This window comes from Aggregatibacter sp. oral taxon 458 str. W10330, from assembly GCF_000466335.1.
In the GTDB taxonomy this organism is placed as follows: domain Bacteria; phylum Pseudomonadota; class Gammaproteobacteria; order Enterobacterales; family Pasteurellaceae; genus Aggregatibacter.
Map to the genome: position 1 here is coordinate 1 of NZ_KE952614.1, position 57,671 is coordinate 57,671.

The window sequence follows — 57,671 nt, forward strand, 5'->3', positions numbered from 1 at the left end:
TGATAGGACAGGTATTGCCTGTCCTATTTTGTTTTGGCACGCTTTCCTGCTAATTATTAGTGGAAAGCGTGAAAGTGCGGTCAAAAACGAAAACGTTTAGGGATTTGCCGGCTTGTTGTCAGCGGCCTTAATTGCAGCCTTTTCACCATTGAATTTAACCACATCTACCGCAATGGCTTCCGCTTCTTTCAAGAAGAAATCCGGCGCTTCGTAATCTTTCGGTAAATCGTTAATGTCTTTCAATGGTTTCTTGCCTTCACGCTTAAAGCGAGCATTTAAGTCTTTCAAACGTTTGTCATCGTCTTTATCATTTTCTGCTTTACGTTTTTCATAATTCAGGGATAAGAATTTACGATCACGGCGTTCATCACGCACGTTTAAATCCTCGTTTAAGGCGATAAATTCCGGATCTTTCGCCATTCTATCACGATGTTTTTGTGCTAATTCAGCGATGGAATGTCGTGCGTTTGCCACTTCGGCATAATTCACAGACGGCATTTTATCCCAAGGTAACGCATTGTCTTCTTTCTCTTCACCATATTCTTTCATATCAATGACATCAGGGAAGGTAATATCCGGTGCGACACCTTTTAGCTGCGTGCTTCCACCGTTAATTCGGTAGAATTTTTGGATAGTGTATTGCAATAAACCCAATGGCGTTTGATCTAAATCATACACAAAATTCAATGATCGACTTTGTTGTACGGTGCCTTTACCATAAGTGTTTTGACCGATAATGATACCGCGGTTGTAGTCTTGCATTGCCGCGGCAAAAATCTCGGATGCGGAGGCACTAAAGCGGTTAATCATCACCAATAGCGGTCCGGAATATTGTTGCGCATTATCCGGATCTTCATGCACACGAATACGTTGATATGCATCACGCACTTGTACGACAGGACCATCGCTAATAAACAAACCGCTTAATCCAACGGCTTCTGTTAAGGCACCACCGCCGTTTTCACGCAAATCAACAATTAATGCAGAGGCATTTTTGCTTTGCATTTCAGTCAGCAGTTTCTTCACATCTTCCGTTAAGCCAAGATAAAAACTTGGGATTTTAATCACGGCGACATTGGTACCATCAACTTTTTCAATGGTTAATTTGGCGGCTTGATCTTCAATGCGGATTTTGTCTCGAACCAGTGTGACGATGCGTGATTTTCCGCCTTTCGCCGGTTCGACTTCTAAACGAACTTTAGAGCCTTTTTTGCCTTTAATTTTGTCAACAATGTCTTCTAAACGCCAGCCGACAACATCTTCGATTTCGCCTTTTTCTTGGCCAACACCAACGATTTTATCCCCGGCTTTGAGTTTTTTGCTGCGAGCCGCCGGCGCGCCCGGCACTAAAGATTTAATACTGGTTTCATCATCTTCAGATTGCAATGTTGCACCAATCCCCTCTAGAGACAGGTTCATGCTTTCATTAAAACTTTTTGCTGTGCGTGGTGCTAAATAGCTGGTGTGCGGATCAATTTCGCGCGCAAAGGCATTCAGATAGGTTTGCACCACATCATCTGCTTTGGTTTGTGTGAGACGACGAATAGCTAAATTGTAACGCTTAACCAGTTTTTCTTTAATTTCCGGCCATTTTTTGTCTTTTAATTTCAAATTGATAATGTCGTTTTTAACACGGGCTTCCCACAATTTTTCAGCGTCTGCTTCGGTTTTTGGCCAAGGCGCTTTTTCACGATCAATTTCAATTTGATCATCACCGGTTAAATCCGGTTCTTTATCTAATAATGACAACGCATAACGATAACGCTCATAACGGCGTTTCATCATTAAATCATACATATCAAAAGCAATGGTTAATGTACCGGCATTTAATTCGTCATCAATTTTCTTGCCGTATTTTTCACGCATTTCATCGATATCGGATTGCAAAAAAGTCGTACGATTAAAATCGAGCGCCTTAAGATAACGATCAAAAATCTTTTCCGAAAATTCGTCATCAAGTTGAAATTTACGATAATGAGATTGTGTTAGGCGAGTGGTGGCACGCTTGGTGGCGAACATATTCGCCTCTGAAGGCTGCAAGGTCACGAGATCGCTGGCTTTGAGTTTTGGTTGCACGGCATCTGCAACGCCGATATTAAGAAAAAGCACTCCTAACACAAGTGCGGTTAAATAATTTTTCGTTTTAGTTAATTCCATTCAGGCTTTCCTAATAAATACGCAATAAAAAAAGTTATCCGGCAAGATAACTCTATTGAAATCTAAACTAGGCAAATAAACGATCAGCGGTGATGTTGATGACGACACCATTATCTAATTCTACACGGGCGGTTTCATTAGAAAATGCTAACACCACAGCACTTTGCGCACGTTCACCGACTTTTACTTTCACGTGTTGACCTTTTTGGAGTGAGGTCATATCCACATTATTTAATGTTGTTTTAGGTTTACGGGCAGGTCTTTCGCTTGGTTTGGTGGTACGTTTATGGCGACGTGGTGCGTCTTTTTTCTCAACTTCGCCTTTCGCTGCTCTTTCTGCCGCACGTTTTTGTGCAACAGCTGCTTTGGCTTCGGCCAATTGTTTTGCGGCGTGTTCAGCGTGTTCTTGCTCCAATTCGCCGGCAGGATTTCCGTTTAAATCTACGCGTACAGTGCCGGCGCGACAGCCGTGTAAATAACGCCAATTTGACGTGTATTGGCGTAAGGCTTGGCGTAGTTGGGTTTTGCTGACGCGCTCATCGTCTTTTAATGCTTCGCTGAGATCTTGAAACAAGCCGATTTTTAATGGTTTTGCTTCGCCCTCGATTGAAAAACAATGCGGAAATTTTTCCGCTAAATAAGCAATAATTTCTTTGTTATTCGTTAACTTTTGTACTTCGGTCATAATGAAATCCTGCATCGATTTTTAAGTAGAAAAACTCACCATAGTTTAGCTCACTTTCAGAAAAAATGACAATTAATAATCGATTTCCGGCTTGATAAATAAAAAAACATGGTTAAAAATGACCGCACTTATTTAGAAAATGCAGCGAATACATACAAAAGCATGGAAATACAGTGTAGAATACGTTCTCTTTTAGCCCTTGGATCATCTTACTCATGACAGCAACTTCTTCTGTGAATTTTGCCAATGCGAATTTCTACCGCATCGTCCGTTGTGGTGGTTGTAATGCTGTGGTTAAAATTTCCACCTTGCAACAGGGGCAAAGTGCGGTGTGCCCACGCTGTCACCATGTTTTGTACACCAGTGGAGGTTGGAGTTTAAAGCGCTGCGCGATCATTGCCATTTCAATATTAATTCTCATGCCTTTTGCATTAACGTATCCATTACTTAGCATTGATTTGCTTGGAGAAAAAATCGATGCCTCGGTTTGGTTGGGCGTGTGGAAAATGGCGACCCAAGGATTTTCATATACGGCGTTTTTAATTTTTATTTGTGCCGTTTTTATGCCCATTGTTTTTGCATTGTTGGTCATTTTATTGCAGTTATCCAAAATGATGAAAATTCAGCCACGCAATTTGTTAATTTCTCTTGGCTATATCAAACCTTGGGTAATGTTTGACGTGTATTTGGTGGCTTTAGGTGTGAGTATTTTTAAAGTGCGAGAATATGCCACGTTACAATTGGATGTCTATTTAATTGCTTTTGTTTTCACCGCACTTTTAACCACATTACTGTTTATTAAAATTAACCCGACCGAAGTGTGGAACGATTTCTATCCTCAAAGCAAAGGCGTGAATGAACTCACGAAGGCAGAGGATTTGCGCTATTGTCATGCTTGTCAGTATAGCTTTATTGAACCGTTATCTGATCGCAAGGGACGAGATATCTGTCCTCGCTGTTTGTCACAAATCGACATTCCCCCTTCTATTCGATTGCAACGCACGTGGGCATTATTGCTTGCCGGTATTATCATGCTATTCCCCGCTAATTTATTGCCAATGTCGGTGGTTTATTTAAACGGTGCGCCTAGTGCAGATACGCTGATGTCAGGTGTGATGAGCTTTATGGAAATGGGAAGCTATTTCATCGCCTTTATCGTATTTACCGCCAGTATTTTTGTGCCGATTAGCAAAGTCTTGATTATGTTATATTTGCTGATTTGCGTGCATTTTAAGCTCAAACATTCCATTCGTTGGCAAATGCGTTTATTACATCTTGTGCATTTTGTCGGCCGTTGGTCTATGTTGGATTTATTCGTATTAGCATTAATGATGTCCTTGGTTACGCGAGGACAAATCATTGATTTTTCTGTAGGTACGGCCGCCTTTTATTTCGGTGCTGCCGTATTTTTAACAATGGTTGCAGCGGAACAATTTGACAGCCGCTTAATTTGGGAAATCTATGACAAACAACAAGCAAAACACCGCCATGCAGGAAACTGAAGTTGTGGCAAAAGTTCGTCAAAGTAAACGAATTTCACCTTTCTGGTTACTTCCTTTTATCGCTTTATGTATCGGCGCCGTTTTGTTCTTCCAGATTGTGCAAGAGCAAGGCATTAGTATTCGGATTATGTTTTCTAATGGGGATGGCATTGTCGCCGGGAAAACGCAAATTCGTTATCAAGGGTTGCAGATTGGTGTCGTGAAAAAAGTGAATTTCACCAATGACTTACAAAAAGTGGAAGTCGTTGCCAATATTTATCCTGAAGCCAAAAGTGTTCTTCGAGAAAATACGAAATTCTGGTTGGTCAAGCCGAGCGCGTCTTTAGCCGGTATTTCCGGTTTGGATGCGTTGGTTTCCGGTAACTATATTACTTTGCAACCGGGTGATGGGGAGGTTGAGCATAAATTTACGGCAGAAACAGAAGGGCCCATCGCGCAGCTGAACCCCGGCGATTTATTAATTCATTTGATTTCTGATGATTTAGGCTCTATTTCCATTGGTGCTTCGATTTATTATAAGAAAATGCCGGTGGGTAAAATTTATGACTATCATTTCACGGAAGATGGCAAAAAAATCGAAATTGATGTGGTGATTGATAAGCCTTATGCCAAATTCGTTAAAAAAGAGAGTCGTTTTTGGAATATCAGTGGCATTAGTGCCAATATCGGTGTTTCCGGCTTAAACGTAAACATGGATAGCCTAAATTCCGTGGTGCAAGGTGCCGTTGCCTTTGATTCGCCAAACGAAAGCGCAAGTGCTGATATGAATGAAAAATATACCCTTTATTCCAATTTACAAGCCGCCAAGCGTGGCATCAATATTGATGTCAATATTCCAAATACGGCAGGATTGGAAGAAGGCAAAACTCGTGTGTATTATCAAAATACGGAAATTGGCGTGCTATCGAAGCTAAGTGCGGTGGAAAATAACGATGAAATCTTAAGTGGTAAATTGCTTATTGATCCGAACCTTGCCAATTTATTTAAAGCCAATTCCAACATTGTGCTACGTACGAAAAAACCGGGACTGGCGGATTTAACGGACATACAAAAGCTACTGCGTGGTCAATATTTTGAAGTTTTACCGGGTGAAGGTGACAGCAAATTGGCCTTTGATGTGATTAAAGAAAGTGAACTGTTGCTAAAACAGCCTAATACGTTAGTTCTTACGCTTACTGCACCGGAAACTTATGGCATAAGTGAAGGGCAGCCGCTGATGTATAACAATATTCAAATCGGCGAAATTGTAGCGCAATATATTGAGACCGATGGCGTGAAATTTAAAGTGGCGATTGCCGGCGAATATCGTCATTTAATTCATGGTGATACTCTCTTTGTCGCGGCATCGAATTTTGATGTGACTATCGGCATTGACGGTTTACGCTTTGAAGCGGCAACGCCGGAAAAATGGCTGCAAGGCGGTATTCGTGTAATTGCCGGTAAAACGCAAAGCCATCCGAAAGACACTTATGCGCTTTACAGTGATTTAACCAATGCGGAAGCCGGGATTACCGATTCGCAACCGAAACCGACAATCACTTTAAACACTACGAATTTGCCGAGTATTAATAAAGGCTCTTTAGTGCTTTATCGTCAGTATGAAGTCGGAAAAATTTTAGACATCCGTCCACAAACCCAAAACTTTGCGGTGGATGTGTTTATTTATCCGAAATATCAGCATTTGTTAACAGAGAAAAGCGTGTTCTGGGTGGAAAGTGCGGCGCAAATTGATATTACGCCAAAAGGCATTAGTATTCAGGCCGCGCCGGTGGCACGCTCACTCAAAGGCGCAATCAGTTTTGATAATAGTGGTGGTAAAAATAATCACACCCTTTATCCAAATGAATTGCGCGCGAAATCAGCCGGTCAACAAATCATATTAACGGCAGAGGATGCCACCAACCTCAGCAAAGGCATGGCATTGCGCTATCTTGGGCTGAATATTGGGGAAATTGAGAGTGTTCAACTTGATCAAAAGAGTCACAAAATTATTGCTAAAGCATTGATTCATCCAAATTACATGACGTTGATTGCCAAGGAAGGATCACGTTTTAACGTGATTTCACCGAAGATTTCTGCCGGCGGCATTGAGAATATCGATAGCCTGTTGCAACCTTATATTGATGTGGAAGTGGGATCCGGTAAACCCAAAACCCAATTTGCTCTCAGCCAAGCGGTTAACAATAACATCAAATATACCAATGGTTTACCGCTTGTGCTAGAAACCAATGATGCACTGAATATCACAGCAGGATCGCCTATTATGTATCGTGGGGTAGAAGTGGGGACGATTAAAAACCTCGAATTGAATACGTTGGGTGATCGGGTCTTGATCCATGTGCTTATTGCACCGAAATATCAGCATTTAGTTCGTCAAAATTCTGAGTTTTGGATCGCCTCCGGCTATGACTTTAGTTTGAGTCTTACCGGTGGCGCACAATTCAATACCGGCAGCGTACAGCAACTGCTGAAAGGCGGAATCTCTTTCTCTACGCCATCAGGCACAGTTGTGCAGGCACAAGCGAAGGCGAATCAGCATTTCTTGTTGCAAGTAAAACGTCCGACGGATGCACAAAAGTGGAATCAAGGCGCCTTGCCGGCTCAATAACGTGTAGAAATATCAGCTTTTTGTTAGGTTGTGTAAATTAAGTAAAAGGTAAGAAAATCGGAAGATTTTTCCCAATTTTCTTTTTATAATGTCCGACCTCTTAGCTAGGGATTAGCTAAGAGGTTTTCTTTTTTTATTTTATTTTTCTTTATTTTTCTTTATTTTTATTTCTGGAGTACTTATGAAACATGCAATCACACTCACAACCTTGCTGATGGTCTCCTCAGACCTGTTTGCCGGTTTTCGGAATGTGAATGAGTTGGATAGTCGTTTGGTGACGGTGCAGGCCGTCAAGTCCATGGAGGCGCATTCTGTTGTAGCGCTAGAGGGACGATTGGTTCGCCAAATTGATGATGACGAATTTATTTTTCGCGATGCCACGGGGGAAATTAAGGTAGGTGTGGGTGATTATGCTTGGAACGGCATCAATATTACGCCAAACGATCGTGTCCGCATTGAAGGGGCTGTTGATAAAGGTTTTATCATGCCCACCACGATCGATGTGCATCAAATTCGAAAAATTCAATAATGCCACGGTGTTACCCCGGCATTGATTGGAGGTAAACTGCCATTAAACCGACCGCACTTTTAAAGCGTTTTTCCTGCGTGATGTAACAATGAAAGTGCGGTTGTTATTTCTCGAGTTTTTATACCACGGTTTTTTATACTACAGTTTTTATACTACTTTTATACTACGGGTTTTTCCCGATAGAACAGTAAACCCGGTAAGGCTAAGCCGAAAACCAACGCGCCGAGAATAAAGGTCGTGTTAATAAAAGAAGCGATCATTTGTTCAAATAAAGCGTTGGAAAAGCCGTAGTGGTGAATTTGTACGATGGCAATCATTGCTTTGTATGCTTGTACGCCGGGAATCATGGGAATAATGGCAGCGACAGTAAACACTTTCGGATGTGCCAGATAACGATGAGACAAATGCACGCCAATAAAACCGATTAATGCCGCGCCCACTAAGGTGGCAAAGACGATAGGCACATCGTTATGCATGAGAATCGTGCGTGTAACGTGCCCAAGCGCACCGAGGAGTGCACAATATTTTAAGGCTTTTGGTGGCACATTAAACACCAAGGCAAACCCTACCGCCGGAATCGCGGCAAAAAACATATCATCCAATAATAGCAATAACCCGTCCATGTTAGTTCCCCCAAGTGGTGATGTTGAGTAGGCTTAAGGCAAACACAATGCCCAAACAAGCACCGAACGTGAGAATGGTAGCGATTGCCCAACGGCCGATGCCCATATTCACATATCCTTTTAAGATATCCGCCAAAGAATTGATGAGTGGAAAGCCCGGCACCAGCAATAACACGCTGGAAGCCAAAGCGATTTGTGGATCATTACCAAGTTGATATTTCAAACTAAGACCGGCAAGAAGTGAGGCAACGAAAGCAGTGACAGCAAAGACGATGATCGGATTGTAATGCCGTTTGGATAATTCTTGTCGCACAAACATGGCAACCGAGGCAGCGATGAAGGTAATGAGCGAAATGAGTGCATCACCGCCCGATAAATGAGCAAAAGAGGCGCAAGATAAACCAATCATCAAGATCACGAAATAACGGTGATATTTTAACGGTTTGAGTTGTGCCAGTTTCTTTTTAACCATGTGCAGGTTGTATATGTGATGTTCGGCAGAGATCACAATACGCTGAACATCCGTCACCATTTGCATATTAATGCCTTTGTCGCTGTTTTTACGGGTGGTCGTGATGCAGTGGTTGTTCGCCAAGGTGGTAATAATGACGGCATTCGCCGTGAGGGCGCATTCGACACTTTCAACCCCTAATGCCAAGCCAAGGCGTTGTGCCATTTGCGCCACCACCGTGCTTTCTGCACCATGTTGCAACAATAACAGCGCCGTTTGCACGCATAACCGCGTGACTTCCCGTTGTTCATCGGGCGTAATATTTTCCTTTTTCATGATGAATCTACCTAAAATGATTGGATGCCATTATAGACCTTTCGTCTAGAACAAAAAATGTTTAATGAGATGGGTTGGAATCAACGCAAAAAGTGCGGTGTGAAATTTAGATAAATTTCAGGATTTATGCTAACGTAGGCGTATTTTCGATGAGGAGTCAGTATGCAACATCATAATAAAACGATTGTCGTGAAATTTGGCACCAGCACCTTAACCCAAGGCTCGTCCAAACTGAATTTAGCCTATATGATGGAAATTGTGCGCCAGCTTGCGCAATTACACCAAGCCGGTTTTCGCTTAGTGATCGTTACCTCGGGCGCCATCGCGGCGGGGCGTCATTATTTGAATCACCCACAACTTCCCCCCACCGTGGCTTCTAAACAATTATTGGCAGCAGTAGGGCAGAGTCAGCTCATTCAAACCTGGGAAAAATTATTTGCGATTTATGACATTCACATCGGGCAGATGTTGCTAACCCGCGCCGATATTGAAGATCGCGAACGTTTTTTGAATGCCCGCGACACGTTGCAGGCGTTGTTAGACAATCAGATTATTCCGGTCATCAACGAAAATGATGCGGTGGCAACGGCAGAAATTAAAGTTGGGGATAACGATAATTTATCAGCGTTGGTGGCAATTTTAGTGCAAGCAGAACAGCTTTATTTACTCACGGATCAGCAAGGCTTATTTGACAGCGATCCGCGTAAAAATCCGCAAGCGAAATTGATCCCCGTGGTGGATAAAATCACCGATCACATCCGTTCTATCGCTGGGGGAAGTGGAACAAATTTAGGCACCGGCGGAATGTCCACGAAAATCGCGGCGGCAGATGTTGCCACCCGTTCCGGTATTGAAACCATTATTGCACCTGGCAATCAAGCCAATGTGATCGTCGATTTAGCGTATGATCAGGCGATTGGGACGAAATTCACCGTGCAGGCAGATCGTTTGGAAAGCCGTAAACAGTGGTTATTTGCCGCGCCCTCAGCAGGCGTGTTGGTGGTGGATGAAGGCGCTGAAAGTGCGGTGTTAATTCAGCATAAATCCTTATTGCCGGCAGGGATTGTGGAGGTCAATGGGCGTTTTTCCCGTGGGGAAGTAGTGCGTATTCGCACACGCGCTGGCAAAGATATTGCGTTGGGGATGCCACGTTATAACAGTGATGCGTTGGCGCGTATTCAAGGGAAGCATTCACAAGACATCGAACGCATTTTAGGCTATGAATATGGCGCCGTTGCGGTACATCGCGATGATATGATTGTGCTATAAAAGGGCGCTGTTGCTCAACAACAAGCAGACATGGCTTGAGTGCGCGCGATTTTGAGGCGTTGTGTATTTTGAGGTAACGAGACAGTGCGGTGATTTTTCACCGCACTTTTTTTGATAGAGGGAGATTATTGTTGTTTCGTGAAATTTTTTCGCATTTTTGTGTTCAGTGATTCCACCAGCACAGAAAAGCCCATAGCAAAATAAATATACGCTTTAGGAATATGTATGCCGGCACTTTCAATGATTAAGGTTACCCCAATGAGAATCAAAAAGGTCAACGCTAAAATTTTGAAGGTTGGGTGGCTTTCCACAAAATCACCGATGGGTTTTGCGGCAAACATCATCATGCCCACGGCAATAATAATGGCGCTGACCATAATGCCAATTTGATTGACCATCCCCACCGCCGTAATCACGGAGTCGAGTGAGAAGACGATGTCCAGCAAGGCAATTTGAATCAATACGCCGATAAAACTCACTTGCTTATGGTTTTCGTGATGCGCCTCTTCCTTATGTGGCAGCATCGCTTCACGAATTTCATTCATACTTTTGACGATCAAGAATAAGCCACCAAAGAAGAGAATTAAATCACGGCCGGAAACGCCTTTGCCCAGAATCTCAAAGAGCGGCTCGGTAAGTCGCATCATCCAAGAAAGTGTTAATAAAAGTAGGATACGTGTTCCCATTGCCAGACCTAACCCGATAATACGCCCCGGTTGTCGTTGTTTGGGAGGCAACTTGGCAACGAGAATGCTGATTAAAATAATGTTGTCGATACCCAATACAATTTCCAATGCGGTAAGGGTAAATAAGGCGACTAACGCCTCAGGGCTTAATAGCCATTCAAACATAATGCTTCCTTAAAGTACAAATGGGTGCGCAATCATATAGCTTTGACGATGAAATGAAAAGAGGCTATATGCGCTGTTGCACAAATTGTTGCAGAATTTCGTGAGTAAATGCTTTACGCAAGTAAAAACCGAGAGGAAGCGTATCGATAATTTCGCCATGTTTGCCGATACCTTTGGTTAAGGACTTACTATTCGCACCTTTCGGGCGGAGTTGCAAGACTTCACCTAATCGTGCATTAATTTTATCCAGTTGACCTAGCACGATGTAATCCATGAGTTCTTCCCAGTCTCGTTTTAGTTGGCGTTCTTGCTGTTCGCTAGGTTGCCAGAGAATAGGCGTACCGATGTGTCGTTCTGCCAAGGGAATAGAACGGCTTCCTTCTATGGGAATCCAAAGCACGCGGGATAACTTATGGCGTACATGGGAATTTTGCCAATTCACACCACTATTTTGAATGAGCGGTGCAAGGCTCACGAATGTGGTTTCCAAAGGGTAGCCTTGCGCATTAATGGGGATCGTTTTTAATTCAATCCCTAAATGGCGAAAGTCCTGTTCGGCTTTGCTGCCTGCCGTTGCACCCAGCGCTGTTTCAAGTAACATCCCTACCCAGCCTTTATCACGTTTTAAATCCGGTGGCACGGGAATGCCGAGTTGTGCCGCTAACTCGCCAAAACTGAGTCCGGCAATGGCTTGCGCGCGTGAAAGAAGTTCTTCAGTCGTTTTTGGGATCATTGGTGATATTTCTTGAAAAAACGAGGTTTAACGGTTTCTTTGCCTTTATCAATATAAGGGATGTTTTCCAGCTGGAGCAGAAAACGTTTAGCGACTAAGCCGCCACCAAATCCGGTCAGCGTTCCGTTTTTGCCTAGAATACGATGGCAAGGAATGATAATACTGATCGGGTTGCTTCCGACTGCGCCACCCACCGCACGCACGGCATTGGGGTTGTCAATACGTTTGGCTAACTCGCCGTAACTGCTGGTTTCGCCATAGCCAATCTGGCGGAGCGCTTGCCAAATGCGTTGCTGAAATGGTGTGCCTTGCGGTGCTAGCGGAATGTCATCAAAACGTTCCGGTTCCCCGTTAAAATAGCGATCCAGCGCCTCGCACACTTGTGCAAACAAAGGCAACTCGTTGTTTTCCTGCCATTTGGGATTCGGTGCAAATTGTTCCAGTTCACAATCTAAATGCGTCAAAAACTTGCCATCAGACAGCATCAGCAATTTGCCGATAGGCGAGGGATAATAACGGTAAAAAAGTGCGGTCATATTTTTCTCTGTTTTACAAAAATAAAAGCGTACCGAAGTACGCTGATATTATGCGGAATTTTTATGCCGATTAGAAACGGTAATTGAGGTTTAAACCGTAAAGGTTGGCAGAGGCTTTTGAGTGATAATCCGCTTCCACCACAACTAAGCCATTGGCTAAGCTTTGTTTTTCTTTAAAGTTAAGTTTTTTCCCATGCAAATAAGCATAACCGAAATCTACGTCAAAATTCGGTGTGAATTTATAGGTTGCACCTACGCTATACCAAGTGCGGTCGGTATCCGGAATGGAGGCTGAATGATGTTCTCCGGCTGCACTCTTATCATAAGCCACCCCTGCGCGTAGGGTTAACTGCTCGGTTAAATCATAGGTTGTCCCCAACGCAAAACGTGAGTTATTACGATAGCCTTCTTCTTTGTGGAACGCCACTTGACCGTTGTTATAGGTCGCATGGAGATCTTTTAGGCGATGCCATTGCGTGTATTTGTAACTATAGTGCAACGCTAATTTATTGGTCAGTTGGTGGAAGCCGGACAGTTCCCAATAGCTTGGCAAGTGTAACGTTAGTCCGCCTTCGCCGACATAAGCAGAAGTGCCACGTGGTGCGTAGCTGATGGCATTGTTATCTTTAAAATCAATATCTACTTTGGCGTGATAAGCGAGACCAATGCGATTTTTTTCATCGAATTGATAGAGTAAACCGGCGTTCCAACCGAATGCCCAAGCGGATTTGTCTTGTAAATGCGTGAGCAAGGTGTCTTTATTAATTTGTGCGCCTAATCCGCCAAGACGAGCCATTAAACCTGTTGGTGGCAAACCTGCAGCCGCGGCTCTTGCAGCAAGTTGTCGTTGTAATGCCGGGCTGGTGCGTACGTTATCAATTGCGGTGTCTAAAATACCGGCGGTGCGTTCCACTTTGGCTTTAGCGTAAATTGCGTTTAAACCTAAACCGGCGCTCCAGTTTTCAGTCATGCGATAAGCACCACTGAGATTTAAGTTAATGGCTGTTAAATCAGTTTTTCCGCCGAAAAGCCCGGCGTCATAGCCATCTTCGTATTCACTTTTTAAGCCGAAGTTCACGTTCATGCCGGCGCCGATGGCGAATTTATCGTTAACCGGTGAAACAAAATACATATTCGGAATAAATGAACCTGGCACAACGCTTTTGTGGTTGGCTGAACCTTGTGCGACCTCAACACCGAGTACGTTGGCACGCACCGGACCTCTCATGTGAATACGAGAATCCACGTAAACACCGCCGGCAGAAAAGGCATTTTGTTTGAAGAGGTTCATTAACGCCGGGTTGGTGGCGACTACAGAGGCATTATCTGCCATCGCCGCTTCACCGGCATAAGCACGACCTAAACCGGAGGTGGAAACTTCTGCTAATTGGAATGCGGCAGCGGATGCGCCGGTTGCGGCACCAAGAAGAAGTGTAGAGAGGAGTGTTTTTGTCAATTTGCTTGTTGTCATTTTATTCCCTTTTTGTGCCTGCCCGAAGGTGGCGTTTGGTCAAAGTTTTTGGTTGTTATTTTAAAAGTTGGTCATTCTAAGAAAGGCAGGGAGAGGGAGCAATGTTCTTTTCGATTTTTATAAAGTGTTCAGACCAGTCAGACAGGAAAAGTGCGGTTAAATTTTGTGTTGTATTTTAATAATTGCTAAACTAGTTGAAAATATCAACTGATTTTATAAAGGAGAGAATATGAGTTCATTAAAATGCCAAGCTGAAGAAGCGAAAGTATGTTGCTGTGTTGATGTCGGCACCGTCATTGATGGTTCTGATTGCACGATTGATTTTGAACAGGTGTATGCCACGGAAGAGCAGGCAAAAGAAGCATTAGCCTATTTGACTGAAAAAGCACGCGCAGCAGAAAGTGAGCCTTGTACTATTCGCAGCGAAATAAGTGCGGTGGAAAATGGCGTTAAATTGAAAGCCACCTTTGAATTTTGCTGCCAAGCGGAATCCATGATTTTCCAACTTTCTACGCGTTAATTCGTTCTACGCGTTAATTCGTTATATAAAAAAGAAAAAAGCTTAAGTGTGAGAACTTAAGCTTTTTTTGTAGATGATTTGGCGTTCGCCGAGTGATTGTGGATTGATACAATAAAAAGGCGGTAAAAACGAGTTAAATTTTTACCGCACTTCAAATAAGCGAATGCCTTACAGAGGAGGTTATTATTCGTGCATGCCTAATTTTTTCTCCAAATAGTGGATGTTGGTGCCGCCTTTTTGGAAATTTTTATCTTCAAGAATCAGTTCATGCAGTGGAATATTGGTTTTAATGCCGTCAATGATGGTTTCTGATAACGCATTTTGCATACGACGGATCGCCACTTCACGGGTATCGCCGTAAGTAATCAATTTCGCAATCATAGAATCATAATGCGGAGGAACCGTATAACCTGCGTAAATGTGAGAATCCCAACGCACACCTAAACCGCCCGGAGAATGCAAATGATCAACTTTGCCCGGTGAAGGCAAGAAGGTTTTTGGATCTTCTGCATTAATACGACATTCAATGGCATGGCCTTTCACTTTGATGTCTTCCTGTTTGAAAGAAATCGGCAAGCCGGAAGCAATACGTAATTGCTCTTTCACCAAGTCCACACCGGTAATCATTTCTGTGACAGGATGTTCCACTTGAATACGGGTATTCATTTCAATGAAATAGAACTCACCGTTTTCATATAAGAATTCAAACGTACCCGCACCACGATAGCCAATTTCCACACAAGCCTTCGCACAACGGGAACCAATATCGCGACGGACTTCTTCGCTAATGCCCGGTGCCGGTGCCTCTTCCACTACTTTTTGGTGGCGACGTTGCATAGAACAATCACGTTCAGCAAGATAAACTGCATTGCCATGAGTGTCGGCCAATACTTGAATTTCCACATGGCGTGGGTTTTCCAAATATTTTTCCATGTAAACCATGTCGTTGTTGAAGGCTGCTTTGGCTTCCGCTTTCGTCATGGCAATGGACTCTTCCAGGGCGTCTTCGCTACGGACGACACGCATACCACGACCACCGCCGCCACCGGAAGCTTTGATAATAATCGGATAGCCGATACGTTTCGCAATTTCTTTATTTTTTGCGATGTCAGAAGTTAATGGGCCATCAGAACCCGGTACGCAAGGTACGCCCGCTTTTTTCATCGCGTTAATGGCGGACACTTTATCGCCCATTAAACGAATCACGTCAGCGGTTGGGCCGATGAAGATAAAACCTGAGCTTTCAACTTGCTCGGCAAAATCCGCATTTTCAGAAAGAAAACCATACCCCGGGTGAATTGCGTCAGCGCCGGTCACTTCTGCTGCCGCAATGATCGCCGGAATATTTAAATAGCTTTTTGCAGATTGGGCAGGGCCGATACACACAGTCTCATCCGCAAGCAGAACGTGTTTCAACTCACGGTCGGCAGTGGAATGCACTGCAACGGTTTTAATGCCCAATTCTTTACAGGCGCGCAAAATTCGCAGAGCAATTTCGCCGCGATTTGCGATAACAACTTTTTCTAACATAATAAATCCATTCTTGTTTAAATTATGGTCTGCTATGTTAATTATTCAATAATAATCAACGGCTCATCAAATTCGACAGGCTCACCATCATTTACCAGAATAGCTTTTACTACACCGGCTTTATCCGCTTCAATACGGTTCATCATTTTCATTGCTTCAACAATGCAAAGTGCATCACCCACTTTTACGGTTTGACCCACTTCAACAAAGGCTTTCGCTTCTGGGCTTGGGCTACGATAGAATGTACCGACCATCGGAGAGCGGATCTTATGACCGGCAATTTCCTCAGGTGCGGCAACAGGCGCTGCTGGTGCTACGGCAGGTGCAGCAGGTGCCGCAACCGGAGTTGGTGCCGCTGCCGGAATGGAATATTGAACATTTGCCGGTGCAGCAACTGTAGCACGACTAATGCGTACAGAGCCCTCTTCTTCTGAAACTTCAAGTTCCGTAATGCCGGATTCTTCTACTAATTCAATCAGTTTTTTAATTTTACGAATGTCCATAGTTTTCCCTAAAACATATTAAATTTAAACCGCACTTTTTAGAAAAAAAAGCGCGGTGTGGATTAAGATAAATTTTCGGTCGAGAGATTACCGCAAAATCATCATTTTGGCGATAAAATTCTGTGATTTTCGTTAAATTTCGTCAAATTTTACTTTTTTGAAAGATAATTTACTGCAAACTGCAACGCAAAATCATACCCTTGCGCACCGCAGCCACAAATCACACTTTCCGCCACATCACTAAAATAGGAATGATGACGAAACGGTTCGCGTTTGTGAATATTGGATAAATGCACTTCAACGAAAGGAATGCCAACGGCAAGTAACGCATCACGCAACGCCACGCTGGTGTGGGTATAGGCAGCAGGATTGATGATGATAAAATCCACTTTTTGAAAACTTTGGTGAATTTTCTCAATCAATTTTCCTTCGCTATTGGCTTGAAAACAATCCAATGCCACTTGCTGTTTTGTCGCCTGTTGTTGCAAATGCTGCTCAATTGCTGTTAATGATAAATGCCCGTAATGGGTTGGCTCACGTACGCCCAACATATTCAAATTCGGGCCATTTAACAGCAAAATGTTGTATTTTGATGACATATTACATTCCTTTTTATTGCGCGCATTATAATGATTTTTTGCTTTCGGCTGGTCTAATCTGTAAAAACATCACGGTAAAAAATAACCGAAAAAACGACCGCACTTTTAATCTAAAATCACTTCGGTAATAAATTCCGAATCCAAACCAACGACAGGTAACGTTGATCCCGGCCAAGTTCTGATGATTTGATAATCCATCAAATCCAAGGTGTCTAACCCCGGCGTAACATTTGGCGTATATTGTTTTGCCATACGCGCCAGTTGGGTTAAACCGAAGCTGCTTTCAATGCTGGAACTGATAACCGCTTTAATGCCTAACGCGTGTGCCTGTGCAATCAACTCAGCACAACGCTCGATAGATCCCACCAAGGTCGGTTTAATCACAATCGCGGCCAAGTGCGGTTCTTTTTCCACGCGAAAATCCGGTTCACGTACGCTTTCATCCCAGGCAATATTAATGCCGTTTTCTGCCGCAAATTGACGACTTTCCTCACGGGTTTTGCAAGGTTCTTCAATAAATTGAATACGCGCACGATGCTCAGGTTTTACATATTTAGCAAACATTTGCGCTTTAGCCGGTGTCCAGCTACGGTTAGCATCTAGCCGTAATTGCAAATCCGGAATAGCCTCTAACAGCATATCGGCAATGAGGCCATCACGATTGGCTTCATACATGCCCACTTTTACTTTCGCCACTTTTTCACCCTGCATTTGATCCAGCGGTTCATAAAGCTCATCCGGATCACCATAACATAAAGGCGCCGTTTGATAATTGCCTTCATCGTCCAAGCGACCTTTCATTTCAAATAACGCACAGCTTAAACCAAATGCCACGGAAGGATACAAATCCGCTGTTAAATCCAGTTTTACATTACAACTGCGGGATTGATCCCATTTTTCCAGCCATTCGATCGCTTGCGCTTGTGCTTCGTCTAGCGTTTCATGGCTAAACTCCGGCAACGGCGCAATTTCTCCCCAGCCTTCATTTTGCCCACAGCATACTTTCACCAAAAGGCCTTCACGTTTTTTCAAAAAGCGATTACGCAAAATCAGTTGAGAATCCACCGGAATGGAATAACGGAAAAGTTGATAGCGGCGATGTTGAATGGCGCAATTTTTCTTTTCATAGAAAATCTTACCCACTCGTTGAATATGTTCCAGTAAAACCGGATCGGTAATCTTGTCATAAATGACTACATCGAATTTATACGGAATGGTGGTTTGCGACAGGGTTTGCTGAATGTCGTGCAACATGTCATCGGTAATGCCATCGCCTTTTAAGGCTAAATCAATATCCGAGTCTTCACGAAAATTCCCTTTTCCGCGCGAGCCAAACAAAATCGCCGTTTTAACTTGGGGAAAATGGCGCAAATGCCAACCGATTTTTTTAATCATTGTTTCTGTTAAACCGAAATCCATTGTCTGTTACTCCGTCTATGATGAATAAAATGCGTGATGAAAGCGGGGGGATTTTTGCCACATTTAAGCCACATCCCACCAAATTAACGCCCATTTGGGTTGCCCGTGTTTAATCGGTTCATTGTGCTGTTGTTTTTGACGATAAAACTCCGCGAGGCGTTGTTTTTCTTGTTCATTTAACGCACCAAGGGAAAACTCTACGGAAGCCAGTAAGTCTTCGTAGGTTTCGCCCATAAAGCGACCGGATTCCGTTTCAATGAAATTCAGATTCGCTTGAATGCCTTTTTGATAAAGCCGATTGAGCAGGTAAATATAGGTGGGGAAACCCACATCATCACGCCCAATCGCAGAAAACACGCCTTCATCTAAAAAATGGCGTTGCGTCACCGAAGTGAGATACACCCGTTTTTTGGCTTTGGCGCAGATCTTCGCAATCATATCATCTAAGTCATCGACCAAGGTAGAGCGGGAGGCGAGTACCACATCTGCCGCCGGCACATCATCCCAGTTATCCGCCCAAGATTTATGGAGTAAGTGTAAATTATCCAGTTGTAGGGCGTGTTTGAACTCAGCCAGTGCCGCCAACATGCCCGTGCTGTAATCCAAGGCGTAAACTTGACGACAATGTTGCGCCAACGGTACGGCAAATGTACCCGGGCCGCAGCCGATATCCAAGAGGGTTTCATCCGGCTGCATTTGCATTGCCGCCATTAACTGCGCGTTATAGCGGCTAGGCTTACCCACCAAATTTTCAGCCATTTTGGGCGCTTTTTTATCCCATTTGTCCGGCGGCAAATGATAATGATTGCAGGCGATGAGATGTTGCTTATAAAGCGCGTTAAAATCTATGTCGTCGATTGTCATAAGTCATCCTCAGGCATTCTAAGTGCGGTCGTTTTGGGCCGTATTTTTATTTCACTTGATTTAATAAGAACTGCACCAAGAACGACACCGGTCTGCCGGTAGCCCCTTTGTTTGCGCCTTGTAGCCATGCGGTCCCGGCAATGTCGAGGTGCGCCCATGGGTATTTCTTGGTGAAATTGGCGAGGAAAGCCCCTGCTGTGATGGCGCCGCCCCAACGTCCGCCAATATTGGCTAAGTCGGCAAAGTTGGATTTCAGCTGTTCTTGATATTCTTCGCTTAACGGTAAACGCCATGCTTTGTCGGCACTTTGTTGTGCGGCTTGTTCAAGCGCGGCTGCGATGTCGTCATGGGTGGAAACCAAACCACTGTTGTGTTGCCCTAATGCGACTACGCAAGCGCCTGTTAAGGTGGCAATGTCGATGACCAGCTCAGGATCGAAACGTTCTACGTAAGTGAGCGTATCACACAACACCAAGCGACCTTCTGCATCGGTGTTTAACACTTCCACGGTTAAGCCGTTCATGGTGGTGAGAATATCGCCTGGGCGATAAGCGTTGCCGTCTGGGAGATTTTCACAGCCTGCCATCACGCCGATGACGTTTAACGGCAGTTGTAGTTGTGCTAAGGCATTCATTACGCCATAAACGGAGGCCGCGCCACACATGTCGTATTTCATTTCGTCCATGTCGGCAGCCGGTTTGAGAGAAATGCCGCCTGCATCGAAGGTTAAGCCTTTGCCCACTAACACAATCGGTTTCGCATTCGGGTTTGGCGCATTACGGTATTCCATAATGGCTAATTTCGCTTCGTTGTGCGCACCGCGTGATACCGCAAGATAAGCGCCCATGCCCAATTTTTCCATTTCTGCTTCGTTGACAATAGTGGTGTTAATCAACGGTGAGGTTTTGGCTAAGTTTAGCGCTTTGTCTGCCAAATAAGCCGGGTTGCACACATTCGGCGGGCAATTTGCCACATCTTTAGCAAGGCGCACGCCCAAGCTAATCGCGCAACCGTGTTGGATCGCTTGTTCGGCGAGTGCCAGCTCATCGGTATTAACGTTAAAAATCAATTCACAAAGTGCGGTAGATTTTTCTGCTGTTTTTTGACTTTTGAATTGAGTGAATTGATATAAATCCTGTTCGATGGTTTCAATAGCAAAGCGGATGTTCCAATAAATATCACGTTGATTCAGGGAAATTTCAGTTAAAAAATTGACCGCACTTTTGGCTTGGGTGGTTTTTAGGGCTTGGACGGTTTTTTGGATAAGCTGTTTATATTGGCGTTCATTTAGTTCACCTGCTTTGCCACAACCCACCAGTAACACACGTTCGGCGGCAATGTTGGGAAGATGGCGTAATAATGTCGTTTCGCCTAATTTACCGCTAACTTCGCCGCTTTCGACAAGTCGGCTGAGGTAATTTTGTGAAATGTCGTTAATTTTAACCGCACTTGGTGATAGGGTTTTCTCTTCAAAAACGCCGACAATCAGGCAATCGGCAGATGCGTTTATGGCGACTTGTTGCGCGCTGTAGTTCATGTTTTCCTCGCTTATTTTTCTGTTTTCGATGTCAAATTTAAGGTATTATACGCCACTTATTATTTCGGGCTTGCACTTAATTTGCCCGTGTCAAATGCAACGAATTTAATCTCTTTTGCTGAAATAGCAAGAGAAAAAATAGGCAATAACGTGATTTTAACCAGATATTTAACGAAAGAAGTTTTTAAAAGCCAAATAGCGATTTTGTTCATTTTGCTGCTGATTTTTTTCTGTCAACAGTTGGTGCGTGTGTTGGGTTCTGCAGCAAATGGACAAGTGCCAGCCGATTTGGTGTTTTCCTTGCTCGGGTTAGGGATGCCAACCATGGCGCAATTAATGTTGCCACTTTGTTTATTCATTGCGATTTTGTTGACCCTTGGGCGGCTCTATGCCGAAAGTGAAATTACCGTCATGCGCGCTTGCGGTATTGGTCAAGGCATTTTGATTAAAGTGGTCTTGATCCTGTCTTTATTTACTGCCGCGGTGGCAGCTTACAATGCCTTATGGTTGACACCGTGGGCGATTCACAAGCAAACGGAAATTGTGGAAGAAGCGAAAGCCAATCCGAATATGGGGGCATTGTCTGCCGGTCAATTTATGACGGCAAATAGCAGCGATTTCGTGTTGTTTATTGATAACATTCAAGATAACCAAATCAATAACGTTTATGTCTTCCAAACCCAGCCGAAAGGGCAGAGCAAGCCTTCCGTGATTGTGGCGGAAAAAGGCGAATTAAAAGCCTTGCCAAACGGCGATCAGATCTTAAATTTGCAAAATAGTGATCGTTTTGAAGGCACGGCAATTTTGCCTGATTTTCGCATTACGCATTTTGACGAATATCAAGCTTATTTAGGCCATAAAACCGTGGCAGAGGATGCCGATGAAGCCGGTGAAATGGACATTATGCAATTATGGAATGCCAATACGCCGGCGATGAAAACCGAGTTGCATTGGCGTTTAACCTTGATTCTCGCAGTGCCGATTATGGCATTGTTGGCGGTACCGTTAAGCCGTGTGAATCCACGTCAAGGCCGCTTTGCCAAAGTGTTGCCGGCGTTGTTGCTATATTTGATTTACTTCCTATTACAAAGCTCGCTGAAGTCTGCCGGCAGCGCAGGCAAATTAGATGCCTCGTTGTTCATGCCGTTAGTGAATATCGCCTTTTTCGCTTTTGCGATTTTCTTGAATAGTTGGCATAGTGCGTTTATGTATCGCATTCGTTATTCCTTTGGCAAGACGGCAAAACAAGGATAAACATGATGAATACATTAGAACGCTATATCGGTAAAAGCATTTTAGGCACGATTTTTGCCACGTTATTCATGTTGGTAGGCTTGTCTGCGATCATTAAATTTGTGGAGCAATTTCGTAGCGTCGGCAAAGGCACTTACGATATTTGGCAAGCGATTGCCTACACCGTATTGACCATGCCAAAAGATGTGGAAACGTTTTTCCCCATGGCTGCCTTATTGGGCGCATTAATCGCGTTAGGCAACCTTGCCAGCCGGAGTGAACTGGTCGTCATGCAATCTTCCGGTTTTTCCCGTATGCGAATTGGTCTTGCCGTGATGAAAACCACCATTCCGTTAGTTTTATTGACCATGATGATTGGCGAATGGGGCATTCCGCAAACCGAACAATTTGCCCGTGATATGCGTTCCAAAGCCATTTCCGGCGGGTCGATGTTATCGGTAAAAAACGGCATTTGGGCGAAAGATGGCAACAATTTCGTGTATGTTCGCAGCATCTCCGATGACATAGAATTACACGATATTTATATTTACACCTTTAATGAACAACGCCGCTTGGAAAAACTCAAGCACGCTAATCAGGCCACATTTAATGACGGCAAGTGGATGTTACAACAAGTCAATGAATCTATCATTCAACCAGAGGGAGTCAACACGGTCAACCGCTTAAATGAAGAATGGCAAACCAATTTAACCCCAGACAAACTGGGCGTGGCATCTTTAAGACCAACATCATTGTCCATTTCGGGATTATCTAATTACATCACCTTCTTAAAAGAAACGGGGCAGGATTCAAAAAACTTTGAGCTCACCTATTGGCGCAAGTTGTTTCAACCCATTTCTGTGGGCGTGATGATGATGTTAGCACTCTCCTTTATTTTTGGTCCGTTGCGTAGCGTCACTGCCGGCGCACGGATTCTCATTGGGATTTGTTTTGGCTTCTTGTTTTATGTGGTGAACGAACTGTTCGGCAAATTCAGCTTGGTTTACAATACGACCCCATTAATCGGTGCGCTGATGCCGAGTATGTTATTCTTAGCGATTACATGGTGGCTACTGGCACGTAAACGGAGCTAATGGCTGCCGATAAAACAAAGCAAAAAACAATGTAAAATTTGTGTAAATCTTCCCCTCTGACTTCCAAATAGTGTAGAATCTGCACAAGTCTGTATGGATTCTGATCTTTAATGAGAAAAGTTTCAATGAATAAGTGTGCTAATTCAGTATTTAAATTAACTTTGGAGTTCATGTTATGAGCGTAACAGAAAGCTTTCTTTCACGTTTATCACAAAAATTAAAAGCATTTTACCTCGATCAACAAGGGGTATATGGTGTGATGACAGCGTTATTGTTATTCCCTTTGATTGTACTAGTGGCATTCACTGTGGAAACTACAGGCATTTTGCTTGACAAAACTCGCTTATCACAAGCGACAGATCAAGCGGCCCTGTTGTTAACCGCAGAAAACAATAACTTTCGAGCAAAACCAGATCATACGGATGTAACTCGCCAAAGTTTAACTGAAGAAGAAAAAAAATTGTCGGAAGATAAACAACTTAGTACGAAAATCGCAAAACGTAATCAAGAATTAGTGCAGAATACAGTAAAACTCTATTTGCGCTCTTATGACGAGGACGCAAGTGCACCGATTACTATTACAAAAGATTTCACTGCTTTTTGTGAACCACTTAGTCAATCTGGGAAAAGTGAAGGGGGTGTTATTTGCACCGTGCAGGGTGATGTTCGTCGTAAAAATGGTTTTAATGTAATTAATGAATGGGTAAAAAGCCCCGAAAGCGAAGATGGTCGTCTACAAGTGAATTCCGGACGTTCTTATGCGATAAAGCAAGGGGGCAGTATACCGATGGAAGTAATGTTAGTTGCAGACTTTTCCGGTTCAATGTGGGAAGAATTAAAAACCCAAAATGCTAAAAAAATTGACGTATTAAGAAGTGCGGTAAAAAAACTCACTGCAACATTATTGTCCGGTGGGAAAAAAAATGATATGAGTCCTTATAATCGGGTTGGCTTTACCACATTTAACACAGGAATTCGTCAGTGGGGGGAAAACAATTATTGTACTCTTCCAATATATCCTATGAATGATAAAGCTTCAGAGCAAGTAGAGTTTAATATTGAGTTTGAAAAGTATTTTGGCAAAATTGAAGATCTTAAGAAAGACTTTCTTAAAAGTTTTAATCTACCGTCCTCTTACCTATATAATTGCAAAGATATATATTATGAATGGGGTGAGTCAAAGGGGCAATACAGGGGGGAATCTTGCCAGGCTAAAGATACTAGAGAAGAAGCTATTAAAAAAAGTATGATTCGAGGTGGTAACTACAGAGGCTTACTTAAAGATTACATAGATCTTGATAAGACAATTTCACAAATTAAAGGATTTGATGGCCAGCGAAGAAAATATCCGATTGTATTAGATAAGCCTACTTCGGCGTGTTTTCTTAAGCCTAACCAAGAAACTAGTCAAGCGTGGTTTTCAGAAAATAATACAGAGATAGTAAAATCCTTTTCAGATATATCTCCAAATAGCCAAACTAATGCTTCAGCAGGAATGTTGGTAGGAGCTAATATCATGTCAAAACCGGATCCTGATTATCAAAAGAAATTAGATAATGTTGGTAAAAATGTCAAAAGAACGATGATTATCTTATCTGATGGTTTAGATAATATGCCTTATTGGGGTGCCTTTATTGATTTCGAAAAAAAAGGTTTTTGTAAAGAAATTAAAGCAAAACTGGATACATTACAAAATCCAAAATATGAAAAATATCCAACAAAACTTGCGTTTATTGCTTTTGCATATAAGCCAGAAGAGGAGGATGTGGAGCACTATCATGCGTGGAAACGATGTGTTGATGATTATTACTATTATGTAAGGGATGAAAAGGAGTTATTAGAAGCTTTCGGTGATATCTTAGGCATCCAAGAAGAATTAGGAACAATATCTTCACAAAAACCTACACGTAAGTGATGTGTTAAGCTCTCTCTAAAACAATGCCGATCGGTAAAATATACTGATCGGCAATTTTTTGTATTGTGCATCTTGATGCACGACGGATTCCACACCGCACACGATGTCGTCCACGGATTTATCGAATACCCTGCCGTTCGTGGATTGACCCAATGTAACTCCGAACGTCATTCTTCACATCAACGATTCCTGATTTCGTGCAACAAGTTGCACGCTACGAGGAAGATAAAATAATGATTCCTCATTTCGTGCAACAAGTTGCACGCTACAAGGGAGATAAAATAAAGTGCGGTGGATTTTTCTGACGTTTTAAACGTTGTTGAAATCCACCGCACTTTTGGGGATTTAATATAGTAAGACATGGTAGCGTGCATCTTGATGCACGACGGATTCCACGCCGCACTTTTTGGGTGGTTTAATATGTTAAGTGTCGTTAATATTCCGAACTACGCGCTAAAACCTCACGTTTTCCATTTTGAGCGGCGGAAACAATGCCTTGTTCTTCCAGCTGATCCATAATATTGGCGGCACGGTTGAAACCTACACGGAAACGGCGCTGAATGGCGGAAATTGAGGTCGTACCGGTGCTGACAACAAAATCTACTACTTCGTCAAAGAGCTCATCAATTTCACCGGAACGATCGATATTACGCTCACTGTCGCTTTCATTTTCATCGTTACCATCTAAAATACCATCAATGTAATTGGGTTTGCCGCGGGCTTTCCAATCATCCACGACACGCACGACCTCATCATCACTCATGAAGGCACCGTGAATTCGGATTAATTCGGTTGAACCTTGCGGAGAATAGAGCATATCGCCTTTGCCTAACAAGGATTCAGCACCAACGGCATCTAAAATCGTGCGAGAGTCGATTTTCGTTGCCACAGTAAATGCAATACGGCTTGGCACGTTCGCTTTGATTAAGCCGGTAATCACATCAACGGACGGGCGTTGAGTGGCTAGAATGAGGTGAATACCGATGGCGCGTGCTTTTTGGGCTAACCGGGCGATAAGCTCTTCCACTTGCTTACCGGCAACCATCATTAAATCAGCAAATTCATCCACAATCACGACGATATAACTGAGTTTTTCTAACGGCGGTGCGAGTGAATCCATGGAATCCCCCGGACGCCATAACGGATTCGGGATCGGCATATTTAAGGCATTATATTCATCGATTTTTTCATTGAATCCTTCGATATTGCGCACGCGCAAAGCCGACAATAATTGATAACGGCGTTCCATTTCATCTACGCACCAGCGTAAAGCATTCGCGGCTTTTTTCATATCCGTGACTACCGGGGTCAATAGGTGTGGAATGTCGTTGTAAATAGAAAGCTCCACCACTTTCGGGTCGATCATGATGAATTTCACCTCTTCCGGTTTTACACGGTACAGCAAGCTTAAAATCATGGTGTTAACCCCGACAGACTTCCCGGAACCGGTTGTCCCTGCCACGAGTAAATGTGGCATTTTGGCTAAATCCACAACGACCGGTTTGCCGCTAATGTCTTTCCCTAACGCCATCGAAAGCAAGGCTTTAGAATGGCGGAATTCATCGCTGTCTAAGACATCTCGCAATGGCACCATTTGGCGGTGATCATTTGGCGTTTCAATGCCGATATACGGTTTGCCGGGAATCACTTCAGCCACACGAATGGAACGAAACATCAATGCGCGCGCCAAATCCGTATCCAAACCGGTCACTTTGGAGGCTTTCACTCCGGGATCTAACTCCAGTTCATAACGTGTTACCACCGGGCCGATTAACACATCCTTTACTTTAGCCTTAACGTTAAAATTACGTAATTGCTGCTCAATGCGTTGTGAGGTTTCCACAATTTCTTCTTGGGTAATATTTTGTGCTTGTGAATGATGATGTTCTAATAAATCCAAGCTAGGTAATGGGGTAGTGGGTTTTTCCAAACGACTACTGTGTTGTTGGAAGGCAGGATGCACCAATGAATTGCCATAAGGTTTATAGGCTACGTTTTCCGGCGTCGTGGTCGGTAATTCAGGTTCTTGCACCATTTGCGGAGAGACCTCTTGCGTACCCATGGTTTGTATGTGCTGTTGTTCTTGCGCAATAAGTTGGCGAGCTAATGGATTGTCAGGCGCCTGTTCTCCATGTGAAGGTGAGTCTTCTCTAGGATAAACTAACGAAACTGACGGAATCACATCATCTTCGCTAAAATTGGGCGTGTAAAAATCTGATGCAAAATCGACCGCACTTTGTGTCTCTGGTTGACGATTTGTCTCGGTCATTGAGCGCGTAGAAACCGGTGTTGCCTGAGGTGGTACGTTGTTTTGTTGTTGCGCGATACTTACATGAGGCAACGGTTCGGTTGGCTCAAAATCCGTGACAGTAAAGGTTTTGGTTTCTGTTTGTGGCGGCGCTGTTGTGAGTGGCGTCGTGTTGTTATCCGCAGATTGGTCAACCGTTTGTAATCCATGAATAGTAATCGGTGTCGTTGTTAAGGAAGACGACGGTTGAGACGTTGTTTGATTTTCTTTGGCGAGCGGCGTCTGCGGGGGTTCTGAAGAAGACGCGGCGGCCGGCATTTCCGCGGTAACCTCGGTTTGTGGCATCACGTGTTCGTGCATAGTCGGGGGCGTTTCCGGTGAATTTTGCATGGTAAGCCACTGATAAAAACGCACGATCAGGCGAATAAAAGACGCCCCTGAACAGAAGATAAACCCTATCACGGCAAATACCACCGCAAGGCAAAGCAAGCCGAATTTACCCAAACTTGGATATAAGTTTAACGTTAAGCTTCCACCCAACACGCCACCGGCAAGGTAACTGGCGGTATTGCTGAGCGATAACGTGCAAATCACGGTTAAGCCACATAAGAGTAAAATAAAACCGAAAGAGCGCAATGCCACTTTCGTTCCGGTTAGGTGATTGAGGCGTTGGGTGCGAAGTAAATACAGAGGAATAAAACATAAGCTAAACGGAATAAGATTGCCGATATAGCCGAAAAAAACGAAAAATAAATCCACAAACCATGCACCCAGTGCGCCGGCTTTGTTGATGGTTTCTGATGAAAAACTGGAGGTTGCCCATGAGTTATCTAATGGGGTATAGCCTGACCAAGCAATAATTAAATAAAGCCCGAAAAGTGCGGTCAATCCGAGCAGTAAATTGCCTAAGTAGGTTTTCAAAGAAAAATGCGCTAATGTGTGTTTTTTTATCATAAGTGAGGGTTTTACTTTTGTTTTAATTGTAAAAAATTCGTCTGTTTGACTTCTTCCATGACTACATAAGTACGGGTATCGTTCACGCCCGGCAAGCGCAGCAACGTTGTTCCCAGCAATTTGCGGTAAGCCGCCATATCTGCCACGCGTGTTTTTAACAAATAATCAAAATCTCCGGAAACTAAGTGGCATTCTTGAATTTCTTCCAGTTGTTGAACGGCTAAATTAAACTCTTCAAACACATCCGGCTTGCCGCGAACTAAGGTAATTTCAACGATCACCAGTAAAGGCGAGTCCAATAATTCCGGATTCAGCAGCGCACGGTAACCCATAATGACACCTTGTTTTTCTAAACGTTTTACACGCTCTAAGCAAGGTGTTGGTGATAATCCCACCTTTTTGGACAAATCAATATTGGAGATTTTTCCGTTGCGCTGTAATTCATTTAGGATTTTGATATCGATGGCATCGAATGCTTTTGTGAGTTTTTTTTCCATGGCTGACTGATTGCGATTAACGAGAAAGTGGATGATTTTAGCGTAGCCGGCAGGAAATTTCAGTAAGAAAATCGCGTCATTTAAAAAACATGGGTTTGTTGCGTATAAACGGTAAATTTTTCCACCGCACTTATGCTTTACAAACCTCAAAATCTGCCTACAATACCCGTTCCTACGATTTGCCTTGTGCAAATTCCTGACTTGAAATCAGATAAGAAGAGACATTTATGACAACCCCATTTAAACCTGAATTACTTTCCCCTGCCGGCTCCTTAAAAAATATGCGTTATGCCTTTGCTTATGGCGCAGACGCCGTGTATGCCGGTCAACCGCGTTACAGCTTGCGCGTACGCAATAATGAATTTAATCACGCCAATTTAAAAATCGGCATTGATGAAGCCCATGCGCTCGGCAAAAAATTCTATGTGGTGGTGAACATTGCGCCGCACAATTCCAAGCTCAAAACCTTTATTAAAGACTTACAACCGGTTATCGACATGGGGCCGGATGCGCTGATCATGTCCGATCCCGGCTTGATTATGCTGGTACGCGAACACTTCCCTGACATCGATATTCACCTTTCCGTGCAAGCCAATGCGGTGAACTGGGCAACGGTGAAATTCTGGAAACAAATGGGGTTGACCCGCGTGATTTTATCTCGCGAACTGTCTCTTGATGAAATCGCCGAAATCCGTCAACAAGTACCGGATATTGAACTCGAAATTTTCGTACACGGCGCACTTTGCATGGCGTATTCCGGCCGCTGCCTCCTTTCCGGCTATATCAACAAACGCGATCCAAACCAAGGCACCTGCACGAATGCCTGCCGCTGGGAATACAAAATGGAAGAAGGCAAAGTGGATGAGGTGGGCAATATCGTGCCGAAATTTGACCCAAGCCAACAAATTGAAGTGAAAAATGTCGCGCCAACCTTGGGCGAAGGCGCAGTCACCGATAAAGTGTTCCTTTATACCGAAGCGCAAAATCCTGATGAGCAAATGACCGCCTTTGAAGATGAACACGGCACTTACTTTATGAACTCGAAAGATTTACGCGCAGTACAACATGTGGAAAAACTCACCGCACTTGGGGTACATTCCTTAAAGATCGAAGGTCGTACCAAATCCTTCTACTATTGTGCTCGTACCGCTCAGGTATATCGCAAAGCCATTGACGATGCGGCCGCCGGCAAACCGTTTGATGAAAGCTTGATGGATACTTTAGAATCCCTTGCCCACCGTGGTTATACCGAAGGTTTCCTACGCCGCCACACCCACGATGAATACCAAAATTACGACTACGGCTATTCCATTTCTGACCGTCAACAATTTGTCGGCGAATTCACCGGCAAACGTAATGAGCAGGGCATGGCAGAAGTGGCAGTGAAAAATAAATTCTTGCTTGGCGATGAAGTGGAAATGATGACGCCACAAGGCAACATCGTGTTTAAAATCAACAAAATGCTCAACCGTAAAAATGCCGAAGTGGATGCTGCCTTGGGTGACGGGCACTTTGTCTTCTTAGAGGTGCCGCAAGACATCCATTTAGACTATGCGTTGCTCATGCGAAATTTAGTTGATACCAACACGCGCAACCCACATGAAAAGAAAAGTTAATATTTTGTTAATCATTTGTTGATCTTGTTAATTACGTGTTGTAGTATAAACACGTCCTAACAAAATGACTCCAAACTTATTAAGCCCTTACTTCCCCCCTTTGAAAGGGCTTTTTTCTTTCCCTTGTTTAAAATTAAGTAAAAAAATGGCCGCACTTTTGCGGCCTTTTAATCAGTTATTCACATTTCTTCTTAATTTTCAATATGCGTTGCGCCTGATCCTCAAAATCAATAAACAACTGCTGTGCTTCGCAAAATAAACGAAAATCTTCGATGTCACTTTCCGTAGCAAGCCACACCGTCAATACATCATTTGGAGCTAATGTGTTAACGGCATTTTTCGTCATCAATAACGGCAGAGGACAACGATACTCACGCGTATCAAGTTGATATTCCATAATTTAAATCAATGATATTTAGCTTTGTACGCGACGACGAGCACTCATGATGTCGCCGATTTCGCGTAATTCCGATTCCGACAAATGTTGTTTACCAAGCTCAAATAACGGCTCTTCCAACGCGATATGTTTATCGTAACCTGACACAAAATGATTGATCAATTCCACATCGATATTCTCGCGCTCATCCTTTAACAAGGCTTGCAACTGTTCAGATAACTTCGTCCAGCTGTCATGTAGCGTGACGTGCTGTCTTTCTAATTCATCAATGTCTTTTTGCGCTTCCGGCACATATTTCACCAACAGTGGGAAAAAATCTTTTTCCTCATCATCATGGTGCAACGGGGCTGACTGATTGAAATAATTGAGAATCTGCTGAACGTCATTTTTCACCGCTTGATTGCAACCGTTTTTTGCCAAATAATCAGGCAAAATCGTTAATTGCCGACAAAAACGTTTCACTTTGCCATGGCAGGCATACAACATTTCAATGGGTTCATTCCAACTGGCGAATTTTTGAGGTTCAAGGATTTGCATAGGGCCTCCTGTGAGAGATGAAAGTGCGGTGGAAAAAACACGTCAATTTTTCACCGCACTTTTTACGGATGATTTTTAGCTGATTATTTTTCTGTTTCTGCAAGTTGTAACGGCGGAACAGGCTTGCCGATTCTCGCATAAAATTCCACCACGAAATCATCGAAGCGATCGTCTTCAATGGCTTGGCGGATTTCCGCCATTAAACGTTGGTAATAACTCAAGTTGTGGATGGTGTTTAGGCGTGCTCCGAGGATTTCGCCACATTTATCCAAATGATATAAATAGGCTTTGGTGTAATGCTTACAGGTGTAGCAATCACAGTGCGGATCTAATGGGCTGGTGTCGTCTTTGTATTTGGCGTTGCGGATTTTCACAATGCCGTCGGTGACGAATAAATGACCGTTACGTGCATTACGGGTTGGCATGACACAGTCGAACATATCGATACCGCGGCGTACGCCTTCCACTAAGTCTTCAGGTTTACCTACGCCCATTAAATAACGTGGTTTATCGGCGGGGATTTGCGGGCAAATGTATTCTAAAATGCGGTGCATATCTTCTTTCGGTTCGCCCACGGCCAAACCGCCCACGGCATAACCATCAAAGCCGATGTTCACCAAACCTTCCAAAGACACTTTGCGTAATTCTTCAAAGGTGCTGCCTTGGATAATACCGAATAGGGCGTTTTTGTTGCCTAATTCATCAAAACGGTTGCGGCTTCGTTGTGCCCAACGTAAAGACATTTCCATGGATTTTTTGGCGTAGTCAAACGTTGCAGGGTAGGGGGTGCATTCATCGAAAATCATCACGATGTCGGAACCCAAATCATATTGGATTTCCATGGATTTTTCCGGTGATAAGAAAATGCGTTCGCCGTTGATCGGATTTTGGAATTTCACGCCTTCTTCAGTAATTTTACGCAATTTGCCCAAGCTGAACACTTGGAAGCCACCGGAATCGGTGAGGATAGGACGGTGCCATTGCATAAAATCGTGCAAATCGCCATGTTTACGCATGACTTCTTGCCCCGGACGAAGCCATAAATGGAACGTGTTTCCAAGGAGGATTTCTGCGCCGGTCGCGCGAACTTCTTCCGGTGTCATGCCTTTTACCGTGCCATAAGTGCCTACCGGCATAAACGCCGGGGTTTCAACCGTAAAGGTGCCTTGTGGGCGTTCAAATACCAAGCGGCCACGACGGGCGTTGCCGCTGGTTTTATCTAATTCATACTTCATTTTATTTCCTCAACGAATAAACAGTTCGAAGGTTTTTAGTCAATAAAAAAGCCTGTTTAAATATACAGGCTTCATGTTATAATTTTTGCAATGTTCTTAGGAACAGAGGCGGACTCTACTAATGATAGTCCGCCAGTTGCCGCTGTCGGGCTAGATTAGTAGATCCTTGTTTGTAATCATAAGGATAAAAATATGACTACATTTATCATTAAGTTGGTCATCATTATTCTACTTTGCCTGTTATTGAAAAGTAGCACTGGCTCATAGTAGTTGATGCCGCAAGGAATGGTTCCCACCATTCCTTGTTTTTTATTGTAGGCGCTGACTTAAAATAAGTCAATTTCTATTCCATTCCCTTCACATTCGGATTTTTGCTGATAAACATAGCATCGCCATAACTGAAAAAACGATAGCGATTTTCTACCGCACTTTTATACGCATTCATGGTATGGCTAAATCCGGCGAACGCTGAAACCAACATAATCAACGTGCTTTCCGGCAAATGGAAGTTAGTAATTAAACAATCCACTATGCGGAATTTTTTGCCCGGATAAATGAAAATAGACGTATCGGAAAAATACGGTTCAATTAACGCCGCACCTTGTTTTTCTTCTGCCGCCAATGCAGCACTTTCAATGGAACGCACGGAGGTTGTCCCCACAGCAATCACCCGTTTGCCGGCTTTCTTGGTGGCTAAAATGGCATCGCAAACCTCTTGCGGTACTTCCACGTATTCCGCGTGCATGACATGATCTTCAATATTTTCAACACGCACCGGTTGGAATGTTCCCGCGCCCACATGCAAGGTCACAAAAGCGAAATTGACGCCTTTTTCTTTCAGTTTTGCCAAAAGTTCATCATCAAAATGCAAACCGGCTGTCGGTGCGGCAACCGCCCCCGGCACTTTGTTATAAACGGTTTGATAACGCTCTTGATCCGCTTCTTCGTCAGGACGATCAATATAAGGCGGTAAAGGCATATGCCCGATTTGTTGTAAAACGTCAAAAAGTGCGGTCTGTTTTTCAGCGATTTCAATTTCAAATAAACTGCCTTGGCGACCAACCATCAAGGCTTTTACACCGTTGCCTTCGCCTAATTTATCTTCACCTAAAATCAGTTCAGCCCCTTCTTTCGGCGCTTTAGAGGCGCGAACATGGGCAAGGAAACGGGATTCGCTTAATACGCGTTCCACCAAGACTTCTATTTTTCCGCCACTGATTTTGCGCCCGAACATACGCGCAGGAATAACACGGGTATTATTGAAGATCATCAAATCGCCCGGATGAATCAACTCCAACACATCGGCAAAAGTGCGGTGGAAAATGTCCCCGTTTTCGCCATTTAACTGTAATAAACGGCTGGCAGTTCGCTCTGTTTTAGGATAACGGGCAATCAATTCATCAGGTAAATCAAAATAAAAATCGGCAACACGCATAATGGAAAATCTGGTTTGAAAAAGAGGGCGGTAGTCTAGTGCGAATCTGGGAGAATCTCAAGGGGAAACTGGCGCAAACCTGCCTAGACCCTCACTATTATCGCATCACGACATAAGATTCTTGATGAAGATCATCGTTTTGGCATTTTTTAGAAATGCCTCTCATCATAAAGTAATAAGCACGCTAAAATAGCGCCACTTAAAATAGCCACATTTCATCATGTGGCGATGATGTAATAGCAACAGGAAACATATGCAAGGCATTGAATTACGCATAAAAGGCAAAGTGCAAGGCGTGGGATTTCGTCCCTTCGTCTGGTTATTAGCGAATCAATACGGATTACGCGGCGATGTCAACAACGACGGGCAAGGCGTACTGATCCGCCTGTGTGAACCAACAGAGCAACACCTGCAACAATTCTTGCATGATCTGCAAACCCAACTGCCCCCGCTTGCGCTGATTACCGACATTCAGCAGCAGGAAAAACAATGGGAAAATCCACCGCACTTTGACGGCTTTGAAATCCGTGAAAGCGAAAACAACGCCATGGATACCCAAATCGTGCCAGATGCTGCAACTTGCTCCGCCTGTTTGAAGGAGTTATTTGACCCGACCAATCGGCGCTATCATTATCCTTTTACGAACTGCACCCACTGCGGTCCGCGTTTTACCATTATTAAAGCCATTCCCTACGATCGCAAAAACACGTCCATGGCTGATTTTCCTCTCTGCCCTGATTGCGCTGAAGAATATAAAAATCCAGCCGACCGTCGTTTTCATGCGCAACCGAACGCCTGTGCCGTGTGCGGACCTCATGTTTGGTTAAGCAATCAGCAAGGCGCAATTATTGATGAAAAAACACCGATAAAAACCACCGCACTTTTCTTACAACAAGGCAAGATCGTTGCAGTGAAAGGCATCGGCGGTTTTCATCTTGCCTGTGATGCAACTCAGGCTGATGCGGTGCAATTACTGCGCGACCGCAAACACCGCCCAAGTAAACCCTTGGCAGTGATGGTGCCGGATGTGTCTTTTTTAAACGATCTCACCGAAACAGAAATCACCTTACTCACCAGCACGGCTGCGCCCATTGTGCTATTGGCAAAACACAAAGTCCCCTCATTAGTGGAACAGATTGCGCCACAACTCAATGAAATCGGCGTGATGTTGCCAAGCAACCCGTTACAGCATTTATTATTGAGAGAAGTGAATCGCCCATTAGTGATGACCTCTGCCAACCCAAGCGGACAACCGCCGGTATTGGAAAACCCAAGTGCGGTTGACAAAAAACAACGTTTTTTGAACGTTGGCTATGCCAACGGCCCCGAAGGGGTGAATAAGCGAACGAGTGAGCTTATGAATAAATGTTTAAGTAACTTGGCGGATTATTTTCTCTGCCACAACCGCGATATTTTGCAACGCGCCGACGATTCCTTAGTGCGTGCCGCTTTCGATGGCGTGGAAACTTTGCGCCGAGCGCGAGGTTATGTGCCGGACGAAACCCTGTTGGATCAGCACAGCGTGCGCAATGTGCTGGCATTGGGGTCTGATTTAAAAAACACGTTCTGTTTGTTGCGCCAAAATAAAGCCATCGTCAGCCAACACATTGGCGACACCTCGAACGAAAAAGTGCGGTCACAATTAGAAGCGAATATCGATCTCTTCTGCCAAATCTACCAATTCAAACCGGAACTTATCGCCATTGATTCACACGCCGGTTATTTTACCCATGAAGTGGGTAAACGACTGGCTGCACAACACAAAATTCCTTATGTAGAAGTGCTCCACCACCACGCCCACATTGTCAGCGTGATGGCAGAACATCATTGCCATGAACAGGTTATCGGACTTGCGTTGGACGGCATCGGTATGGGGGAAAACGGGCAACTTTGGGGCGGAGAATGTTTGTTGGTCGATGAAAAACACTGCCATTATTTAGGCGGTTTACCTGCGGTGGCGTTGCCGGGGGGCGATCTTGCCGCCAAACAACCTTGGCGCAACTGGTTAGCGCATTTGCATCAATTCGTGCCTCACTGGCAAGAAATCGCCGCCCAAACCTGCGCCAACTATGACTGGCAACTGCTCGCTAAGGCCATTGAGCGCAATCTCAATAGTCCACGAATTTCCTCTGCCGGTCGCTTATTTGATGCGGTGGCATTTGGCTTGGGCATCACACCGCCACAACTGAGCTGGGAAGGCGAAGCGGCCTGCCAATTAGAAGTGCTTGCCTCGCAATCCGTGCTCGCCAGTTTGCCATTTGATAAAATTGAGCTTCCAATCTTAATGCCACTTAACACTGAAAATAAATTGGATCTTGCCCGTTTCTGGCAAGCTTGGATTGCGCTCGATTCGTCCAACGCCGATAAAGCCTTTATTTTTCACTATGCGTTAGCAGAAGGTTTCGCTCAGTTGGCTCGCCAACAGGCTCAACGCCACCATTGCAAAACCATCATGCTTTCCGGTGGCGTATGGCACAACCAATTATTGCGTCGATTGATAAAAGAACAGTTAGCTGAATTTAAGGTATTGAGTGCGCATCAGTTTCCGATGGGAGATGGGGGATTGAGTTTGGGGCAGGCAGTCATCGCGGCTCAACTATCGGGATTTCACCCGATGGGCGAGTAACTTTTCTTTGCTTCGCCAAAGAAAAGTCACCAAAAGAAAAGCGACCCCAGCTTCACCGCAATTCTTCGCTCACTTGCAATTTTTTTAACGAAAATTTTCGAACTCGCTACGCTCAAACAAGCGAAAATTTCCTAAAAATTGCAAATCGCTCAGGCGGCTCAGATGGGGCCCAATCGTCTTATTTTTGCATGATTCGTGAAAGTGCGGTCGGTTTTCCAAACGTTTTATGGATTATCATTTGCTATACTGAACGCATCTTTTTTATCTATACCAACGGGAGGATTCCTATGCTTAATAAAGATACCCAACTCTGTATGTCCCTCTCCGGTCGTCCAGGCAACTTTGGCACCACATTTCATAATTATCTTTATCAAAAACTTGGTTTGAATTTCATTTACAAAGCCTTCACCACCGATGATATCGAACACGCCGTCAAAGGTATTCGCGCGTTGGGTATTCGTGGAAGTGCCGTGTCTATGCCGTTCAAAGAAAGTTGCATACCGTTTTTAGACGAGATCTCGCCTTCCGCGCAAGCCATTGAATCGGTGAATACCATCGTCAATGACAACGGTGTTTTACGCGCCTACAACACTGACTACATTGCCATTGTTAAACTGATCGAAAAATACCAATTGAATAAGAACGATCGCGTGATCGTGCACGGCAGTGGCGGGATGGCAAAAGCCGTCGTGGCGGCGTTTAAACATTCAGGCTTTGAAAAACTCAACGTCTTCGCCCGCAACGAAAAAACAGGCAGCTATTTAGCCGCACTTTATGGCTATGATTACCTTTCATCCCTCGACAAACAAACTGCCGATATTCTCGTTAACGTCACGCCAATCGGCATGAAAGGCGGCAAAGAGACATTAGATCTTGCTTTCCCCGAAGCCATGATCCGTCAAGCCAAAACCGCATTTGATGTGGTTGCTCAACCTGCCGATACACCATTAATTAAAACCGCCCAAGCCTTAGGTAAACAAACCATCTCCGGCGCGGAAGTGATTGTGTTACAAGCCGTCGAACAATTTGAACTCTACACCGGTAAAAGACCAAGCGAAGCACTCATCACCGAAGCGGCAGATTATGCGAGAAAAAATGCGTAAAGTGCGGTGGGTTTTGAGCGTGTTTTATCATTTAGACTTTATCGATAGCGCGCGTCTCCTGACGCGTGCTGAAAACAAGAAATAAGGCACGCGTCAGGAGACGCGCGCCATCGTTGGGGGCTTCTTTGGGTCCAAGCGTGGACGCTTGAACCATCATGAAGATTTATATTAATTAGCTTTATAAGGAAGATACTCTATTTTATAAAATGCTATAATATGAAATATTGATATTACTATAAAAATAGACCACCAAGGCAGACCCACATTTTCCATATATAATGAATATCTATCTATAAAATTAAACTTTCCTTTTAATATTCCCATAAGATATTTTACTTTATCTATATGTGATATTAAAAAAAGAGAAAGTCCAAATAAAAACACCAAAAGATACTGAAAAACATCTATAACAAAACCAATTATAATGGACATGAATTTATATATTTTAATAGATAACCCAATACGTTCAACAAACATCAGCTTTAACTCACCACATGACGATATAAAAGATTTCTTAAATTCTCTACATAAATAAGGAACCATAAACCCCCAAAAAGTTAATGCTATAAAAATAACAAAACAAATTGCTTCATATTTATGTAAATTATACCCAATCACAATGTGAATCAAAAAAGAAACTGCAAAAACAACATTTATAAAACCAAATAAATTCAAAGAACCACGAATATATTCATTAGATAATAATTTACAATTCCAATACATCTTATACAATTTATCCATAATTTTCCCCTTTGATAGCGCCAGCGTCCACGCTGGTGCTTCTTTGGGTCCAAGCGTGGACGCTTGAACCATTTTTTGCCTAGGGTAACAAGTTACCCTAGGTTAAGCATAGTCATTCCCCTTTGGGGAATTTAAAGCTCCAAAAGTGCGGTTGAAATCTAAAACGTTTTTCACATAAAAAAACAACGACATTATGCAGCAGTTGCACAAAGCTGAAATGACGGTCACTGAGCTTGTCAAAGTGTAAGTAATTTCAGCTTCTCCGATACACAAAACTAATGCTTCGACAGGCTCAGCAAGCGTTTTGTGCATTAATACCGAAAAACAATCCAAAATTCCACCGCACTTTTATCCAATAACCTCAAATAAAATCCTCGTATAAATTGCCCGAACGACTTGGCATTTTTAGGAAAATTTCGCTTTGTTTGAGCCACGCAGTGGCGAGTTCGAAATTTTCCGTGAAGAAAATGACAATAAAGAGAGGAACAGCAATTTATCCGGGGTGTGTTCTTTGCTACTTTCTTGCACAAGCAAGAAAGTAGAACAACCTAACAAATCCTTGGCAACGGCTCATTCATCGGCAAATCCAGCAACCGTGACTGCCCAAAACTGCCTAATAATCTGACTTTTTTATCCGTCGTCACTTCGCCAATCACGGCGGCATTTTTGCCTAATTCATGGGAATGAAGTGCGGTCAGAATTTCGGGTGTTTTTTCAGGAGAAGCAATCATCACCAATTTGCCTTCGTTGGCAAAGTTTAAGGCTTCTAACCCAAGCAATTCGCAAATGCCACGCACTTCAGAACGGATAGGTAAATCGTCTTCGTTGATTTGCATGCCTAATTGCTGGGCGGCGGCAAATTCGTGCAACACTGCATTCACACCGCCACGAGTAGCATCGCGTACCGCTTTTACGCCCTCAATCGGGCGCAATAAATCGATGAGTGGCGTAAGGACAGCACAGTCGCTTTTGAGATCCGTTTGAATCCCCAGGCTTTCGCGCAAATTAAGAATAGTCGCACCGTGTTCGCCAATCGTGCCGCTGACGATAATCTTGTCGCCCGCGTCAATACGGTGCATGCCCCAATCGATGCCTTGCGGAATGACACCGATACCGCTGGTGTTAATGAAGATTTTATCCACCGCGCCTTTTTGCACCACTTTGGTATCGCCCGTCACCACTTGCACACCGGCAGCTTGGCACGCTTCTGCCATAGCTTGAATGATGTCTTTGAGTTCGGCTAAGGGCAAGCCTTCTTCTAAAATAAAACCGCAAGAGAGATATTTCGGCACGGCGCCACACACCGCCACATCATTTAACGTGCCGCACACAGCAAGTTTGCCGATATTGCCACCGGGAAAGAAAATCGGGTCGATAACGAAACTGTCGGTACTAAAAGAAAGCTGTTCCCCTTGCGCCATGAGTTCGGCTAAGGGCAAGCGGGCTTGGTCTTCCCCTTGTGCAAGAATGGGATTATCAAAGGCTTCGACGAAATAGTCCTGAATAAGTTTTTGCATAGCACCGCCGCCGTTACCGTGCGCCATGGTGATGAAATCTGTCATTATTCTCTCCGATATTGATAGTAGGCGGCGCACGCCCCTTCTGAGGACACCATTAAAGCGCCATAGGCATTGTCCGGGTTACATTGCGTGCCAAATAACGGGCAATCTGAAGGTTTACATTTGCCGGTGAGCACGTCGCCGCAACGAGAATTCGGGTCATCTGCCACTTGTTGCGGTTGGCTGTGGAAATACACTTCTGCATCAAAGCGTTTATAAGCGTCGGTCAGTTCTACACCCGACTCTTCAATTTCACCCAAGCCACGCCATTCGCTGGATTTTTTCAGTTGGAACACTTCGCGCATGGCTTGTTGCGCCAGCAAGTTACCTTCGGAATGCACGATACGTTTATATTGATTTTCAATTTCGCAACGTCCGTCCACAAATTGCTGCACCAACATCACGATGGCTTGCAAAATATCTAACGGCTCAAAGCCCGTGATAACAAAAGGTTTGTGATATTTATCCACGATGGATTGATAAGGCGATGTGCCGATCACCATGCTCACATGCCCCGGCGCAAGGAAGCCGTCAATTTTCACATAATCTTGTGAAAGCAAACTGTGTAGCGTCGGAATGATGGTAATGTTTTGGCACACCACCCAGAAATTCTGAATATTTAGCTTATTCGCCTGTTGCAAAGTCACCGCAGCGCTCGGCATGGTGGTTTCAAAACCAAGAGAAAAGAACACCACTTTTTTGTCAGGATTGTTCACTGCGATATTCATCGCATCTAACGGTGAATACACGATCCGCACGTCAGCACCTTTTGCTTTGGCTTCCAACAAGGAACCACGGCGCCCTTTCACCCGCATAGCATCGCCAAAAGTGCAGAAAATGACATCCGGTTTCTGCGCAATTTCAATGCACACATCAATGCGCCCCATCGGCAAGACACATACAGGGCAACCGGGGCCATGGATAAATTCAATGCTCTTCGGTAACAGACGATCTAAACCGAATTTAAAAATGGTATGCGTATGCCCGCCGCAAACTTCCATTAAATAGAGCGGATTTTCCGCCGTATATTGCGGCAATTTCGCCATTAATTCATTCAGGCAATTGACTAAACTTTTGGCTAATTTCGGATCACGAAACTCATCAATAAACTGCATTTTGTTCCACAATCCTTATTGTGCCTGTAACCAATCCAACCAGGCTTTTAAGCCTTCGCCGGTGGTCGCGGAAAGTTGAATCACTTCAATTTGCGGGTTCACTTGTTTGGCGTAAGCAATACATTTTTCCACATCAAAATTAAGGTATGGCAATAAATCGACTTTATTTAAAATCATTAACTTAGATGCCGCAAACATGTGCGGGTATTTCAGCGGTTTGTCTTCACCTTCAGTCACGGACAAAATCACCACTTTGGCTTTTTCACCCAAATCAAATTCAGACGGACAAACCAGATTACCCACGTTTTCAATAAACAGTAGGCTGTCTTGTTTTGGTTCAAGTTTGAACAAGGCATCATTGATCATTTGTGCATCTAAATGGCAGCCCTTGCCGGTGTTGACTTGAATGGCGGCGACGCCGGTAGCACGAATACGATCCGCATCATTTTCCGTTTGTTGATCCCCTTCGATCACATAACAAGTGCGGTCATTTTTCAGCGCATTTAACGTCGTGGTGAGCAAGGTGGTTTTACCGGAACCCGGGCTGGACACCAAATTCAGTGCAAGAATATGTTGTTGCTGGAAAAGAAAGCGGTTGTGCGCCGCGATTTGATTATTTTTACCTAACACGTCCTGTTCCACTTTCAACAGGCGTTTTTGTGTTTCATTGGCTTCAGAAGCCGATTCTACCGAGTGAAATTTGAAGTGAGAAAAGTTCGGATTTTTGACCGCACTTTGTGTGCCGTCATGGTCATGATGAGAATGAGCTACCTCACCGATTCTGACTTGTTCCGGATGTCCACAACCACAAGTTGTACACATAATATTGCCCCTTTACTATCTGGTTACAAAAAACCTCGCTAGGGTAGCACAACCTTTGATTTTTCGGGTTGATTGAGATCATAAAGTCAGAACATCATCGGCCAATTCAGCAGTAAATCCTTGATGATGAGACGCCACCAACATAGGCAGCGACAGCTCACGCAAAAGTGCGGTCAATTTTTCTGTATTTTTACGATCCAATCCATTCGTCGGCTCGTCTAACAATAACATTTTCGGTTGCATCGCTAACACGCCTGCCAACGCAGTAAAATTCTTTTCCCCACCGGACAGCGTATGTACGGTGCGATCCTGCAAATGAGCAATACCTAAGCGTTCCAGTTGCTGCAAAGCAACAGCATACGCCTGCTGGCGTGATAAACCTTGATTTAACGGTCCAAAAGCAACATCATCCAGCACGCTGGGGCCAAAAAGTTGATCATCGGCGTGCTGAAAACAAAGCCCTACAGTGCCACGAAAAGGTGCAAAATCTTTTTCTTCCCGACATAACTGCCCAAAGAGGCGAATATCGCCCCGAGTGATAGGCACAAAACCTAACAAAGCAAGTAATAAGGTAGTTTTGCCTGTGCCGATTTCGCCCTGCACAAAAAAGCGCTGACCTGCTTCAATTTGAAAAGACAGATTGTCGATAATCTGCCGTTCTCCTCGTTTAATTTGCAATCCATTGACTTGTAAAACCGTCATTTTTCCCCACTTGATGTTGTCTGCTCACCAAATTTTGTTTGCTCACCTAATTTTATCTGCTCACTAAAGCGAAAACCACGACATTTGAACGCGATTTGTGCCGTCTCGGCTTTGAGTAAGGCATGCACCAGTAAAAGCGCGACCCGTTGTGCCGTGACATATAAAGTACGTCGATTACACCCCGCATGATAACCCCGTGCACGCATCGCCAAATCCATTTTCTGTCGTAATTCGCCTAACAAAGCGATATAACGCACCGTGAGGACAAAAAGCCAAATGAATTTGGGTGGCAAGGGCAATTTCCCGATGGCCTGTACCAATACTGCATCATTCATTTTCCATAACAGTAGCCATAAAGAAAACAGCAAGAGGTTCATGCGTAAGCTAATTAGCAGCGCCGTTTCCATACCCTCGGGATTAAGTTCAACACCATCAGCGCCGATACGCCAACTTAAGGTTGCCCAAAGCAATAAAGTAAAAATGTTGAATACCAGCCAACGTTTTAGATAAGAAAAATAAGGATCACGATGACGATAAATTAAGATCACCAACAAGATTAAGGCGATGCCGTTTAACCATAGCAACAAAGAAGGTTGAGATAAGGCACTGATCACCAAGCCCCAAAGGAATAGGTAAATCAGGCGCAAGTGAGGTGCAAAAAAGTGCGGTGGAAAAAAACGCTGAAAAACGGGGCTCATTGTGTGCACCGTTTGGTATCGTCAACGTTCAGTGACATGCCAATAGATTGTAATGCACTCGGGTACATTTTGCTGAGGAGAGAAATCACGCCGTAGCTGATAATGCCGTCCAACACGAATACCGGTAAATGTGACAACAGCAATAAGGCGATTAAATCCTGATAATGTTTGCCGCCATCTAACGCTAAAACGAGAGAGGCTAATGCACCGGCGCCACCGACACCAATAATGCCTGCGCCCAAGCCAGCAAACATTTTTGCCACGGGTCCCATGCCCGGCTTTAAATAACCACACAATAAATAATGCGCCGCGACCGCCGGCAATGCCATGACACATAAATTCACGCCTAACACGGCAAAACCACCAAAGGAAAAGAATAGCACTTGCAACAACAACGCAATAAGAAAAGCCGGGAAGACTGCCCAGCCAAGAAATAAACCCGCCATGCCATTTAAAATCAAGTGAACGCTTCCGATACCTACGGGCACGTGAATGGTGCCGGCAACAAAAAATGCCGCAGCAAACAACGCCGTTAGAGGCAAACGTTCACTCTCTAAACGACGTAATCCGACAGCAACACCGACTCCCGCCAAAGCAACGCCCGCTAATAACACCGGCGTATGCAATACGCCTTCCGACAAATGCATGATTAACGTCCTTTTCTTAATTTGCGGGCGCTTAACCAAGCGGCAATGCCCGCAATGCCGACGATGTAACCAATGCCACCTAAAATATCATGCAGGTAAATTTTGTCGCGTAACTGCGCAATATCCTCCCGCAAAAGTAACAGGCTTTCATCGCTTGCTTGCGTTGGCGTGTTTGGTGTCGCGGTGATGCGATCCGCCACCACTGCCGCACGATGTCCTTCTTCCCCTTCGACCACCACTTTCAAGGCGACTTTCGGTTCGACCACTAACGGAAAATGAAAATAACCACGGTTGTCAGTTTTCCCCGTTATCAATGGCTGATTTTCCCCATGGCGTAAAACTTCCACATAGGTTTCCGCGGCGGGGGTCATATCGGAATAATAGGATTTTCCCGTGACAGTTTGCCCATCATACTGGGCGAACACATAAAGCGCATGCGCCAATGCATGAGGAGCAGACAATAACAAGGGGAAAAGTGCGGTCAGAATACGCAACGTTTTTTTCATGCGATTACTCGGCATCAAAGGTCAACATATATTCAATAGAGCGGCTATCGTAATCCGGATTGCCTTTGACGTTTTCCTCAAATTCAGCCCAGACTTTGTTGTAACCTGCCTGCGGAGTAAATTCAGCAATGCCTTTGTCGTTGGTTAAATTGAACGGCGCATCTTCACCCAATCCCACTTTAATGTCTTTCACCGGTTTGCCTTTATGTAACACTAAAATTTGCAATGGTTTTCCGGCCTTGGGTTGTGCTTGTGGCACCAATTCATACTCCATACCATGCGCTTTCATCGCTTGCTCGTCCCACTGTAATACGGCTTTTCCGAATTTCACCGGATTCACAGAAAGTTCGGCTGTCGGTTCTTGTTTTTTCGTTTTTTCTACATATTTGCCGCTTGGCAATTTAGACCAAACACCGTTATCAAAACGAATAAACACTTGTGAGGCGTTCTCCGCATTAAGATACGCCTCGCCTTCTTTAAATTGGTAGGTTGCGTTAGTAATATTGCCTTTACTATCCAGCAATTTAACCGCTTTCAATTTTTGTTCAGGATAAGCTTCTGTCTGTTCATGGCCGAATTTCACCACATATTGTCCGGCGGCATTGGCATCATTAATAGGCTCCAACCAAACGTTATGGGCGTTAGCAAGGGATGTAGCGAAAAGTGCGGTCAAAATGACACTTGTTTTTAGAAATCTCATTTGATGTCTCCTTTTATCGTTGAGTTTTGCTCATGATAAAATATGAAGTAACTCTAGAATCAAGTGTTTTTTAGAAAAACAGACGAAAAATGAGAGAGATAGGTAAGAAAATATTGTCCGCGTACGATAGACACCGCACGCGGAAAGAAAGGATTAATTCAATTCTGCCAACATGGCAACGATCATGTCAGAAGATTGTTTCGCCGCCAACGGAAGGAATTCTTCAAAGGACATATTCGCTTTGCCATCCCCTGCATCAGAAATCGCGCGAACCACCACAAAAGGCACATTAAACGCGTGACAAACTTGCGCAATCGCGGTGGCTTCCATTTCCACGGCAATCACCTTCGGGAAATCCTGCTTAATTTGTGCCAACCGTTCACCACCTTGAATAAAACTGTCGCCGGAACAAATTAACCCGCGTTTCACGTGTTGTCCTAATTGGGTTGCAACGCGATCTACCAACTCAACAAGTTTTGTATCAGACACAAACGTGACCGGGCACGCCGGTAATTGCCCTTTGGCATAACCGAAAGCCGTCACATCCGCATCGTGATATTGCGTTTCGGTGGACACAATCACATCACCGATGTTCAAACCTTCCGCCACGCCACCGGCAGAACCGGTATTAATCACAAGATCCGGCTGAGTTAATTGCAATAACGCCGTTGTTCCCATGGCGGCGGCAACTTTGCCGATACCGGATTGCAATAAGGCCACTTGTTTACCGTGAATCGTACCTTCATAAATCGTGCCGGACGCCAATTTTGTCACGATCTTATCCTTCATTAAATTGACTAAAATTTCTACTTCTTGCGCCATCGCGCCAACAATACCGATTTTCATAACTATCCTTTGTACTTATTTGCTATTGTTTTTTGTTAATTAAAAAATCTAATACCGCGAGGGCATAATCGTCGTTATATAAGGTGCTGGCGGTCAACACATATTTGCCGTCAATAATGACATAAGGAAACGTAAACACACCGTAATCTTCTGTCAGACGTACTGCCTCATCCACCTGTTGTTTAATTTGCTCTGAAGAATAGGTTTGTAAAAAACGGTTGCGTTCAATGCCTTGTCGCCCAAGCCACGCCAACAGATTATCCATTTGTGAGAGTTTCGTATATTGGCTTTTTTCAGCGGTTTCAAACAACAAGGCGGAAGACAAGTTATCGGCATTTAACGCTTGCAAACTATAAAAAACCGTCGCAGAAAAACGCGTTTTCGCGGTTGCTACCGGATATTCGGTTAATACCACGCGATCGCGGTTAATTTGACTATAAAGTTCAAGAATGTCTTGTGCAGAAGAGCAAACACGACAATCGTAATCAAAAAAGAATTGAATCGGAATGCGATGATCTTTTCGAGGCGGCAGCGTGATCGGTTCTTGGTAAGAAAAATAGTCTTTGCCTTCTTCAAACAGGCGGCTGGCTTCATCTACTGCAGGCAGATGAGACACGCTTTCTTGCGCAACGGCAAATCCGCTGATAAAGAATAAAACGATGAGTAATCTAAGCCTTGACATCATGTGCCTAACTTTCCAAGGGTTCAATATAATCCACCAACAGCTGAACATCGCGATTGCCACGAAACTCATTAATGTCGAGTTTATAGACGAATCTTGCCGTTTTTACAGATAAATCAGGGTAATAGCGTGTATCTACGTTAAAGGCGATCGCATCCAACAACGGTCCGCCCAGTTTGGGTTCCACCATCATTTTCAAGTGTTTTTCGCCCACTAAGCGTTGTTGCAGAACTTTAAATTCACCGTCGAACATCGGTTCAGGGAATGCCTGTCCCCAAGGCCCGCCTTGACGCAGCGTTTCTGCCGTCGCCAAGTTTAACAAATTCGCATTTAATTCACCGTCAGTCCAAATCGTGCCTTGTAATTGGTCTTCCGCCAATAATTCGCTGACCGTCTGGTTAAAAATCTGGCGAAAATCGTCAAAGCGGCTTTCCTGAATACTCAATCCTGCCGCCATGGCATGCCCACCAAATTTCAGAATTAAATCAGGGTGCTGTGAATAAATCCGTTCCAACACATCGCGAATATGTAACCCGGGGATGGAACGCGCAGACCCTTTCAAAATGCCTGCTTGATCTTGAGCAAACGCAATTACCGGGCGATGAAACTGCTCTTTAATCCGTGAAGCGAGAATCCCAAGCACGCCTTGGTGCCAATCCGATTGATACAACACAATAGAATGGGGAATGTCTGTTTCAAGTGCGGTGGCATTTGCAAATAAATTTTGGCAGATCGTTAAAGCTTCTAACTTCATGCCTTGCTCAATTTCTTTGCGCGCTTGATTTAACCCATCCAACTCCAATGCCAACGCACGAGCCGTTTCCATATTTTCGGCTAACAAAAGCTCCACGCCCACGGACATATTATCCAGCCGTCCCGCCGCATTTAAACGCGGGCCAATGGAAAAGCCTAAATCCGCCGCCACGAAACGGGTCACGTCCCGCTTCGCCACTTCCGCCAAGGCACGAATACCGCAACGACAACGTTCGGCGCGAATACGGGCAATGCCTTGATAAACTAAAATACGATTATTTTGATCTAACGGCACCACATCGGAGACTGTACCTAACGCCACCAAATCTAACAATTCCGTGAAATTAGGCTGATTTTTGGCATCAAATAGACCAAGTTCTCGGAATTTCGCCCGCAAGGCAAGCATAAGATAAAAAGTAACGCCCACACCCGCCAGATGTTTGGAGGGAAAACCGCAATGCGCCAAATTCGGATTCACAATGGCATCGGCATTCGGTAACGTTTCCGGTGGCAAGTGGTGATCGGTCACGATCACTTTCACCCCCTGTGCCTTTAAAAAGGCGACGCCCTCATGGGAAGAAACACCGTTATCCACGGTCATTAACAACTCAACGCCTAAAGCCAAAGCCTCTTGTGCCACGGCAACACTAAGCCCATAACCTTGCTCAAAGCGGTTCGGCACTAAATAGGTGACATTGGCAAAGCCCAACTGACGTAATGCGAGTACAGCCAATGCGGTACTGGTTGCGCCGTCGGCATCGAAATCGCCCACAATGACGATTTTCTGTTGTTTTTGATAAGCTTCAAAGAGGTGTTCTACCGCGACATCCATGCCCGACATAAGGTTCGGATGGAGCATGGCATTTAAAGTGCGGTCTAATTGGTTGGCGTTTTTAATATGGCGTGAACGATAAAGACGATCCAACAAGGGATCGTCACAGAGTTTATCGCCTGCCGGCACATCGCGGCGTAAGATACGTTTTTGCACAAGGAAACCTAGATTAGCCTTCTAACTCGGCTAATAATTCACGTGGTTTTAAATAGCCGCCGATAATTTCCCCTTTAGAGGTAACAATGGTCGGAGTGCCATTCACGCCAAATTGAATGCCAAGATTATAGTGTTTTTTGACAATATTCGGTGTTTTCAATTCTTTTGGTAAATTGCCGTTTTCTGCTTCATTTAGCGCAAATGCCGGATCTTTCGCGGTGAAAATCGCTTCCATTTGGCTGGCTGTTTTGCTGTCTGTGCCACCGCGAGGGAAGGCAAGATAGCGAATGGTAATGCCTAAATCGTTATATTCTTTGATTTGTTGATGTAATAAATGGCAGTAATGGCAAGTGATATCCATGAAAACGGTGACAACGTGTTTTTCATTTTTCGCCGGATAGACAATCATTTCGCTGGTTAAGGCGTTTAATTTGTCCATTAATACATTGTTGGAAATATTGCTAATGCCTTTATCGCTCAATTTATAAATATTCCCTTGCAGTAAATAGTCTCCGCCTTCTTCAGCATAAAAAACGCCTTGATCGCTAATTACAGTGCGTAATCCTTTAATCGGAGAGGATTGAATTTCAATGTCTTTTACGCCCAATTTTTCCAACTTACTTTTTAATGCAGCATCATCTGCCATAGCACCTGCAGACATTGCCAAAAGGGAAAGTGCGGTTATTATTTTTTTCATTTTTTGTTCCTAAATTGTGAAATAGTGAAAAGAAGTGCGAATTATAAAAGCAATTGGCAGCTTATGCAAAAGCCCGATTCAATTTTCATGATGAACCTTTTTTCGCCCTACCAAATCCCCGCAAAATCCCTTATAATTTCGCACTTAATTTAGTCTTTAAACACAGTTAATCATCATGTTTGAAATCAATCCTATCAAAAATAAAATCGCCGATTTAACCGACCGCACTTCGGTGCTTCGGGGGTATCTTTGACTTCGACGCCAAAACCGAGCGTTTAGAAGAAGTCAACGCCGAATTGGAACAGCCTGATGTATGGAACGACGCAGACAAAGCGCAAGCACTCGGCAAAGAGCGCGTTTCTTTAGAACAGGTAGTTAACACCATTAAAAATTTAGAGCAAGGCTTGGAAGATGTAGACGGTTTGTTGGAACTTGCCGTGGAAGCGGAAGACGAAGACACCTTCAACGAAGCTGTTGCCGAATTAGACGAACTGGAACAACAACTCGCCAAACTGGAATTCCGCCGTATGTTCAGCGGTGAACATGATGCCTGCGATTGTTATGTGGACTTGCAAGCAGGATCCGGAGGCACCGAAGCGCAAGACTGGACGGAAATGTTACTTCGTATGTATTTGCGCTGGGCGGAAAGCAAAGGGTTCAAAACCGAATTGATGGAAGTCTCCGACGGCGATGTAGCGGGCGTTAAATCGGCGACGATTCGTGTTAGCGGCGAATATGCCTTCGGCTGGCTACGTACAGAAACCGGTATTCACCGTTTGGTGCGTAAAAGCCCGTTTGACTCTAATAACCGTCGTCATACCTCTTTCAGTGCGGCTTTCGTCTATCCTGAAATTGACGATGATATTGATATCGAAATCAATCCTGCCGATTTGCGTATCGATGTGTATCGTGCCTCCGGCGCCGGCGGTCAGCACGTGAACAAAACCGAAAGTGCGGTGCGAATTACCCATATGCCAAGCGGCATTGTGGTGCAATGTCAGAACGATCGTTCCCAACACAAGAACAAAGATCAGGCAATGAAACAACTGAAAGCGAAGTTGTACGAATTGGAATTGCAAAAGAAAAATGCCGACAAACAAGCCATGGAAGACAACAAATCCGACATCGGCTGGGGCAGCCAAATTCGTTCTTATGTGTTAGATGATTCCCGTATTAAAGATTTACGTACCGGTGTAGAGAACCGCAATACACAAGCCGTATTAGACGGTGATTTGGATCGGTTTATTGAAGCCAGTCTCAAGGCCGGACTGTAAAAGTGCGGTCGTTTTTAAACACGTTTTTTAAAATTAAAGGTAAACAAAAATGTCAGAACAAGAAGTGAAAGAATTAGATTTAAACGGCGAAATGTTAGTCCGTCGTGAAAAATTAGCCGCCTTACGCGCGAAAGGTAATGCGTTTCCAAACCAATTCCGTCGTGACGCACTCGCTCAAGATTTGCATGATAAATATGATGCGGAAGAAGGTGAAGCATTAAAAGAACAACATATTGAAGTGGCGGTTGCGGGTCGTATCATGACGCGTCGTGCCATGGGGAAAGCCACGTTTATCACCCTCCAAGATATGACCGGCAAAATCCAGCTTTATGTGGCGCGCGACAATCTACCTGAGGGCGTGTATGGCGATGATGTCGGTCACTGGGATTTAGGCGACATCGTGGGCGTAAAAGGCACATTATTCAAAACCAAAACCAACGAACTCACCGTTAAAGCCACCGAAGTACAATTGCTGACCAAAGCATTGCGTCCGTTACCGGATAAATTCCATGGTTTAACTGACCAAGAAGTGCGCTACCGTCAACGTTACTTGGATTTAATTTCTAACGAAGAATCCCGCCGCACATTTATCATTCGTTCAAAAGTGGTTGCAGGCATTCGTGACTACTTCATTTCCAAGGGATTTATGGAAGTGGAAACACCGATGTTACAAGTCATCCCGGGCGGTGCTTCAGCACGTCCTTTCGTGACTCACCACAACGCATTAGACGTAGATATGTATTTGCGTATTGCCCCTGAGCTTTACTTAAAACGTTTAGTGGTCGGCGGTTTTGAGCGCGTATTTGAATTAAACCGTAACTTCCGTAACGAAGGTGTTTCCGTTCGTCACAATCCGGAATTTACCATGCTTGAATACTACCAAGCCTATGCCGACTACCATGATTTAATGGATAACACCGAAGAATTGTTACGCAAACTTGCTATTGACATTTTAGGGACAACTATCGTGAAATACGGTGAGTACGAATTTGACTTCGGCAAACCATTCGAGCGTATTACCTTACACGACGCCACCCTTAAATACGGGGCAGACAAAGGTATCGTCAAAGAGGATTTATACGATATTGATCGCGCGAAAGCGGTTGCCGCTCGCTTAGGCATCGAAGTCCAAAAATCTTGGGGCTTAGGCAGCATTGTCAACGCGATTTTTGAAGAAGTGGCAGAACATCATTTAATTCAACCGACTTTCTTAATGGCACACCCGGCAGAAATTTCACCATTAGCGCGTCGTAACGATGAAAATCCGGAAGTCACCGATCGTTTTGAACTCTTCATCGGCGGACGTGAAATCGGTAACGGTTTCTCCGAGCTTAACGATGCGGAAGACCAAAATGAACGCTTTGACGCCCAAGTGGCCGCTAAAGAAGCCGGTGATGACGAAGCGATGTTTAAAGACGAAGATTTCGTTGTCGCCCTTGAACACGGTTTACCACCAACAGCCGGTGAAGGATTGGGTATCGACCGTCTCGCCATGCTTTACGCTAATGCGCCATCTATCCGCGATGTGATTTTATTCCCGGCGATGCGTCAAAAATAATGGCATGAAGTAAAACGGAAAAATTAACGGATTTCGGTGTGATATCGAAATCCGTTTTTTTATGAGCATTAATCGATATTTATAATGGCAACTCGGTGGTGGATTTTACTGTTTTTAAGGCGACTTCAGATTTGAGGGTTTTGATGCCAATATTTTTAGTGAGATAGGTATTTTTGATGCTATTGAATTGATCTAAATCGGCAACGCACATTTTGAGTAAAAAATCATAGCTCCCTGCCATTAAGTGGCATTCCAAAACTTGCGGAATTAATTTTACCTCAAAAATGAACCGCTCTTTGAGTTCTGAATCTTCTTCAAAAAAAGTGCCTTGAACGTAAACGATTAAATGACAATTGACTTTCTTGGGGTTTAATAACGCCACATAGCTATCAATTACGCCATTTTCTTCAAGATTATTGACTCGGCGTAAACACGCTGAATTTGATAGCCCGATTTCATTGGCAAGTTCATTATTTTGTAAGCGTCCGTTGCGTTGTAAAGCTTTTAAAATGCGCGTATCAATGTTATCGAATAATTTCTTCAACATAAAAAAAATCCTTTTTTAGAAAAGAAACAGCGACCGCATTATAACAAGGCCACCTATGAAAAACTGTGACATAGGTGGCCTTTATGAAATTTATACTTTTAAACGCTATACAAGGAAACTTGAACAACCAGTAGGATTGCCCCGATGACCAATAAGCAACCAATCATCGGCATCACAAATTTCACCCATTTATTAAATGGAATGTGTAACATTTGTAATGTCACCAACACCAAACCGGTCGGTGCCAAGAACAACATGGCGTATTGACCCCAGTTATAGGCAGAAACCACGATGTCACGCGGAATACCCACTGCGTCCGCAAGCGGCGCCATAATTGGCATGGAAAGCACAGCCAAACCGGAAGAAGATGGCACGATAAGACCTAAGAAGATGAAGACCACTAATTGACCAAGAATAAAGACGCTACCCGGCATACCACTTACAAGGTTAGACATGTAATCCAAAATGGTGTCGGAAATCATGCCTTGTTCAAGCACTAAGTTTACACCACGTGCCAAACCGATAATCAAGGATACACCGACCAATTCGGAAGCCCCTTCGGTAAAGGATTCCACGATGTCTTTTTCTTTCAAGCCACTGATAAACATGATGATAATCGTGATGGACAAGAAAGAAGCAGCCATTTGTGGGAACCACCAACCGCCAGCCATTACCCCCCAAATCATGATTGGGAAAGCAATACAGAAGAGGATTAAGATAAGTTTTCTTCTTAAGGTAAATTCAAGCACGGTATTTGGGTCAAAGTTTTTCATATAACGATGATAAAACTCTTCTCTATCTTCATAAGTATAGGAAAAACTCGGATCCGCTTTTACTTTCTTACCATACCAATATAAGTAAGAAATCACGCAAGTTGCCCCTAACAAGAGACCAATGGCACGGAATCCAATCCCTTCGGTAAATTGAATACCGGCCGCATTAGACGCAATAACCACTGAGAATGGATTAATTGTGGAAAACGCTGTCCCCATGGAGGAAGCCAAGAAGATTGCACCAACACAGATGATTGCATCATACCCCAGCGCCAAAAATACCGGTACCAAGATAGGGTAAAACGCAACGGCTTCTTCTTCGATACCGCAAGTTGTACCGCCTAACACCATCAACACGGAAACACTAAATACAATCATAAATTCATTGCCTTTCGTGCGCCGTGCCAACGCCATGAGCCCTGCGTTAAATGAGCCCGTTCTGTTAATCACACCGATCATACCGCCCAACACGAAGATGAACACCATGACATCCACCGCTTCGATGGTTCCTTCTACCATGCTGATAGGGATATCTTTGATACCTTTGTAATGTTGTTCAATACGTTGATAAGTGCCCGGAATGGCAATCGGTTTTTTGATCACCCCTTCGGTGAAATTGGACAGTTTAATTTTAATATTAAGATTATTGAGGGTTTCTTCCGTTGCAGGGTAGGTTTTATCTTGTTCCCCATAGGTTTTAACCACAAAGACCTTGTCGGTCGTATTATAGGTCAACTTAGAATAGGAACCGGAGGGAATAACCCAGGTCAATCCCACGGCAAGAATTAAAATAAAGAATAAAATCGTGAATGCGGATGGGAAATTAAAGACCTTTTTTTTATTAGACGCTTCCATAGCAGACTCCTTGTCAATGACAGCGGCGGATCGGCATAATTATTTTTATTCATTATGCCGACCGCACTTTCTCCTTTGAACAGCTAAAATACTCAAAGCACTTTGATTATTATGAATAATAGGAAATGGCTTTCGCATTATTCGTGATGCGTGTACCGGCTTTGCCTTTCACAATATCGACGATGTCAGAAAGTGAACCGATGACGGCGTCTTTGCCGGTATTGCGTGCGAAATTCACGGCAGCCTGTACTTTCGGTCCCATAGAACCGGCAGCAAAGCCCATTTTTTCAATTTCATCCGGAGGTGCTAGTGCGATAGCTTTTTGCGTTGGTTTGCCCCAATCCACAAAGGTGGCAGACACATCCGTTGCAATGATGAATAAATCGGCGTCCAAATTTTCGGCTAATAGCGCTGAACACAAATCTTTATCGATAACGGCTTCCACACCGCGTAGATTGTGTTGCTCATCGTAGTAAGTTGGAATGCCACCGCCCCCGGCACAAATCACGATGCTGCCTTTTTCTAACAACCATTTCACCGGTTTGATTTCAAAAATGCGTTTTGGCAACGGACTTGGCACCACTCGGCGGTATTTATCACCGTCTTGTGCAATGCTCCAGTTTTTCTCTTTCGCCAAACGTTCCGCCTCTTCTTTGGAATAGACCGGACCGATAGGCTTGGTCGGATTTTTAAAGGCCGGGTCGTTAATATCCACTTCCACTTGTGAAAGTAATGTGGCGAACGGCACTTCAAACGGCACGAGATTTCCTAATTCTTGTTGAATCATATAACCAATCATGCCTACGGATTCTGCGCCTAACACATCTAACGGATAGGTCGGCACTTCTTTATAAGCAGCCCCTTGCAGCGCCAATAAACCCACTTGCGGACCGTTACCATGTGCAATAACTAATTCATTGTTCGGATAAATCTTCGCAATTTGTTCACAAGCGATACGCACGTTTAATCGCTGATTTTCCGCAGTCAGCGGCTCGCCGCGGCGCAATAGGGCATTTCCGCCCAAGGCAATAACAATTCTCATACGCCACCTCTTAAATTAAGCTGGAATAAAGGACGGCTTTAATGGTATGCATGCGGTTTTCCGCTTGCTCAAAGGCCACATTCATTGGCGATTCAAAGACATCTTCGGTCACTTCAATACCATTAGCTAATTCAGGATATTTTTCAGCAATTTGGCGACCCACTTTGGTTTCGCTGTTGTGGAATGCCGGTAAGCAGTGCATGAATTTCACACGCGGATTGCCGGTGCGTTTCATCAATTCAGGGGTGACTTGATACGGTAATAATAATTTAATGCGTTCGCCCCAGGTTTCTAATGGTTCACCCATGGAAACCCATACGTCAGTATGTACGAAATCAACGTCTTTCACTGCTTTATCGATATCATCGGTCACCGTAATGCGTGCGCCACTTTGTTTTGCAAATTTTTCACACATATCCACTAATTCTGCATCCGGTAATAGGGCTTTTGGTCCGCAAATACGTACATCCATACCCAATTTGGCACCGATTAATAACAAGGAGTTACCCATATTGTTGCGCGCATCACCGATGTAAACATATTTGATTTCACTTAATGGCTTATCGCAATTTTCAATCATGGTTAACACGTCCGCCAACATTTGTGTTGGGTGAAATTCGTCAGTTAAACCGTTGAACACCGGCACACCGGCATATTCTGCTAATTCATCCACAATTTCTTGTTTGAAACCACGATACTCAATAGCATCGTACATTCTGCCTAATACGCGGGCAGTGTCTTTCATACTTTCTTTGTGGCCAATTTGAGATGAGTTTGGATCGATGTAAGTGACTTGGGCGCCTTGGTCATAAGCAGCGACTTCAAAAGCGCAACGGGTGCGGGTAGAGGTTTTTTCAAAAATTAGCGCAATGTTTTTGCCTTTTAATTTTTGTTGTTCGGTACCAGCATATTTTGCTCTTTTTAAGTCTCGGGATAGATCTAATAAATATTTGATTTCACGTTCTGAGTGATTAACAAGACTTAATAAGTGTCTGTTTTTAAGATTGAAAGCCATAATAATCTCCTTGATTTTTGTTTATTGACTTAATCCGAATAGCCAAGCTATTCACAAACGATTTATTCGACATACAACTTACTTCCTTGCGAACGTCTTCATTTTAAAAGAAAGGCAAGTGAATATCGTGTCGAATTTCGGCTCGTAATGTAAAGATTTTGAACAAATTTCTCATAACAGACGTTTTATTAACATAAAATTCGAACGAAGAAATCGTTATGTGAAAAAATGTGATCTCATCGCTTAACATTTCTCACTGCCTGAACATGATGCAACCTTGAGGCTTGATTTGACTATTGATTTGCTGCCTGATTTCCTCCATTATTTCACGCCAATTTAATCCGAAGCCGTTTTACCACATGGCGGCAGGGCGTTTCCGCCAACGGATCAAAGAAGAAATGCCAAAAGACATGAAGGAAAACCCATAAAAATGTCCCAACATCAACCGCACTTTTACCGTGGCCGCTTCGCCGTTGCCCCGATGCTCGATTGGACAACGCGCCATTGCCGTTATTTCCACCGCCAATTTTCCCGTCACGCCTTGCTTTATACGGAAATGGTGACCACACAAGCCATCATTCACGCCAAATATGATCATCTTGATTTTGATGTGGCAGAAAACCCGGTGGCGTTACAACTGGGCGGTAGCGATCCGAAACAACTTCAACATTGCGCGCAATTAGCGCAACAGCGCGGCTACCAAGAAATCAATCTGAATGTGGGTTGCCCATCCGATCGTGTACAAAACGGTATGTTCGGTGCGTGTTTAATGGCAAACGCGGAACTGGTTGCAGAGTGCGTGCAACAAATGCAAAGTGCGGTGCACATTCCTGTCACCGTAAAAACCCGCATTGGCATTGATGATTTTGACAGCTATGATTTTCTCTGTGATTTTGTCCAAAAAGTGCACCAAGCCGGCTGTCAGGAATTTATCGTGCATGCCCGTAAAGCCTGGTTATCCGGTTTAAGCCCGAAACAAAATCGTGAAATTCCGCCGCTAAATTACGAACGTGTGTATCAACTAAAACAGGATTTCTCCCATTTGCTCATCAGCATCAACGGTGGCATTAAAACCCTTGAAGAAATGCAACAGCACTTGAAGTATGTAGATGGTGTCATGGTGGGACGCGAAGCTTATCAAAATCCCGCTTTGCTCGGTCATATCGATCGCGCACTGTTTGATACCGATGCCCCGATTATCACCCCACGCCAAGCGGTGGAAAACATGTTTCCGTACATCGAACAGCAACTCAGCCAAGGCGTCTATCTGAATCATATTGTGCGCCACATGCTCGGCGCTTTCCAAAACTGCAAAGGCGCACGCCAATGGCGTCGTTATTTAAGCGAAAATGCCTATAAAGCCGGCGCCGGCATTGACGTGGTAGAAACCGCATTAGGGTTTGTGGAAGAGTAAAAGTGCGGTGGGTTTGAAAAACACTTATCAACCCCACCGCACTTTAAGCGTAAATCATACCGCCACGTTAATTCACCCAATACGCTGCCACACCAATCACTAACGCAAAAATGAGCAACCAAAT

At 44.1% G+C, this 57,671-nt stretch carries 52 protein-coding genes and 2 pseudogenes (1 of these 54 running past the window's edge); 15 read left to right on the forward strand and 39 right to left on the reverse strand.

Annotation, left to right across the window (positions count from 1 at the left end):
* Window positions 1–96: 96 nt before the first annotated feature.
* Window positions 97–2,157, reverse strand: coding sequence for a carboxy terminal-processing peptidase (gene prc / locus HMPREF9065_RS02885; RefSeq protein WP_021616506.1), 2,061 nt, complete (start codon window positions 2,155–2,157; stop codon window positions 97–99).
* 67 nt (window positions 2,158–2,224) lie between these two features.
* Window positions 2,225–2,842 carry an RNA chaperone ProQ gene (gene proQ / locus HMPREF9065_RS02880; protein WP_084422199.1) on the reverse strand — a complete coding sequence of 206 codons (618 nt, stop codon included), beginning with the start codon at window positions 2,840–2,842 and terminating at the stop codon, window positions 2,225–2,227.
* Window positions 2,843–3,057: 215 nt separating this feature from the next.
* Here proQ and HMPREF9065_RS0109515 point away from each other — a divergent pair, with 215 nt between their 5' ends.
* The 3 genes from HMPREF9065_RS0109515 to HMPREF9065_RS02870 all read left to right on the forward strand — a co-directional run bounded on the left by HMPREF9065_RS0109515 (window position 3,058) and on the right by HMPREF9065_RS02870 (window position 7,481).
* Window positions 3,058–4,344 (forward strand): paraquat-inducible protein A, encoded by a 1,287-nt coding sequence (locus HMPREF9065_RS0109515; protein ID WP_033002638.1) that lies wholly within the window; start codon window positions 3,058–3,060, stop codon window positions 4,342–4,344.
* The gene (locus HMPREF9065_RS02875) at window positions 4,304–6,952 is read left to right on the forward strand and encodes a PqiB family protein (protein ID WP_033002639.1); all 2,649 of its coding nucleotides are present in this window, start codon (window positions 4,304–4,306) and stop codon (window positions 6,950–6,952) included. The genes HMPREF9065_RS0109515 and HMPREF9065_RS02875 overlap by 41 nt, the downstream gene beginning before the upstream one ends.
* Before the next feature lie 181 nt (window positions 6,953–7,133).
* Window positions 7,134–7,481 carry a YgiW/YdeI family stress tolerance OB fold protein gene (locus HMPREF9065_RS02870; protein WP_021616511.1) on the forward strand — a complete coding sequence of 116 codons (348 nt, stop codon included), beginning with the start codon at window positions 7,134–7,136 and terminating at the stop codon, window positions 7,479–7,481.
* Between the two features lie 158 nt (window positions 7,482–7,639).
* Here HMPREF9065_RS02870 and HMPREF9065_RS02865 read toward each other — a convergent pair whose 3' ends face one another.
* The gene (locus tag HMPREF9065_RS02865; protein ID WP_021616512.1) at window positions 7,640–8,104 is read right to left on the reverse strand and encodes a threonine/serine exporter family protein; all 465 of its coding nucleotides are present in this window, start codon (window positions 8,102–8,104) and stop codon (window positions 7,640–7,642) included.
* Window position 8,105: 1 nt separating this feature from the next.
* Window positions 8,106–8,891 carry a threonine/serine exporter family protein gene (locus HMPREF9065_RS02860; protein ID WP_021616513.1) on the reverse strand — a complete coding sequence of 262 codons (786 nt, stop codon included), beginning with the start codon at window positions 8,889–8,891 and terminating at the stop codon, window positions 8,106–8,108.
* A 162-nt stretch (window positions 8,892–9,053) separates the two neighbouring features.
* Here HMPREF9065_RS02860 and proB point away from each other — a divergent pair, with 162 nt between their 5' ends.
* On the forward strand, window positions 9,054–10,160 hold the full coding sequence (gene proB, locus HMPREF9065_RS02855) for a glutamate 5-kinase (RefSeq protein ID WP_021616514.1): 1,107 nt from the start codon (window positions 9,054–9,056) through the stop codon (window positions 10,158–10,160).
* Window positions 10,161–10,285: 125 nt separating this feature from the next.
* Here the strand turns inward: proB and HMPREF9065_RS02850 are convergent, their stop codons facing one another.
* The 4 genes from HMPREF9065_RS02850 to HMPREF9065_RS02835 form a co-directional block, all read right to left on the reverse strand.
* Window positions 10,286–11,011, reverse strand: coding sequence for a TerC family protein (locus HMPREF9065_RS02850; protein ID WP_021616515.1), 726 nt, complete (start codon window positions 11,009–11,011; stop codon window positions 10,286–10,288).
* A gap of 64 nt (window positions 11,012–11,075) precedes the next feature.
* Window positions 11,076–11,744 carry a DNA mismatch repair endonuclease MutH gene (gene mutH, locus HMPREF9065_RS02845; protein WP_021616516.1) on the reverse strand — a complete coding sequence of 223 codons (669 nt, stop codon included), beginning with the start codon at window positions 11,742–11,744 and terminating at the stop codon, window positions 11,076–11,078.
* A complete protein-coding gene (locus HMPREF9065_RS02840) occupies window positions 11,741–12,280 on the reverse strand; it encodes a methylated-DNA--[protein]-cysteine S-methyltransferase (RefSeq protein ID WP_021616517.1) in 540 nt (179 codons plus the stop codon). The genes mutH and HMPREF9065_RS02840 overlap by 4 nt, the downstream gene beginning before the upstream one ends.
* Before the next feature lie 70 nt (window positions 12,281–12,350).
* On the reverse strand, window positions 12,351–13,751 hold the full coding sequence (locus HMPREF9065_RS02835) for an outer membrane protein transport protein (protein ID WP_021616518.1): 1,401 nt from the start codon (window positions 13,749–13,751) through the stop codon (window positions 12,351–12,353).
* Window positions 13,752–13,980: 229 nt separating this feature from the next.
* Between HMPREF9065_RS02835 and HMPREF9065_RS02830 the strand changes: the two genes are divergently transcribed.
* Window positions 13,981–14,271, forward strand: coding sequence for a YfcZ/YiiS family protein (locus HMPREF9065_RS02830; protein WP_021616519.1), 291 nt, complete (start codon window positions 13,981–13,983; stop codon window positions 14,269–14,271).
* Between the two features lie 183 nt (window positions 14,272–14,454).
* Here HMPREF9065_RS02830 and accC read toward each other — a convergent pair whose 3' ends face one another.
* The 7 genes and pseudogenes from accC to HMPREF9065_RS02805 form a co-directional block, all read right to left on the reverse strand.
* Window positions 14,455–15,801, reverse strand: a complete 1,347-nt coding sequence (gene accC / locus HMPREF9065_RS02825) for an acetyl-CoA carboxylase biotin carboxylase subunit (protein WP_021616520.1) — start codon at window positions 15,799–15,801, stop codon at window positions 14,455–14,457.
* Window positions 15,802–15,842: 41 nt separating this feature from the next.
* Window positions 15,843–16,304 (reverse strand): acetyl-CoA carboxylase biotin carboxyl carrier protein, encoded by a 462-nt coding sequence (gene accB / locus HMPREF9065_RS02820; protein WP_021616521.1) that lies wholly within the window; start codon window positions 16,302–16,304, stop codon window positions 15,843–15,845.
* A gap of 149 nt (window positions 16,305–16,453) precedes the next feature.
* A complete protein-coding gene (gene aroQ / locus HMPREF9065_RS02815; RefSeq protein ID WP_021616522.1) occupies window positions 16,454–16,903 on the reverse strand; it encodes a type II 3-dehydroquinate dehydratase in 450 nt (149 codons plus the stop codon).
* Between the two features lie 105 nt (window positions 16,904–17,008).
* The gene (gene menC, locus HMPREF9065_RS0109520) at window positions 17,009–18,010 is read right to left on the reverse strand and encodes an o-succinylbenzoate synthase (RefSeq protein ID WP_033002656.1); all 1,002 of its coding nucleotides are present in this window, start codon (window positions 18,008–18,010) and stop codon (window positions 17,009–17,011) included.
* 21 nt (window positions 18,011–18,031) lie between these two features.
* Window positions 18,032–18,322: pseudogene (locus HMPREF9065_RS10360) on the reverse strand (nucleotidyltransferase domain-containing protein); the annotation flags it as partial.
* 63 nt (window positions 18,323–18,385) lie between these two features.
* Entirely contained in the window at window positions 18,386–19,186 is an 801-nt protein-coding gene (locus HMPREF9065_RS02810) for a class I SAM-dependent methyltransferase (RefSeq protein ID WP_021616524.1), read from the reverse strand.
* A gap of 46 nt (window positions 19,187–19,232) precedes the next feature.
* The gene (locus HMPREF9065_RS02805; RefSeq protein WP_021616525.1) at window positions 19,233–20,723 is read right to left on the reverse strand and encodes a leucyl aminopeptidase; all 1,491 of its coding nucleotides are present in this window, start codon (window positions 20,721–20,723) and stop codon (window positions 19,233–19,235) included.
* Between the two features lie 150 nt (window positions 20,724–20,873).
* Between HMPREF9065_RS02805 and lptF the strand changes: the two genes are divergently transcribed.
* The 3 genes from lptF (at window position 20,874) to HMPREF9065_RS02790 (ending at window position 24,965) form a co-directional block, all read left to right on the forward strand.
* Entirely contained in the window at window positions 20,874–21,977 is a 1,104-nt protein-coding gene (gene lptF, locus HMPREF9065_RS02800) for an LPS export ABC transporter permease LptF (protein WP_033002641.1), read from the forward strand.
* Between the two features lie 5 nt (window positions 21,978–21,982).
* Window positions 21,983–23,050: an LPS export ABC transporter permease LptG gene (gene lptG / locus HMPREF9065_RS02795; RefSeq protein ID WP_198009770.1), complete on the forward strand. Its 1,068-nt coding sequence runs from the start codon at window positions 21,983–21,985 to the stop codon at window positions 23,048–23,050.
* A 175-nt stretch (window positions 23,051–23,225) separates the two neighbouring features.
* Complete coding sequence (locus tag HMPREF9065_RS02790; protein WP_021616528.1) at window positions 23,226–24,965, forward strand: TadE/TadG family type IV pilus assembly protein; 1,740 nt, start codon at window positions 23,226–23,228, stop codon at window positions 24,963–24,965.
* 433 nt (window positions 24,966–25,398) lie between these two features.
* Here the strand turns inward: HMPREF9065_RS02790 and HMPREF9065_RS02785 are convergent, their stop codons facing one another.
* Both HMPREF9065_RS02785 and lrp read right to left on the reverse strand, forming a co-directional pair.
* On the reverse strand, window positions 25,399–28,167 hold the full coding sequence (locus tag HMPREF9065_RS02785; protein WP_021616531.1) for a DNA translocase FtsK: 2,769 nt from the start codon (window positions 28,165–28,167) through the stop codon (window positions 25,399–25,401).
* Between the two features lie 11 nt (window positions 28,168–28,178).
* Window positions 28,179–28,664, reverse strand: a complete 486-nt coding sequence (gene lrp / locus HMPREF9065_RS0109525; protein WP_033002642.1) for a leucine-responsive transcriptional regulator Lrp — start codon at window positions 28,662–28,664, stop codon at window positions 28,179–28,181.
* A gap of 227 nt (window positions 28,665–28,891) precedes the next feature.
* Between lrp and yegQ the strand changes: the two genes are divergently transcribed.
* Window positions 28,892–30,280: a prephenate-dependent tRNA uridine(34) hydroxylase TrhP gene (gene yegQ / locus HMPREF9065_RS02780; RefSeq protein ID WP_021616533.1), complete on the forward strand. Its 1,389-nt coding sequence runs from the start codon at window positions 28,892–28,894 to the stop codon at window positions 30,278–30,280.
* 175 nt (window positions 30,281–30,455) lie between these two features.
* Here the strand turns inward: yegQ and HMPREF9065_RS02775 are convergent, their stop codons facing one another.
* The 4 genes from HMPREF9065_RS02775 to queA all read right to left on the reverse strand — a co-directional run bounded on the left by HMPREF9065_RS02775 (window position 30,456) and on the right by queA (window position 33,884).
* On the reverse strand, window positions 30,456–30,677 hold the full coding sequence (locus tag HMPREF9065_RS02775; protein ID WP_021616534.1) for a sulfurtransferase TusA family protein: 222 nt from the start codon (window positions 30,675–30,677) through the stop codon (window positions 30,456–30,458).
* Between the two features lie 18 nt (window positions 30,678–30,695).
* Entirely contained in the window at window positions 30,696–31,214 is a 519-nt protein-coding gene (locus HMPREF9065_RS02770) for a hemerythrin domain-containing protein (protein WP_021616535.1), read from the reverse strand.
* A gap of 83 nt (window positions 31,215–31,297) precedes the next feature.
* Window positions 31,298–32,449 carry a tRNA guanosine(34) transglycosylase Tgt gene (gene tgt, locus HMPREF9065_RS02765; RefSeq protein ID WP_021616536.1) on the reverse strand — a complete coding sequence of 384 codons (1,152 nt, stop codon included), beginning with the start codon at window positions 32,447–32,449 and terminating at the stop codon, window positions 31,298–31,300.
* A 343-nt stretch (window positions 32,450–32,792) separates the two neighbouring features.
* The gene (queA, locus tag HMPREF9065_RS02760) at window positions 32,793–33,884 is read right to left on the reverse strand and encodes a tRNA preQ1(34) S-adenosylmethionine ribosyltransferase-isomerase QueA (protein WP_021616537.1); all 1,092 of its coding nucleotides are present in this window, start codon (window positions 33,882–33,884) and stop codon (window positions 32,793–32,795) included.
* Between the two features lie 253 nt (window positions 33,885–34,137).
* Here queA and HMPREF9065_RS02755 point away from each other — a divergent pair, with 253 nt between their 5' ends.
* Both HMPREF9065_RS02755 and HMPREF9065_RS02750 read left to right on the forward strand, forming a co-directional pair.
* On the forward strand, window positions 34,138–36,510 hold the full coding sequence (locus tag HMPREF9065_RS02755; protein WP_021616538.1) for a carbamoyltransferase HypF: 2,373 nt from the start codon (window positions 34,138–34,140) through the stop codon (window positions 36,508–36,510).
* 287 nt (window positions 36,511–36,797) lie between these two features.
* Window positions 36,798–37,613, forward strand: coding sequence for a shikimate 5-dehydrogenase (locus HMPREF9065_RS02750; RefSeq protein ID WP_033002660.1), 816 nt, complete (start codon window positions 36,798–36,800; stop codon window positions 37,611–37,613).
* Between the two features lie 168 nt (window positions 37,614–37,781).
* Here the strand turns inward: HMPREF9065_RS02750 and HMPREF9065_RS02745 are convergent, their stop codons facing one another.
* From HMPREF9065_RS02745 to dsbC, 13 genes are all read right to left on the reverse strand, one after another.
* Window positions 37,782–38,426 carry a hypothetical protein gene (locus HMPREF9065_RS02745; protein ID WP_021616540.1) on the reverse strand — a complete coding sequence of 215 codons (645 nt, stop codon included), beginning with the start codon at window positions 38,424–38,426 and terminating at the stop codon, window positions 37,782–37,784.
* A gap of 476 nt (window positions 38,427–38,902) precedes the next feature.
* Complete coding sequence (hypE, locus tag HMPREF9065_RS02740) at window positions 38,903–39,916, reverse strand: hydrogenase expression/formation protein HypE (RefSeq protein WP_021616543.1); 1,014 nt, start codon at window positions 39,914–39,916, stop codon at window positions 38,903–38,905.
* Entirely contained in the window at window positions 39,916–41,028 is a 1,113-nt protein-coding gene (gene hypD, locus HMPREF9065_RS02735; protein WP_021616544.1) for a hydrogenase formation protein HypD, read from the reverse strand. The genes hypE and hypD overlap by 1 nt, the downstream gene beginning before the upstream one ends.
* Before the next feature lie 15 nt (window positions 41,029–41,043).
* Entirely contained in the window at window positions 41,044–41,850 is an 807-nt protein-coding gene (hypB, locus tag HMPREF9065_RS02730; protein WP_021616545.1) for a hydrogenase nickel incorporation protein HypB, read from the reverse strand.
* Between the two features lie 78 nt (window positions 41,851–41,928).
* Complete coding sequence (locus HMPREF9065_RS02725) at window positions 41,929–42,552, reverse strand: energy-coupling factor ABC transporter ATP-binding protein (RefSeq protein ID WP_021616546.1); 624 nt, start codon at window positions 42,550–42,552, stop codon at window positions 41,929–41,931.
* Window positions 42,549–43,250, reverse strand: a complete 702-nt coding sequence (locus HMPREF9065_RS02720) for a CbiQ family ECF transporter T component (RefSeq protein ID WP_021616547.1) — start codon at window positions 43,248–43,250, stop codon at window positions 42,549–42,551. Before HMPREF9065_RS02720 ends, HMPREF9065_RS02725 begins: the two co-directional genes overlap by 4 nt.
* Window positions 43,247–43,897 carry a cobalt transporter CbiM gene (gene cbiM, locus HMPREF9065_RS02715; RefSeq protein WP_021616548.1) on the reverse strand — a complete coding sequence of 217 codons (651 nt, stop codon included), beginning with the start codon at window positions 43,895–43,897 and terminating at the stop codon, window positions 43,247–43,249. Before cbiM ends, HMPREF9065_RS02720 begins: the two co-directional genes overlap by 4 nt.
* A gap of 2 nt (window positions 43,898–43,899) precedes the next feature.
* Entirely contained in the window at window positions 43,900–44,403 is a 504-nt protein-coding gene (locus HMPREF9065_RS02710; RefSeq protein WP_033002643.1) for a hypothetical protein, read from the reverse strand.
* Window positions 44,404–44,407: 4 nt separating this feature from the next.
* The gene (locus HMPREF9065_RS02705; protein WP_021616550.1) at window positions 44,408–45,103 is read right to left on the reverse strand and encodes a DUF4198 domain-containing protein; all 696 of its coding nucleotides are present in this window, start codon (window positions 45,101–45,103) and stop codon (window positions 44,408–44,410) included.
* Between the two features lie 153 nt (window positions 45,104–45,256).
* A complete protein-coding gene (locus HMPREF9065_RS02700; protein WP_021616551.1) occupies window positions 45,257–45,949 on the reverse strand; it encodes a 5'-methylthioadenosine/adenosylhomocysteine nucleosidase in 693 nt (230 codons plus the stop codon).
* Between the two features lie 22 nt (window positions 45,950–45,971).
* On the reverse strand, window positions 45,972–46,631 hold the full coding sequence (locus HMPREF9065_RS02695) for a thiol:disulfide interchange protein DsbA/DsbL (protein WP_033002644.1): 660 nt from the start codon (window positions 46,629–46,631) through the stop codon (window positions 45,972–45,974).
* Between the two features lie 7 nt (window positions 46,632–46,638).
* The gene (recJ, locus tag HMPREF9065_RS02690; RefSeq protein WP_021616553.1) at window positions 46,639–48,372 is read right to left on the reverse strand and encodes a single-stranded-DNA-specific exonuclease RecJ; all 1,734 of its coding nucleotides are present in this window, start codon (window positions 48,370–48,372) and stop codon (window positions 46,639–46,641) included.
* 13 nt (window positions 48,373–48,385) lie between these two features.
* Window positions 48,386–49,069 carry a bifunctional protein-disulfide isomerase/oxidoreductase DsbC gene (gene dsbC / locus HMPREF9065_RS02685; protein ID WP_021616554.1) on the reverse strand — a complete coding sequence of 228 codons (684 nt, stop codon included), beginning with the start codon at window positions 49,067–49,069 and terminating at the stop codon, window positions 48,386–48,388.
* 175 nt (window positions 49,070–49,244) lie between these two features.
* Here dsbC and prfB point away from each other — a divergent pair.
* Window positions 49,245–50,343 (forward strand): peptide chain release factor 2 gene (prfB, locus tag HMPREF9065_RS02680; protein ID WP_198009769.1). Its coding sequence is split into 2 segments (ribosomal slippage): window positions 49,245–49,319 and window positions 49,321–50,343, totalling 1,098 coding nucleotides; the frame shifts between segments, so codons are not numbered across the junction.
* 49 nt (window positions 50,344–50,392) lie between these two features.
* Entirely contained in the window at window positions 50,393–51,901 is a 1,509-nt protein-coding gene (lysS, locus tag HMPREF9065_RS02675; protein WP_021616556.1) for a lysine--tRNA ligase, read from the forward strand.
* Window positions 51,902–51,980: 79 nt separating this feature from the next.
* Here lysS and HMPREF9065_RS02670 read toward each other — a convergent pair whose 3' ends face one another.
* The 4 genes from HMPREF9065_RS02670 to HMPREF9065_RS02655 form a co-directional block, all read right to left on the reverse strand.
* Window positions 51,981–52,448, reverse strand: a complete 468-nt coding sequence (locus HMPREF9065_RS02670) for an Lrp/AsnC family transcriptional regulator (protein ID WP_021616557.1) — start codon at window positions 52,446–52,448, stop codon at window positions 51,981–51,983.
* 98 nt (window positions 52,449–52,546) lie between these two features.
* Window positions 52,547–54,076 (reverse strand): YfcC family protein, encoded by a 1,530-nt coding sequence (locus HMPREF9065_RS02665; RefSeq protein ID WP_021616558.1) that lies wholly within the window; start codon window positions 54,074–54,076, stop codon window positions 52,547–52,549.
* Window positions 54,077–54,185: 109 nt separating this feature from the next.
* Window positions 54,186–55,118 (reverse strand): carbamate kinase, encoded by a 933-nt coding sequence (gene arcC, locus HMPREF9065_RS02660; protein ID WP_021616559.1) that lies wholly within the window; start codon window positions 55,116–55,118, stop codon window positions 54,186–54,188.
* A 10-nt stretch (window positions 55,119–55,128) separates the two neighbouring features.
* Window positions 55,129–56,133, reverse strand: coding sequence for an ornithine carbamoyltransferase (locus HMPREF9065_RS02655; protein ID WP_021616560.1), 1,005 nt, complete (start codon window positions 56,131–56,133; stop codon window positions 55,129–55,131).
* Between the two features lie 293 nt (window positions 56,134–56,426).
* On the opposite strand from HMPREF9065_RS02655, the pseudogene HMPREF9065_RS09950 reads away from it, so the two are divergent.
* Window positions 56,427–56,561, forward strand: a pseudogene (locus HMPREF9065_RS09950) (chloride channel protein EriC); the annotation flags it as partial.
* A 2-nt stretch (window positions 56,562–56,563) separates the two neighbouring features.
* Window positions 56,564–57,547, forward strand: a complete 984-nt coding sequence (gene dusA, locus HMPREF9065_RS02650) for a tRNA dihydrouridine(20/20a) synthase DusA (protein WP_033002645.1) — start codon at window positions 56,564–56,566, stop codon at window positions 57,545–57,547.
* Window positions 57,548–57,614: 67 nt separating this feature from the next.
* Here dusA and HMPREF9065_RS02645 read toward each other — a convergent pair whose 3' ends face one another.
* A protein-coding gene (locus HMPREF9065_RS02645; RefSeq protein WP_033002646.1) for a zinc ribbon domain-containing protein crosses the window boundary here: on the reverse strand, window positions 57,615–57,671 show its final stretch. Its footprint extends 174 nt past the window's final position; only the last 57 of its 231 coding nucleotides appear in the window; its start codon lies off the right edge, out of view; it ends in the stop codon at window positions 57,615–57,617.

Bases quoted from the DNA above. Each gene is read 5' to 3' on its own strand.
- prc (WP_021616506.1), bottom strand. From the start codon at position 2,157: ATGGAATTAACTAAAACGAAAAATTATTTAACCGCACTTGTGTTAGGA.
- proQ (WP_084422199.1), bottom strand. From the start codon at position 2,842: ATGACCGAAGTACAAAAGTTAACGAATAACAAAGAAATTATTGCTTAT.
- HMPREF9065_RS0109515 (WP_033002638.1), top strand. From the start codon at position 3,058: ATGACAGCAACTTCTTCTGTGAATTTTGCCAATGCGAATTTCTACCGC.
- HMPREF9065_RS02875 (WP_033002639.1), top strand. From the start codon at position 4,304: ATGACAAACAACAAGCAAAACACCGCCATGCAGGAAACTGAAGTTGTG.
- HMPREF9065_RS02870 (WP_021616511.1), top strand. From the start codon at position 7,134: ATGAAACATGCAATCACACTCACAACCTTGCTGATGGTCTCCTCAGAC.
- HMPREF9065_RS02865 (WP_021616512.1), bottom strand. From the start codon at position 8,104: ATGGACGGGTTATTGCTATTATTGGATGATATGTTTTTTGCCGCGATT.
- HMPREF9065_RS02860 (WP_021616513.1), bottom strand. From the start codon at position 8,891: ATGAAAAAGGAAAATATTACGCCCGATGAACAACGGGAAGTCACGCGG.
- proB (WP_021616514.1), top strand. From the start codon at position 9,054: ATGCAACATCATAATAAAACGATTGTCGTGAAATTTGGCACCAGCACC.
- HMPREF9065_RS02850 (WP_021616515.1), bottom strand. From the start codon at position 11,011: ATGTTTGAATGGCTATTAAGCCCTGAGGCGTTAGTCGCCTTATTTACC.
- mutH (WP_021616516.1), bottom strand. From the start codon at position 11,744: ATGATCCCAAAAACGACTGAAGAACTTCTTTCACGCGCGCAAGCCATT.
- HMPREF9065_RS02840 (WP_021616517.1), bottom strand. From the start codon at position 12,280: ATGACCGCACTTTTTTACCGTTATTATCCCTCGCCTATCGGCAAATTG.
- HMPREF9065_RS02835 (WP_021616518.1), bottom strand. From the start codon at position 13,751: ATGACAACAAGCAAATTGACAAAAACACTCCTCTCTACACTTCTTCTT.
- HMPREF9065_RS02830 (WP_021616519.1), top strand. From the start codon at position 13,981: ATGAGTTCATTAAAATGCCAAGCTGAAGAAGCGAAAGTATGTTGCTGT.
- accC (WP_021616520.1), bottom strand. From the start codon at position 15,801: ATGTTAGAAAAAGTTGTTATCGCAAATCGCGGCGAAATTGCTCTGCGA.
- accB (WP_021616521.1), bottom strand. From the start codon at position 16,304: ATGGACATTCGTAAAATTAAAAAACTGATTGAATTAGTAGAAGAATCC.
- aroQ (WP_021616522.1), bottom strand. From the start codon at position 16,903: ATGTCATCAAAATACAACATTTTGCTGTTAAATGGCCCGAATTTGAAT.
- HMPREF9065_RS02810 (WP_021616524.1), bottom strand. From the start codon at position 19,186: ATGACAATCGACGACATAGATTTTAACGCGCTTTATAAGCAACATCTC.
- HMPREF9065_RS02805 (WP_021616525.1), bottom strand. From the start codon at position 20,723: ATGAACTACAGCGCGCAACAAGTCGCCATAAACGCATCTGCCGATTGC.
- lptG (WP_198009770.1), top strand. From the start codon at position 21,983: ATGAATACATTAGAACGCTATATCGGTAAAAGCATTTTAGGCACGATT.
- HMPREF9065_RS02790 (WP_021616528.1), top strand. From the start codon at position 23,226: ATGAGCGTAACAGAAAGCTTTCTTTCACGTTTATCACAAAAATTAAAA.
- HMPREF9065_RS02785 (WP_021616531.1), bottom strand. From the start codon at position 28,167: ATGATAAAAAAACACACATTAGCGCATTTTTCTTTGAAAACCTACTTA.
- lrp (WP_033002642.1), bottom strand. From the start codon at position 28,664: ATGGAAAAAAAACTCACAAAAGCATTCGATGCCATCGATATCAAAATC.
- yegQ (WP_021616533.1), top strand. From the start codon at position 28,892: ATGACAACCCCATTTAAACCTGAATTACTTTCCCCTGCCGGCTCCTTA.
- HMPREF9065_RS02775 (WP_021616534.1), bottom strand. From the start codon at position 30,677: ATGGAATATCAACTTGATACGCGTGAGTATCGTTGTCCTCTGCCGTTA.
- HMPREF9065_RS02770 (WP_021616535.1), bottom strand. From the start codon at position 31,214: ATGCAAATCCTTGAACCTCAAAAATTCGCCAGTTGGAATGAACCCATT.
- tgt (WP_021616536.1), bottom strand. From the start codon at position 32,449: ATGAAGTATGAATTAGATAAAACCAGCGGCAACGCCCGTCGTGGCCGC.
- queA (WP_021616537.1), bottom strand. From the start codon at position 33,884: ATGCGTGTTGCCGATTTTTATTTTGATTTACCTGATGAATTGATTGCC.
- HMPREF9065_RS02755 (WP_021616538.1), top strand. From the start codon at position 34,138: ATGCAAGGCATTGAATTACGCATAAAAGGCAAAGTGCAAGGCGTGGGA.
- HMPREF9065_RS02750 (WP_033002660.1), top strand. From the start codon at position 36,798: ATGCTTAATAAAGATACCCAACTCTGTATGTCCCTCTCCGGTCGTCCA.
- HMPREF9065_RS02745 (WP_021616540.1), bottom strand. From the start codon at position 38,426: ATGGTTCAAGCGTCCACGCTTGGACCCAAAGAAGCACCAGCGTGGACG.
- hypE (WP_021616543.1), bottom strand. From the start codon at position 39,916: ATGACAGATTTCATCACCATGGCGCACGGTAACGGCGGCGGTGCTATG.
- hypD (WP_021616544.1), bottom strand. From the start codon at position 41,028: ATGCAGTTTATTGATGAGTTTCGTGATCCGAAATTAGCCAAAAGTTTA.
- hypB (WP_021616545.1), bottom strand. From the start codon at position 41,850: ATGTGTACAACTTGTGGTTGTGGACATCCGGAACAAGTCAGAATCGGT.
- HMPREF9065_RS02725 (WP_021616546.1), bottom strand. From the start codon at position 42,552: ATGACGGTTTTACAAGTCAATGGATTGCAAATTAAACGAGGAGAACGG.
- HMPREF9065_RS02720 (WP_021616547.1), bottom strand. From the start codon at position 43,250: ATGAGCCCCGTTTTTCAGCGTTTTTTTCCACCGCACTTTTTTGCACCT.
- cbiM (WP_021616548.1), bottom strand. From the start codon at position 43,897: ATGCATTTGTCGGAAGGCGTATTGCATACGCCGGTGTTATTAGCGGGC.
- HMPREF9065_RS02710 (WP_033002643.1), bottom strand. From the start codon at position 44,403: ATGAAAAAAACGTTGCGTATTCTGACCGCACTTTTCCCCTTGTTATTG.
- HMPREF9065_RS02705 (WP_021616550.1), bottom strand. From the start codon at position 45,103: ATGAGATTTCTAAAAACAAGTGTCATTTTGACCGCACTTTTCGCTACA.
- HMPREF9065_RS02700 (WP_021616551.1), bottom strand. From the start codon at position 45,949: ATGAAAATCGGTATTGTTGGCGCGATGGCGCAAGAAGTAGAAATTTTA.
- HMPREF9065_RS02695 (WP_033002644.1), bottom strand. From the start codon at position 46,631: ATGTCAAGGCTTAGATTACTCATCGTTTTATTCTTTATCAGCGGATTT.
- dsbC (WP_021616554.1), bottom strand. From the start codon at position 49,069: ATGAAAAAAATAATAACCGCACTTTCCCTTTTGGCAATGTCTGCAGGT.
- lysS (WP_021616556.1), top strand. From the start codon at position 50,393: ATGTCAGAACAAGAAGTGAAAGAATTAGATTTAAACGGCGAAATGTTA.
- HMPREF9065_RS02670 (WP_021616557.1), bottom strand. From the start codon at position 52,448: ATGTTGAAGAAATTATTCGATAACATTGATACGCGCATTTTAAAAGCT.
- HMPREF9065_RS02665 (WP_021616558.1), bottom strand. From the start codon at position 54,076: ATGGAAGCGTCTAATAAAAAAAAGGTCTTTAATTTCCCATCCGCATTC.
- arcC (WP_021616559.1), bottom strand. From the start codon at position 55,118: ATGAGAATTGTTATTGCCTTGGGCGGAAATGCCCTATTGCGCCGCGGC.
- HMPREF9065_RS02655 (WP_021616560.1), bottom strand. From the start codon at position 56,133: ATGGCTTTCAATCTTAAAAACAGACACTTATTAAGTCTTGTTAATCAC.
- dusA (WP_033002645.1), top strand. From the start codon at position 56,564: ATGTCCCAACATCAACCGCACTTTTACCGTGGCCGCTTCGCCGTTGCC.